Raw genomic sequence first — 57520 nt, 5'->3', positions numbered from 1 at the left:
GTCGAGGCGGTGACCGCGCGCGTGGCGTCACGGCTGCCCGCGGACTCGTACCGCGACCCCGCCGACGACGGCGGCGACGTGCCGACCCTGCGGGACGCCGAGGCCGTCGGTGACGCGCTCACCAGGGCGCTGGCCGCGGAGTGCAGGGCCGTCGGCATCGAGGTGTTCTCGGCCCGGCCCACCCGCGTGGAGTACGCCCCGGAAGTGGCCGCGGCCATGCAGCGCCGCCAGATCGCCGCGATCGACGCCAAGCACCGGGACAGCGTGCTCACGTCGGTCCTGGACGCCGTGGACGACACCGTCCGCAGACTCACCGACCGAGGACTCGTCACGCTCGACGACTACGAACGGAAGGCCCTGGTGAAGGACTTGACCGTGGCCTTCTACACGGCGCGGGGGAGCGCCGTCGACCCGCACTGACCGGAACGGAACGGAACGAGAGGGCTTTACGTGCAGACTCCCCGATTCATCGAAGCCGCGCCCGTCGACTGCACCTGCGGACACTGCTCGGCCGCGGCCGGACCGGACCGGGCCGGGCAGTCGCGCTGCGGCACCGTGCGCGGTGCCGTGGTCGCCGCCGTCGGCGCGGCCGTGCTGGTGGGCGCCGCCGCCGGGACGGCGTCGGCGGAGGCCGCCCCGAGCCACGCGGGCTGGGACGGCTCCAAGTACTGGTACAAGGACGCGACCGGCTGGTGGCGCTGGACGTCGCACTACGACAAGTACGTGGCGCGCGGTGGAAAGGGCGCCGCGGCCACCAAGGGGAAGAGCGCGCCCGCGGGTACCGGTAAGCGCAGGTCCGCGTCCGCTCCGGAGCCCGTCTTCCGCGGCCGACAGGGCTGGGACGCCATCGACCGCGTCTACTGGTACCGGAAGGGCGGGCACTGGTACTGGACCAGTCACCGGTACAAGTACGAGCGGTACACGGGACGTACGGGCACCACCGCCCCCACCACCCCGCACCGCCCCTCCACGGACCCCGGCCCCGGCACCCCCCGCCGCCACGGCACCGAGGCCGCCATCTCGTACGCCATGCGTCACCTCGGCGACCCCTACGTATGGGGCGGCAACGGTCCGCACGGGTGGGACTGCTCGGGCCTGGTGATGGCGGCGTACCGGCAGGCGGGCATCGCCCTGCCCCGCGTCGCCGACGCCCAGTACCGCGCCACGCAGCCCATCTCGCGGGGGCAGCTGCGCCGCGGTGACCTCGTGTTCTGGAGCAGTGACGGGAGCGCGTCCGGCGTCCACCACGTGGCGATCTATTTGGGCGGCGGCCAGTACCTGGAGGCGCCGCGGCCCGGCAAGAACGTGCGGGTCTCGTCGTTCAGCTGGTACGACCCGAACCTGTACGGGCGGGTCCGCTGAAGCCACGCCGACCGCGCGGGACACGGAGGGCGGCGGCGCGGGTGACGCCGCCCTCCTCCCACGCCGGGCCGGGCGCCGTGGCTTCGATATGTGGACGCGGGTTGCGTACAGGAGCGTAGGACCCCCACAATCCTGTCCTGGTGCACTGTTTTGGACGATCGAGTCCATCAAGCTAAACCGCGCCGCGCGCCGCCCCGCACGCGCCCCGTATCAGGAAAGGCTCGCCCGTGAACGTCTCCCGCAGCGACCAGGCACCATCCGCCGCGACCCCCGCGGGGACGGCGCGGACGGCGGGCCTCCGCGGCCGCATCGGCGCGCTCGGCCCCGTCGGGCTCGTCCTGGCGGGCGGGATCTCCGTGCAGTTCGGCGGCGCGATCGCCGTGAGCGTGATGCCGAGGGTCGGCGCGGTCGGCATCGTGGCGCTGCGGCTCCTCTTCGCCGCGCTCGTGCTCGTCGTGGTCTGCCGGCCGAAGGTACGGGGGTACGCACGGGCCGACTGGGGCACGGTCGTCGCGTTCGGCGTGGCCATGGCCGGCATGAACGGGCTCTTCTACCAGTCCGTCGCCCGTATCCCGATGGGCCCCGCGGTCACCCTCGAAGTCCTCGGCCCGCTCGCGCTCTCCGTCCTCGCCTCGCGTCGCGCGGTGAACCTGATCTGGGCCGGGCTCGCCCTGTGCGGTGTCTTCCTGCTCGGCGGCGGAGGCGGCTTCGACGGCCTCGACCCGGTCGGTGTGGCCTACGCGCTCGGCGCGGGTGCGATGTGGGCGGCGTACATCCTCTTCAGCGCGCGCACCGGACGGCGCTTCCCGCAGGCCGACGGCCTGGCCCTCGCGATGGTCGTCGCGGCGGTGCTCTTCCTGCCGCTCGGAATCGCGGTGTCCGGGCCGAAGCTGATCGAGCCGGGCACGCTGGCGCTCGGCGCGGCGGTCGCGGTGATGTCGTCCGTGCTGCCGTACACCCTCGAACTCCTCGCGCTGCGGCGGCTGCCCGCGCACACGTTCGCGATCCTGATGAGCCTGGAACCGGCCATCGCGTCGGTCGCCGGATTCCTGGTCCTGAGCCAGGCCTTGTCCCTCGCGGAGGCGCTGGCCATCGCGCTGGTCATCGCGGCGAGCATGGGCGCGGTGCGGACGCAGGTGGGGCGCCGGGGGGCGCGTGGGTCCCGTGGGCCGCGCAGTGCTTCTGGGTCTCGCGGTGCTCTGGGTGCTCGTGGGTCTCGTAGTGCTCGCGTTGCTCATGGGGGCGAGGATCCGGTGACGGAGATGGCGGCGGGCCCGGCCGCGGCGGTCGACGCGGAACGCGTCCTGGAGCCGTCGGAACGTGGCGCGGAGCCGTCCGGAAAGTAATGCAAGCACGCTTGCTTGTTTCTGTGACCGCTGCCATGCTCCCAGGCACACCGTGCCGCGAGGGGAGCGTTCCGTGTCCGATGCCCTGCCCGTGCTCGACGACCTGCGCAGCGAGAGCGATGAACTCGACGGTCTAGTGGCGGAGTTGAGCGACGAGGGATGGTCCCTCGCCACCCCCGCCCCCGGCTGGACCGTCGCCCACCAGATCGCGCACCTCACCTGGACGGACCGCGCGGCCCTGCTCGCCGCCACCGACCCGGACGCGTTCGCCGCCGAGGTCGAGAAGGCCGCCGCGGCGCCCGGCTCGTTCGTGGACGAGGGCGCGGCGGAGGGTGCGGTGCTGCCGCCCGCCGAACTCCTCGCCCGCTGGCGGGCGGGCCGCGACGACCTGTGGCGGACCCTGAGCGAGGCCCCGGCGGGCGCGCGTCTGCCCTGGTATGGGCCCCCGATGGCCGTCCCGTCCATGGCCTCGGCCCGGCTCATGGAGACGTGGGCGCACGGCCAGGACGTGGCGGACGCGCTCGGCGTGACGCGCGCGCCGACGGACCGGCTGCGGCACGTGGCGCGGATCGGGGTGCGGGCCCGTGACTTCGCCTTCGCCGTACGGGGACTGAGCGCCCCGGTCGAGGAGTTCCGGGTCGAGCTGACGTCGCCCATGACGGGGGAGCTCTGGACGTACGGCCCCGAGGACGCCGCCCAACGCGTGACGGGCCCCGCCCTCGACTTCTGCCTTCTGGTCACCCAACGGGCCCACCGCTCGGACCTGGCGGTACGGGCGGAGGGCCCCGACGCGGACCACTGGCTGGACATCGCCCAGGCGTTCGCGGGCCCACCGGGTGCGGGGCGGCGGGCGAAGTCGGACGGTGCGGGAGGCACCCGATGACCTGGAACTCCCCACCCGACGCAAGCCTGTCCGTCGGTCCCGGAGCCGACTTTCCCGGCCGTATCCGCGTCGGCTTCCCGGGTGGTGCCCGCGTGGGGCTCTCGGGTGGTGCCTGCGTGGGGCTTCCGGGTGGTGCCTGCGTGGGGCTTCCGGGCGGTGCCCGCGTCGGCTTCCCGGGCGGTACCCGCGTGGGGCTCTCGGGCGGTGCCCGCGTGGGGCTTCCGGGTGGTACGCGCGTCGGCTTCCCGGGCGGTGCCTGCGTGGGGCTTTCGGGCGGTGCCCGCGTCGGCTTTCCGGGCGGTGCCCGCGTGGGGCTTCCGGGTGGTACGCGCGTCGGCTTCCCGGGCGGTGCCCGCGTCGGGCTTCCGGGCGGTGCCCGCGTCGGGCTCTCGGGTGGTGCCTGCGTGGGGCTTCCGGGCGGTGCCCGCGTCGGGCCCCCGGGCCGTGCCCGAGTCGGGCTCCCGAGCCGTGTCCGAGTCGGACTTCCGGGCCGTGGCGAGCGGCACGGTCTCGGCCGGGAGGCCGTCGCCGTGCCGCATGCCGCCGCCGCACTCCCGTGGACGGGAGGTGACCGGTGACCCGGAACCCACGCCCACGCCCCCGCCCCCGCCCTCTCCGCGTCGGCAACGCCTCCGGTTTCTACGGAGACCGGTTCGACGCCATGCGGGAGATGCTGACCGGTGGGCAACTCGACGTGCTCACCGGGGACTATCTCGCCGAGCTCACCATGCTCATCCTCGGGCGTGATCGACTGAAGGACCCCGCGCGCGGGTACGCCAAGACCTTCCTGCGGCAGCTGGAGGAGTGCCTCGGGCTCGCCCGGGAGCGCGGTGTGCGGATCGTCGCCAACGCAGGCGGGCTGAATCCGGCGGGGCTCGCGGACGCCGTACGGGAGTTGGCCGGGCGGCTCGGGCTCGGCGAGACGCGGGTCGCGCACGTCGAGGGCGACGACCTCCGCGCCCGCTTCCCCCACGCCCTCACCGCCAACGCCTACCTCGGCGGCGCCGGCATCACCGCGTGCCTGAACGCGGGTGCCGACGTCGTCGTCACCGGGCGCGTCACCGACGCCGCCCTCGTCACCGGGCCCGCCGCCGCGCACTTCGGATGGGGGCCGACGGAGTACGACCGGCTCGCGGGAGCCGTCGTCGCCGGGCATGTCCTGGAGTGCGGAGCGCAGGCCACCGGCGGCAATTACGCCTTCTTCGCCGAACAGGGCGCCCAGCGCGGCGCGGACCTCCTGCGGCACCCCGGTCACCCCCTCGCCGAGATCCATGAAGACGGCTCCTGTGTCATCACCAAGCACGACCGCACCGGCGGCTTCGTCGACGTCGGCACGGTCACCGCGCAGCTCCTCTACGAGACGCAGGGCGCCCGGTACGCAGGCCCCGACGTCACCGCACGCCTCGACACGGTCGCCCTCACCCAGGAAGGTCCCGACCGCGTCCGCATCGACGGGGTACGCGGTGAGGCGCCGCCCCCGACCCTCAAGGCGGGCCTGAACCGGCTCGGCGGGTTCCGCAACGAAGTCGTCTTCGTGCTCACCGGACTCGACATCGAGGCCAAGGCCGCCGTCGTCCGCACCCAGGTCGAGGACGCCCTCGACCACGCCAAGTCCCGCCCCGCGCAGGTGCGGTGGGAGCTCGCCCGCACCGAGCGCGAGGACGCGCCCACCGAGGAGAGCGCCAGCGCCCTGCTCCGCCTCGTCGTGCGGGACGCCGACGCGGACATCGTCGGCCGCACCCTCAGCGGTGCCGCGATCGAACTCGCCCTGGCCAGTTACCCCGGCTTCCACGTGACGGCGCCGCCAGGCAAGGGCTCCCCGTACGGGGTCTTCGAGGCGGCGTACGTCGAGCGGGACACCGTCGAACACGTGGCGGTCCTGCCCGACGGGGAGCGGCGCCTGGTCCCGTCCGGCGCCGACACCCTCGTACTGGAAGAACTGCGGCCCGCGCCCCTGCCCCCGCCCCTGCCGCCCGGCCCCGCCCGCCGCGCCCCTCTCGGCCTCGTCGCCGGAGCCCGCAGCGGCGACAAGGGTGGTGACGCCAACGTCGGCGTGTGGGTGCGGTCCGACGACGCCTGGCGGTGGCTCGCCCACGAACTCACCGTCGACCGCCTGCGCGAACTCCTCCCGGAGACCGCGGAGCTGCGGGTCGTCCGGCACGACCTGCCCAACCTGCGCGCCCTGAACTTCGTCGTCGAGGGACTGCTCGGCGAGGGCGTGGCCGCGCAGGCCCGCTTCGACCCGCAGGCCAAGGGCCTCGGCGAGTGGCTGCGCGCCCGCCACCTCGACATACCGGAGGTACTGCTGTGACACCGGAGGCACTGCTGCCGACGCGGGAGGGATCACTGTGACCGTCCTCGCCTCCGCGCTCGACCCCGCGAGCGCCGAGTACGCCGAGCACCGCGAGGCCATGCTGGACCGGCTCGCCGAGCTCGGCGCCGAGCAGGACAAGGCGCTCGCGGGCGGCGGTGAGAAGTACGTCGCCCGGCACCGCGAGCGCGGCAAGCTGCTCGCCCGCGAGCGCATCGAACTGCTCCTCGACCCGGACACCCCGTTCCTGGAGCTGTCGCCGCTCGCCGCCTGGGGCAGCGACTATCCCGTCGGCGCCTCCATGGTCACCGGCATCGGCGTCGTCGAGGGCGTGGAGTGTCTGATCACCGCCAACGACCCGACGGTCCGGGGCGGCGCCTCCAACCCGTGGACGCTGAAGAAGGCGTTCCGGGCGCACGAGATCGGGCACGCCAACCGGCTGCCGTCCATCCACCTCGTGGAGTCGGGGGGCGCGGACCTCCCCTCCCAGAAGGAGATCTTCATCCCGGGCGGGGCCCTCTTCAAGCACCTCACGCAGTCCTCGGCGGCAGGCATCCCGACCATCGCCGTCGTCTTCGGCAACTCCACCGCGGGCGGCGCCTACGTCCCCGGCATGAGCGACCACGTGATCATGGTCAAGGAGCGCGCGAAGGTCTTCCTCGGCGGCCCGCCCCTGGTGAAGATGGCGACCGGCGAGGAGAGCGACGACGAGTCGCTCGGCGGCGCCGAGATGCACGCCCGCACCTCCGGCCTCGCCGACCACCTCGCGGAGGACGAGCGCGACGCGCTGCGCCGGGCCCGCCGGGTCGTGGCGCGCCTCAACTGGCGCAAGGCGTACGCGGACCCGGGACCCGCCGAGCCGCCCGAGTACGACGAGGAGGAGCTCCTCGGCATCGTCCCCGGCGACCTGAAGAAGCCCTTCGATCCGCGCGAGGTCATCGCCCGCATCGTCGACGGGTCCGACTTCGACGAGTTCAAGCCGCTGTACGGAAGCTCCCTCGTCACCGGGTGGGCCGCCCTGCACGGCTATCCCGTCGGCATCCTCGCCAATGCTCAGGGCGTCCTCTTCAGCGAGGAGTCGCAGAAGGCCGCCCAGTTCATCCAGCTGGCCAACCAGCGCGACATCCCGCTGCTCTTCCTGCACAACACCACCGGCTACATGGTCGGCAAGGAGTACGAGCAGGGCGGCATCATCAAACACGGCGCGATGATGATCAACGCGGTCAGCAACTCGCGGGTGCCGCACCTCTCCGTGCTCATGGGCGCCAGCTACGGCGCCGGGCACTACGGCATGTGCGGGCGCGCCTACGACCCCCGCTTCCTCTTCGCCTGGCCCAGCGCCAAGTCCGCCGTCATGGGCCCGCAGCAGCTCGCGGGCGTCCTGTCGATCGTCGCCCGCGCCTCCGCCGCCGCGAAGGGGCAGCCCTACGACGACGAGGCGGACGCCGGGCTCCGCGCCATGGTCGAGCAGCAGATCGAGGCCGAGTCGCTGCCCATGTTCCTGTCCGGACGGCTCTACGACGACGGGGTCATCGATCCGCGCGACACCCGCACCGTCCTCGGCCTCTGCCTCTCCGCGATCCACACCGCGCCCTACGAGGGCGCGCGCGGCGGCTTCGGCGTCTTCCGGATGTGAGGAGAGGGATGTGAGGAGAGGAATGAGAGGAGAGAACGCGCCATGATTTCCACCCTGCTGGTGGCCAACCGGGGCGAGATCGCCTGCCGTGTCTTCCGCACCTGCCGGGAGCTCGGCATCGCCACGGCCGCCGTGCACTCCGACGCCGACGCGGACGCCCTGCACGTACGGGAGGCGGACCACGCCGTACGGCTGCCGGGCGCGGCGCCAGCCGACACGTACCTGCGCGGCGACCTCGTCGTGAAAGCCGCGCAGGCCGCTGGTGCCGACGCGATCCACCCCGGCTACGGCTTCCTCTCCGAGAACGCGGGCTTCGCCCGCGCCGTCCTGGACGCCGGACTCGTCTGGATCGGGCCGCCGCCCGAGGCGATCGAGGCGATGGCGTCCAAGACGCGCGCCAAGGAACTGATGGGCGTCGCGCCGCTCGGCGACGTCACCGAGGCCGACCTGCCCGTCCTGGTGAAGGCGGCGGCCGGGGGCGGCGGGCGCGGCATGCGCGTCGTACGCGAACTGGACATGCTGGGCGCCGAGTTGGAGGCCGCGCGGGCGGAGGCCGCCAGTGCCTTCGGGGACGGTGAGGTGTTCGTCGAGCCGTACGTCGAGGGCGGGCGGCACGTCGAGGTGCAGATCATGGCCGACGCGCACGGCACCGTATGGCCGCTCGGTACCCGTGACTGCAGCCTCCAGCGCCGACACCAGAAGGTGATCGAGGAGTCGCCGGCCCCGGGCCTCGCCCCCTCGCTCGTCGACGAGCTGCACGCGCAGGCCGTGCGCGCCGCACGCGTCACCGACTACCGGGGCGCGGGCACCGTCGAGTTCCTGGTGGCGGGCGGACGCGCGCACTTCCTGGAGATGAACACCCGCCTCCAGGTCGAACACCCGGTGACGGAAGCCGTGTTCGGACTCGACCTCGTCGCGCTGCAGATCCGGATCGCCGAGGGCGGCGCCCTGGAGAAGGAGCCGCCGACCGCCCACGGCCACGCCGTCGAGGCCCGCCTCTACGCCGAGGACCCCGCCGCCGGCTGGGCCCCGCAGACCGGCACCCTGCACCGCATCGACGTCCCCGGCGCCGTCCGCCTCGACAGCGGATACGCGGCGGGCGACACCGTCGGCGTGCACTACGACGCGATGCTGGCCAAGGCCGTCGCGTACGCCCCGACCCGCGCCGAGGCCGTGCGCAGACTGGCGGGCGCCCTGGAACGCGCCGCGGTCCACGGCCTCGTCACCAACCGTGACCTGCTCGTACGCTCCCTGCGGCACCCCGAGTTCGCCGAGGCCCGCATGGACACCGGCTTCTACGACCGGCACGCCGACGCCCTCGCGTCCCCCGTTCCCGACCCGCACGCCCCGCTGGCCGCCGCGCTCGCCGACGCACACGGACGGTCCCGGTTCGGCGGCTGGCGCAACCTCACCTCACAGCTCCACCTCAAGCGGTACCGCACCGAGCCCGACGGCACGGAGCACGAGGTCCGTTACCACCACACCCGGCAGGGCCCGGCCGTCGACGGCGTCACCGTCGTCGAGGTGGCCCCGGGGCACGTCGTCCTCGAAGTCGACGGCGTACGACGGCGGTTCACCGTCAGCCGCTACGGCGACCGCGTGCACGTCGGCACACCCGCCGGAGACACCGCCCTCACCCCGCTGCCGCTGCTCCCCGAACCCACCGCCCACCGCGCACCCGGCTCCCTGCTCGCCCCCATGCCCGGCACCGTCGTCCGTGTCGCGGACGGCATCACCGAAGGGCAGCAGGTGACCGCAGGGCAGCCGCTCGTCTGGCTGGAGGCGATGAAGATGGAGCACCGCATCTGCGCCCCCGCCTCCGGAACGCTCACCGCCCTGCACGCCGTGCCCGGCCGCCAGGTCGAGGTCGGCGCGCTGCTCGCCGTAGTCCAAGAGGGAGAGTCGTCATGAGTGCCACCGCTCGCAGCACCGTCCTCGAAACCGAGGAGCACCAGGCCCTGCGCGCCGCCGTCGCCGCGCTCGGACGCCGGTACGGCCGCGACTACGTCGCCAAGGTCGCCGGCAGCGGCGGCCACCCGGACGAACTGTGGGCGGACGCCGCCAAACTCGGCTACCTGGGCGTGAACCTGCCCGAGGAGTACGGGGGAGGGGGCGGCGGCATCGCGGAACTGTCGATAGTCCTGGAGGAACTGGGCGCGGCCGGCTGCCCGCTCCTCATGATGGTCGTCTCGCCCGCGATCTGCGGCACGGTCATCGCCCGCTTCGGCACCGACGAGCAGAAGCGCACCTGGCTGCCGGGGCTCGCCGACGGCACCCGCACCATGGCGTTCGGGATCACCGAGCCCGACGCGGGCTCCAACTCGCACCGCATCACCACCACCGCACGCCGCGACCCGGACTCCGGCGACTGGCTGCTCACCGGCCGCAAGGTGTTCATCTCCGGAGTGGACATCGCCGACGCGACGCTCATCGTGGGCCGTACGTCGGACGCCCGCACCGGCAACCTCAAGCCGTGCCTGTTCATCGTGCCGCGCGACGCCCCCGGCTTCGAGCGGCGGCGGATCGACATGGAACTCCAGGCCGCGGAGAAGCAGTTCGAGCTGGTCCTCGACGATGTGCGGCTGCCCGCCGACGCGCTCGTGGGCGACGAGGACGCGGGCCTGCTCCAGCTCTTCGCGGGCCTCAACCCCGAGCGGATCATGACGGCCGCTTTCGCGCTCGGCATGGGCCGGTACGCGCTGTCCCGCGCCGTCGAGTACGCCAAGGAACGCAGCGTGTGGAAGTCCCCGATCGGTGCCCACCAGGCCATCGCGCACCCGCTCGCCCAGTCCCACGTCGAGATCGAACTGGCCCGTCTGATGATGCAGAAGGCCGCCAGGCTCTACGACGAGGGCGACGACGTCGGCGCGGGCGAGGCCGCCAACATGGCGAAGCTCGCCGCGGCCGACGCATGCGTGAAGGCCGTCGACCAGTCCGTGCACACGCTGGGCGGCAACGGCCTGACCAAGGAGTTCGGGCTCGCTTCGCTGATCGTCGCGTCCCGCGTGGCACGGATCGCCCCGGTGAGCCGGGAAATGATCCTCAACTACGTCTCGCACCAGACGCTGGGCCTGCCCAAGTCCTACTGAGGAGCCGTTTCCGTGAGTCTCACCGTCTCGTCCCCGGCCCGCGGCATCACCACCGTCACCCTTGACATGCCCGAGCGCCGCAACGCGCTGTCGGCGGAGCTGGTGGGCGCCCTGGCCGAGGCGCTCGGCGACCTGGGCGCGGACTCCGCCACCCGCGCGGTCCTGCTCACCCACACCGGCCCGGCGTTCTGCTCGGGCGCCGACCTGAAGGCGCCGCCGGACCCCGCCGCGTTCGTCGCGCTGCTCCGGCAGATCGTCGCGCTGCCCAAGCCGGTCGTCGCCCGGGTGGACGGCCACGTGCGGGCGGGCGGGCTCGGGCTGCTCGGCGCGTGCGACCTGGCAGCGGCAGGCCCCGCCTCGTCCTTCGCGTTCACGGAGGTGCACATAGGAGTGGCCCCTGCCGTCATCTCCCTCCCGCTCCTGCCCCGCCTCGACCCGGGCGCGGCCTCCCGCTACTACCTCACCGGTGAGCGCTTCGACGCGGCTGAGGCGGCCCGCATCGGCCTGGTCACGGTCGCGGGAGAGGACGCCGACGCCGCACTCGTCCCCCTCCTGGACGGGCTGCGCGCGGCGGCGCCGGGGGCCCTGGCCGAGACGAAGAAGCTGCTCACGGCTAGGGTGCTCGACGCATTCGACGACCAATCGGACGCCCTCACGGCCCTGTCCGCGCGGCTCTTCGGCTCCACCGAGGCGCGCGACGGGATGACGGCGTTCCTCGAACGACGGGAGCGCCCATGGGTGCTGTGACCGCCGCCGACCGGGCGCCCAAGCAGGACCGCAGCCGCGCGACCCGGCAGAAACTCCTGGAGGCCGCGGTGTCCTGCCTCGCCGAACACGGCTGGGCGGGCTCCACGGTCTCCGTGGTCGCCGAGCGGGCCGGGGTCTCGCGGGGCGCGGCGCAGCACCACTTCCCCACGCGGGAGGACCTGTTCACGGCGGCCGTGGAGTACGTCGCCGAACAGCGCTCCACCGCTCTGCGCGCCCTGCCCGCGCAGGACAGGGCCTCCGTGGTCGCCGCCCTCGTCGACCTCTACACCGGCCCGCTCTTCCGCGCGGCGCTCCACCTGTGGGTGGCCGCGTCGAACGAACCGGCGCTCGGGTCGCGGGTGACGGAACTGGAATCCCGCGTGGGCCGCGAGACGCACCGCATCGCGGTCTCCCTCCTCGGCGCGGACGAGTCGCGCCCCGGCGTCCGCGAGACGATCCAGGGCCTCCTGGACATGGCGCGGGGCCTGGGCCTGGCGAACCTGCTGACGGACGACGGGGCGCGGCGGGAGCGGGTGGTGGCGCAGTGGACGGTGCTGGTGGAGTCGGCGCTACAGGTGTGAGGGGCGGGGTCCGGGGCGCGCTCGACCGAGCCCCGGCCGGGTCTCAGCGAGCGATCTCGTCGTAGCCCTCGATCGCCTGCGGAGAGCGGCTGCCGGGCCCGACGTACCGGGCCGAGGGCCGGACGAGCCGCCCCGTCCGCTTCTGCTCGAGGATGTGCGCCGACCACCCCGCGGTCCGCGCGCACGTGAACATCGACGTGAACATGTGCGCAGGCACCTCGGCGAAGTCGAGGACGATCGCCGCCCAGAACTCCACGTTCGTGGCGAGGACACGGTCGGGCCGACGGGCGTGCAGCTCGTCGAGCGCCGCCTTCTCCAGCGCCTCCGCGACCTCGAAGCGGGGCGCGCCCAGCTCCCGCGCCGTGCGCCGCAGCACGCGCGCGCGGGGGTCCTCGGCGCGGTACACCCGGTGCCCGAAACCCATCAGCCGCTCGCCCTTGTCCAGCGCCTGCTTCACGTACGCCACCGCGTCACCCGTGCGCTCGATCTCCTCGATCATGCCGAGGACCCGGGAGGGCGCGCCGCCGTGCAGCGGCCCGGACATCGCGCCGACCGCACCGCTCAGCGCCGCCGCCACGTCCGCGCCGGTGGAGGCGATGACACGGGCGGTGAACGTGGACGCGTTCATGCCGTGCTCGGCGGCCGACGTCCAGTACGCGTCGACGGCCTGGACGTGTTTGGGGTCCGGCTCGCCGCGCCACCGCTTCATGAACCGCTCGACGACCGTCTCCGCCTTGTCGATCTCCCGCTGCGGGACCATCGGCAGGCCCTGCCCGCGCGCCGACTGGGCGACGTACGACAGCGCCATGACGGCGGCCCGCGCCAGGTCCTCGCGGGCGCGCTCCTCGCTGATGTCGAGCAGCGGACGCAGGCCCCACACGGGGGCGAGCATGGCGAGGGCGGACTGCACGTCGACGCGGATGTCGCCGGAGTGGACGGGGATCGGGAAGGGTTCGGCGGGCGGCAGGCCGGGGTTGAACGCGCCGTCGACGAGCAGGCCCCACACGTTCCCGAACGAGACGTGGCCGACCAGGTCCTCGATGTCGACGCCCCGGTAGCGGAGCGCGCCGCCCTCCTTGTCCGGTTCGGCGATCTCCGTCTCGAACGCGACGACTCCTTCAAGGCCAGGTACGAAGTCGGACATCAGGCGGCTCCTCGTGATGGGTTCGACATGATGGTTGCGAGAGATGGGTTGCGATCAGCTCATGACCATGTGTCAAAAGTGGGCGATTCCGGTCCGGTTCCACGGTCGTGTCCGTCGATGTGCGGCGGATCCGGCGACTCGCGGTCCGGAACGGTCTTCCCGGTATGCCCCGTGAGGCTGGTGGTCACCCAACCGATGCGGCAGCAGGACGATATCTGTTGGGCCCACCTTTGGCGATGGAATGCGGCACTCAGTGCCACACGTCACCTCTCCGTGGACCGGTGCGCCCCCTCGGGCGCCCCTGCGGCCGTGGCAAATACGGCAAGATGACCGCGTGACCGACTCCAGTGCCCCGCTCCCGGAACCGGCCGACATGCGGGAGCAGTACGCCACCGGCGGACTCTTCGAGACCGAGCTGCCCGCCGCGCCCATGGAACAGTTCGCGCTCTGGTTCAAGGAGGCGGCGCGTGACAGGGACGCCGTCCCCGAGCCGAACGCGATGGTCGTCTCCACGGCGGACCCGGCGGGCCGGCCGAGCTCGCGCACGGTGCTCCTGAAGGGCTTCGACGAGCGGGGCTTTGTCTTCTTCACGAACTACGGGTCCCGCAAGGCCCGCGAGCTCGACGCCAACCCGTACGTCTCGCTGCTCTTCCCCTGGCACGCGGTGGCCCGCCAGGTGATCGTCACGGGCACGGCGGAGCGCGTGGCCCGCGAGGAGACGGTCGCCTACTTCCGCACCCGCCCGCACGGCTCCCGGCTCGGCGCCTGGGCCAGCGCGCAGTCCTCGGTCCTCGCCTCACGCACCGAACTCGACCGCGCCTACGCCGACCTCGCCGCCCGCTACCCCGAGGGGGAACAGGTCCCGGTCCCCCCGCACTGGGGCGGCTACCGGATCCGCCCGGAGGCGGTCGAATTCTGGCAGGGCAGACCGGACCGCCTCCACGACCGCCTGCGGTACGTACGGACGGAGGACGGCAAGGCCTGGCGAGTGGAACGCCTGAGCCCTTAGGGGGAAGCCCGTCCGGAGATTGAGGACGAGTAGGCCGAAGGCCACGATCGAACGGCGCCCCACGCGCGGGGCGACGATTCACCGCGCAAGGACCCCGTCCAGAAACGGTTCGACGGCGGCCCGCCACGCCTCCGGCTGGTCGTAGTGCACGAGGTGCCCCGCGTCGGCCACCTCCGCGTACTCCCCGCGAGGCAGCACCCGCACCATCTCCTGGGACTCCGCCCGGCCGAGCTCGCCGTCCTGGCCGCGCACGACGAGTGCGGGGCAGCGGACCTGGATCAGCTCCTCCCAGTGCGCGTCGTGCACCCACGTCTCGCGGGAGCTGAGCATCTGGGCGCGGTCGAAGACGGGCCGCCAGCCGTCCGGGCCCTCGGCCATCACCTCGGCGAAGAACTCCCCGCGCGCGGGGTTGGGACGCTCCACCCAGGGGTCGTCCTCGCCGAACCACTTGCGTACGTCGGCGAGCGTCGCGAACGGCACCGGCCAGGACTTGAACCAGTCCTCCCACTCCCGCTGGGAGGCGGCTCCGAGGGCGGACGCCCGCATGTCGCAGATGATGAGGCCCCGGACGAGGTCGGGGCGGCGCGCGGCGAGCTGCCAGGCGGTGAGGGCGCCCATGGAGTGGCCGATGAGGACGGCGGGCGCGAGGTCGAGCTGGACGAGGGCGGCTTCGGCGTCGTCCACGTAGGCATCGCGGGTGTAGGGGCCGTCGGCGGGCTTCTCGCTCCTGCCGTGGCCGCGCTGGTCGAGGGCGACCGCGCGGTGCCGCTCGGCGAGCCAGCGGGCCGTGCCCGTCCAGTGGGAGGCGCGGCCCATCAGGCCGTGCAGTAACAGCACCCCTCCGGGTGCCGCGTCGGCCTCCCTGAGTTTGGGAGGGTCGGCGTACTCCCAGGCGGCGAGGCGTACGCCACCCGCGCCCGTCACGTCGATGCGCCGCACCATGATTCCTGGCACCCCCCTTGGTTCCGCCCGGGTTTCACGCCTGGTACTGCTCCACACCCCCGCACGCTATCGAACCTGTTTTCGAAAGCGGCCGGTTCGCCGATAACACCCCTCGTTCGGGTGACCACACTCAAGGATTGACCGTCGTGGCCGAGGGGAGATCTGAAACGGGAGGCGGGCCGCTCGGGGAAACCGGCCCGTGGGGAATGACCCTGAGAGCTCGGGGCTCCGGGTCAGCACAGGGGAGGACAGGCCCCGGCGCTCTTGAGCGCCGGGGCCCTCGCCTTGTTCGCGCTCACCAGACGGGCACATCCTCCAGCCCCTTCCGAGCCCTCAGGTCATATGCCTCTCGCGACAGCCTGGCACGCAAAACGCTCGGCCGCTGCGATTCCGCGCACTGAATCTTCGATTCCGCGCGATCCGGCGCAGTTCGCGGGGCCGTGTCAACTACCTCTACGACAACGGAAGTTGACTGATCCCTCAGCGCTTGGCGACGAAGACGTGCGACGCGGTCTCCGCGGTGAGCTCGGCGGCCTCGCCGCTGCTGCCCACCAGGACCCCGCCCGCGGACTCCGTCACGCTCACCACGGAACCCGGCTGCACACCGGCCCGCCGCAGCGTGTACATCAGCTGGGCGTCCGTCTGGATCGGCTCGCCGATGCGGCGCACCACGACCGTCTTGCCCTCGGAGCCCGGGTCGAGCTCCGACAGGGAGACCATGCCCTCGTCCAGGAACGGGTCCGCGCCGTCCTTCTCGCCCAGCTCCTCCAGGCCCGGGATCGGGTTGCCGTACGGAGACTCGGTGGGGTGGCGCAGGAGCTCCAGGACGCGACGCTCCACGGCCTCGCTCATCACGTGCTCCCAGCGGCAGGCCTCGGCGTGCACCTGCTCCCACTCGAGCCCGATCACGTCGACGAGCAGACACTCCGCCAGACGGTGCTTGCGCATCACGCGCGTGGCGAGCCTGCGGCCCTCCTCGGTGAGCTCCAGGTGACGGTCGCTCGCGACCGCGACCAGGCCGTCGCGCTCCATGCGCGCCACGGTCTGGCTCACCGTCGGTCCGCTCTGGTCCAGCCGCTCCGCGATCCGGGCGCGCATGGGGACCACACCTTCCTCCTCCAGCTCGAGGATGGTGCGCAAATACATCTCAGTGGTGTCAATCAGCCCCGACATGGGTGCCCCTCAGAATTCGCTCGTGCGCTGGCCCTGCCCTCAATTCTGACGCATACCACTGACAACCGTGCCGCGCCGGTGGAATTCCCGCCCCGTACCGGCCTGTGACGGTGTTGACAGGGCGCTGGTCCAGACCGCAACGTGATGCGAATGAGCTCGAAGAGCGGGAGCAGTGGGAGCAGCGGGAACGGCGAGAGCAAGACGGCGGGCCGGTATTTCGACGCCGCCATCGGACTGCTCCAGAAAGTGCGGGACGAGGAGTCCGGCAGCGTGGCCGACGCGGGCACGCTGCTCGCCGACGCCGTCGAATCCGGCGGACGCCTCTTCGCCTTCGGCGCCGGGCACTCCTCGCTGGCCGCCCAGGACGTCGTCTACCGCGCGGGCGGCCTCGCCCTCATCAACCTCCTCGCCGTCCCCGGAGTGGTCGGCGTGGACGTGATGCCCGCCACGCTGGGCTCCGCCCTGGAGCGCGTCGACGGCCTCGCGGGCGCCGTCCTCGACTCCTCGCCGGCCCGCCCCGGCGACGTTCTCGTGATCATCTCGCTCTCCGGGCGGAACTCGCTGCCGGTGGAGATGGCGATGAACGCCCGCGCGCTCGGCCTCAAGGTCATCGGCGTGACGTCGGTGGCGTACGCGACGGAGACCCGCTCCCGGCACGTCTCCGGCACCTTCCTGAAGGACCACTGCGACGTGGTCGTCGACTCCAAGGTCGGCGTCGGCGACGCGGAGCTCTCCCTCGACGGGGTCGACGCCCCGTTCGGGCCCGCGTCGAGCGTCGTCACCAACGCGCTGATGCAGGCCATGACGGCGGCGGCGATCGAGAAGCTCGCCGAGCGCGGCATCCAGCCGCCCGTGCTGCGGTCCGGGAACGTGGACGGCGGACACGACTGGAACGGGCGGGTCTTCCAGGAGTACGGGGACCGCATCTTCTACCGGCACTGAGTGCCGCCCCGGCCCGGCCGGGGACCGGGCACCTCACGCGGCCGGAGCGGGGGCGAAGACCACCCGCACCCTCAGGCCGCCGCCCTCGCCGTTCGCCTCAGCCATCACCTCCGCCTCGTGCGCCTGCGCGATCGCCGACACGATCGACAGACCGAGGCCCGCACCCTCACCCCGCGCGTGCGTCCGCTCGTGCAGGCGCCGGAAGGGTTCGAAGAGATGCGGGACGGTGTCCGGCGGGACCTCCGGGCCCGTGTTGGCGACCTCCAGCGTGCCGTCGGCGCCGACGGCGACGCTCACCCGACCCTCGGGGGCGTTGTAGCGCACCGCGTTCGCCACCAGGTTGTGGACCAGCCGGTCGAGGAGCACGCCGTCTCCCGTCACCGTCAGCGGCTCCGCCCGCACGGACACCGTGACGCCGCGCGCCGCCGCCTCATCGGCGAGACCGTCCGCGACCGCGTGCGCGAGGACGTCCACGGCGACGGGCTCCCGCCGCTCCAGACCCTGCTCCGAGTCGGCGAGCAGCAGCAGCCCCTCGACAAGGTGCTCGCTGTCGTCGGCGACGGAGATGAGTTTCGTACGGATCCTCGCCACGCGTTCCGGGTCCGGGTCACCGGCGAGACCGATCTCGGCGGCCGCCCGCTGCACGGCCAGCGGTGTGCGCAGCTCGTGCGCCGCGTCGGCCGCGAACCGCTGCTGCGCGCCGACCAGACGCTCTATGCGGTCCAGCATCTCGTCGAAGGTGTCCGCGAGGCGCTTCAGCTCGCCCGGCGGCGCGGCCAGCGCGATCCGCTCGTGCAGGTTCGCGCCGGAGAGCCGCCGCGCGAGGTCGGTGATCACCCCGACCGGGCGCAGGACCCGGCCCGCCATCCACCAGGCGAGGGCGATGGACAGGACGGCGTACACGGTGAAGACGATCACCGAGACCGTCAGGAGGCGGCTGAGCGCCGCCTCCCCCGCGAGGTCGCTGATCTTCGTCACGGCGAGACCGCTCCTGTCGGCGTCCGGCGTCGTGCCCCGGAGGCGCTGGGCGGGCACCGCGGACGCCACCGGGAACGGGGAGGCGTGCCGCCACGGCGGCGTCGGGTCGCGCGGCACGGCCGTGGTCACGGCTGAACTGATCGACGTGTACAGGCCTTGCTGCACGAGCAGGTACACGAGCCCGGTCAGCAGGGCGCCCGCCAGCACGAGCAGCCCTCCGTAGAGGGCGGTCAGCCGGGCGCGCTCGCTGCTCATCCGCGCCCCGAGGGGGCGCGGCGCGGACCCGCTCGTCCCGCTCGTCCGGCTCGTCCGGCTCACAGGGAAGGGCCCGCGATCCGGTATCCGGCCCCCGGCACGGTCTCCACCACCGGCGGCTCGCCGAGCTTCGCGCGGAGTTTGGAGAGGGTGACGCGGACCGCGTTGGTGCGGTAGCTGGTGTCCTCCTCCCAGACCTGCTCGATCAGGTCCTCGCCGCTGACCACCGCGCCGTCCGCCCGGAGCAGCGCCTCCAGGACCGCGAACTCCTTGCGGGACAGCGCCAGATGCCGCCCGTCCCTGGCGGCCTGGCGGCGCGCGGTGTCCAGGACCAGACCGGCCCGTTCGATCACCGGCGGCAGCGCGGGCCGGGCGCGGCGGCCGAGGGCGAGCACGCGGGCGAGCAGCTCGTCGTACGCGAATGGCTTGGTCAGGTAGTCGTCCGCGCCGAGCCCCAGACCCGCCACCCGGTCACGCACCGTGCCCGCCGCCGTCAGCATCAGGACCCGGGTCAGGAGCCGCTGCTCGACGACGCGGCGGCACACCTCGTCGCCGTGCACGCCCGGCAGGTCGCGGTCGAGGATGAGCACGTCGTACTCGCCGAGCTGCAGTTTCCGCAGCGCGGTGAGGCCGTCGGCGGCGACGTCGACGGCGAGTGCGTCGCGGCGCAGCCCGTCGGCGATCATCTCGGCCAGGAATTCCTCGTCCTCCACCAGCAGTACGCGCATGCCGCCCTGTGTACCTGAGAGTGACCTTTCGCCGGTGTAAGCGTCTCCGTGGAGAGAAACGAAACCCGCCTCCCCGCCAGCCTGTGCGCGTCAGTCCTGTCACATCAGTCACGCCACAGGTGAAGGGGAAGCCTCATGAGGACCGCCCGCACGACCCGCCCCGCTCTTTTGCCGCGTACCCGCTCGGTCGTCTTCGCGTCCGCGCTCGCCGCACTCGCGCTGTTCGCCGGGGCCTGTTCCGGTGACTCCGGCTCGGACTCCGCGTCCGGTTCGTCCTCGGACAGCGCCGACGGCGGGAAGGGCGCCGACGCCGACAAGGCGTTCAAGGAGCGCGAGTGCCTGCGCAAGCAGGGCCTCGAGGTGGCCGAGCCCAAGTCCGGCGAGGACGTCCGCGGCATCACCATCGGCGGCGACATGAGCAAGGAGAAGATGGAGGCCGCCCTGAAGAAGTGCGGCGCGGGCGGCGGCCGGTCGGGCAAGGGCCCCTCGCAGGCCGACAAGGACAAGATGCTCAAGTACGCCCAGTGCATGCGCAGGAACGGGTTCGACATGCCCGACCCGAAGTTCGACGGCGGCGCGATGCAGGCCCAGCCCATGCCCAAGGGCGCCGAGGCCAAGAAGATGGAGAAGGCCGCCGAGGCGTGCAAGGGCATCGTCAAGTGAGGCGCCGTACCGCCGTCTTCGCCACCGTGGTCGCGCTGCTCGCCGTCACCGGCGGCGGGATCGCCGTCAGCGCGCTCGCCGACGTGGGCGGCAAGGAGAACACCGCCCACCGTGCGGCGGGCCTGCCGCCGGCCACCGCGTCGGTAGCACGCGGCGACCTCAGCAGCGGCACTCAGGTCGACGGGACCCTCGGCTACGCCAAGGAGCGCAAGATCAACGCCGGTACGACGGGCACGCTCACGTGGGCCCCCGACACCGGCTCGAACATCGGCCGCGACGGACGGCTCTACGAGGTCGACGGCGCGCCCGTCCGCCTCATGTACGGCACCGAACCCATGTACCGCACGCTGAAGAGCGGCGACAAGGGCAACGACGTCCGCCAGCTGGAGGAGAACCTCGTCGCGCTCGGCTACGGCTCCGGGCTCGCCGTCGACGACACGTACACCGACGGCACCGCGGCCGCGGTCAAGCGGTGGCAGAAGGTCCACGACCGCAAGCAGACCGGCCGCGTGGGCCCCGACCAGATCTCGTTCCAGCCCTCCGCGGTCCGCGTGAAGTCCACGGGCTCGGCCGTCGGCGACCAGGTCGCGCCCGGCAGACCGGTCCTGTCGACGACCGGCTCCGAACGCGTCGTACGCGTCCAGCTGGACGTGGCGGAGGGCGACTCGGCGAAGAAGGGCACGAAGGTCACGGTGACGCTCCCGGACGGCACGACGGTCAAGGGCAAGGTCGCCGCCGTCGGCAGGACCGCGAAGCCGGGCGACGACCCCGGTGACAAGACCCCCAAGATCCCCGTCACCGTCACCTTCGACGATCCCGGCGAGGTCGACGGCTTCGACCAGTCGCCGGTCACCGTGAACCTCACCGGCGAGACCCGCGAGAACGTCCTCTCCGTCCCCGTCAACGCCCTCCTCGCACTGCCCGGTGGCGGCTTCGGCGTCCAGATCGTCGACGGCGCCCGCACGCGTGAGGTGAAGGTCGAGCTCGGCATGTTCGGGCAGGGCCGGGTCGAGGTGAGCGGCGGAGGCCTGCGGGAGGGCACGAAGGTAGGAGTACCAAAACCATGACCGACTCCTCTACGCCGATCAGCGCGGCCCCCACGGTCGTGGACCTGGCCGGGGTCACCAAGGAGTACCCGGGCGGGGTCGCCGCGCTCCGCGGAGTCGACCTGACCGTCGGTGCCGGTGAACTCCTCGCCATCGTCGGCCCGTCCGGCTCCGGCAAGTCGACGCTCCTGCACATCATCGGCACCCTGGACCGCCCCACGGCGGGCTCGGTGGCCATCGCGGGCCACGACATCGCGACCCTGACGGACCGCAGCCTGTCCGCCCTGCGCGCCCGGCACATCGGCTTCGTCTTCCAGGCGTTCCACCTGGTCCCGGGCATCAGCGCCCGCGACAACGTCGCCGAGGGCCTGCTCTACTCCGGTCTCCCGCGCGCGGAACGGCGCCGCAGGGCCGCGTACGCCCTGGAACGCGTCGGTCTCGCCGACCGCATGCGCCACCGTCCGCACGAACTGTCCGGCGGCCAGAAACAGCGCGTCGCCATCGCCCGCGCCGTGGTCGGCGAACCCGACCTGCTCCTGGCCGACGAGCCCACCGGCGCGCTCGACTCCGAATCCGGCGAGGCCGTCATGGCCCTGCTGCACGACCTGAACGCGGAGGGCGCGACCATCGCCGTCATCACCCACGACACGGAGATCGCCGAACGGCTGCCGCGGCAGGTGCGGATCAGGGACGGGCAGATCGTCGCGGACACGCGGGGCGCGGAGGCCGCGGCATGACGGCGCGCGGACGCCGCGCCCTGCGAGCGGCACGCCTCGGCCCCCGCGACGTCCTGCACGTGGGCTCGGCGGGGCTGCGCAGCCGCCCGCTGCGGGTGGTCCTGTCGGCGCTGGGCATCGCGATAGGCATAGCGACGATGGTGGCGGTGGTGGGCATCTCCTCCTCCAGCAAGGCCCAGCTCCTCCATGAGCTGGACGAGCTGGGCACGAACATGCTGGTGGCGTCGCCGGGGGAGGCGATGTTCTCCGGAGAGAAGGTGACGCTGCCGCGCGATGCGGCGGGGCGGACCGGACGCATCGACGGGGTCGAGTCCGTGGGCGCGACCGGCGACCTGGAACGCTCGGTGAGGCGCAGCGAGAAGATCCCGAAGGACGAGACGGGCGGCATCTCGGTCAAGGCGTCCACGGAAGGCCTGCTGAAGGTGTTGCGGGGCCGCATGGCACACGGCAGCTGGTTCAACGCGGCGAACAGCCGCTACCCGTCTGTGGTCCTCGGCCACGTCGCGGCGGAACGCCTGGGCATCGTCGCGCCCGGCCAACAGGTCTGGCTGGACGACCGCTACTTCACGGTGATCGGCATCCTCGACCCGCTGCCGCTCGCACCCGACATCGAACGGTCGGCGCTGACGGGCTGGGACGCGTCGAAGCAGTACCTCGGCTTCGACGGCCACCCCACTTCCGTCTACGAACGCTCCACCGACGCCACGGTCAACGGCGTCCGCAAGCTCCTCGCCGCGTCCATCGACCCGGAGAACCCCCGCAACGTCCAGGTCACGGACCCGTCGGCGGCACTGCAGGCGAAGGCGGCGACGGAGGGTGCGTTCTCGACGCTGCTCCTGGGCCTGGGCGGCATAGCGCTGCTGGTGGGCGGCGTGGGTGTGGCCAACACTATGATCATCTCAGTCCTGGAACGCCGCTACGAGATAGGCCTGCGCCGCTCGCTGGGCGCGACGCGCGGCCAGATCCGCGTCCAGTTCGTGACGGAGTCCCTGATGCTGTCGGGTCTGGGAGGCGCGGCGGGCGTGGCCCTGGGAGCCGCCGCCACGGCAGCGTACGCACTCTCGGGCAACCTCCCGTGGGTGGTCCCGCCCTGGGCCATGGCGGGCGGCTTCGCAGCGACCCTGGCGATCGGCACGGTGGCGGGCCTGTACCCGGCGGTACGGGCGGCCCGCTTGTCCCCGACCCTGGCGCTGCACGCGACGTGACGCGAACGCCTTTGTCCCGTCCCCGACCGCCTCCGTTGGCTCGGTGGGGCCCCTACTCCTGCTGGACGGTGCGGGGCAGACGGGCGGGTGGGTGTGATGCGCCGCGTAGCGGCGGGAGAGGTTCGTCGGAACCTAGGGCGAGAGGACCTGGGACAGGTCGAGGGAGACGGCGACGCGGGACGCGACGCTCTCCGCGTACGCCGCGTCCGACCGGTCGAACACCCCCCGCCCCGCCCCCCGGAGAAACGTCACGACGCCCAACGTCCGCCCCCTGCTCCGCAGGACGACACAGAGAGCGTGCACCGAGTCCTCGGGCCACTGCCGCGCCGCCGCCCACTCCCGCACCCGCTCCGCCGACGCCCCCACCCCCGCGCTGGCCCGCACGGACCCCACGCGCTCCACGCACTGCGGCGCGGGGTGCCCTTCGGGGTAGCGGACGGGGATGCCCGCCGTGGCGACGGGACGGCAGGGTCCCGGCGGCCCCGCGGGCGTCGCCGCCGTACGCACCAGGCGTACCGGATCCTCGCCCGCCAGCAGATCCACCAGCGCGTGGTCGGCGAACCCGGCGAGCGCGAAGTCCAGCTGGACCGTCGCCGCCTCCGTCGGGTCCTCGCACTCCGCGGTCGCCCGTGCCGCCCGGTGCAGCTGCTGGGAGCGGAACCGCAGCTGCGACGCGTCCTGTTCGGCCTGCTTGGCCTCCGTGACGTCGAGGAACAGCCAGCCGACGCCCAGCGGCACGGGCTCCTCGGCGAGCGGCGAGGCGAGCCGGAGGAAGCCGCTGCGCCAGCACCGGCGCGCCTCCCCGTCGTCCTCCCCGCCCGCGGCAGCCCGCACCGTCACCCACATCTCCGCGGGCGCGGGCGGCGTCCCCTCGGCGAGGACGTGCGTCAGGGCACTCTCCAGCTCCTCGACGCCCTGCCCGAGCAGATCGGCGAGCGGCCGCCCGAGGACGGCGCTGCGGCCCACCCCGAAGGCACGGGCCGCGTGTTCGTTGACGACGGCCGGCCGCAGATCCGCGTCGACGAGGACCACGCCCCACGACGCCGTCTCGAACAGCGCCTCGCTGAGCGCGATGGACCGCTCCAGGTCGATCTGCGCGTGGACCTCGCTGAAGGCGCAGTACACCCCCGAGGACTTGCCGTCCCCGCCCCGCACGGACGCCGACTGCATCCGCACGAGCACCCGCCCGCCGTCCTTGGTGACCAGCGCGAACTCGTGCACCTGCCGCCCCGGCGCGTCCATCGCGGACAGCAGCCGCTCCTCGACGTCCCCCGCGTCGGCGGGCCGCACGGCCCACCCGGTGAACCCGTGCCGCCCGACGGCCTCCGCCGCCGTCCACCCGAGGATCCGCTCGGCCTCGCGGTTCCAGTGCGTCACCACACCGTCGGCGTCGAAGGCGCAGAGCGCGGCGTCCATTCCGTCGAGGAGCGCCGCGAGGAGCTCGGCGCCCCCGGGCTCGGGTTCCTCAGGACCAAGTTCGTCAGTGGTTCCGCTCTGTCGCGAAGCACTCACGTGGCACCCCCTACAGGCCTGCGCGATCTGCCCGTACCGCATGTCAGATCATTCAACTGGAACGTGACGCAGCCCACAGGATGTTCCCGGAAGTTGGAGAGAAATCGTTGTGCGCCCGTCTACCCGAAAAATCGGTTGAGGCTCCCGACGCCCCTTCCTAAGGTGTGTATCACTCGAAGAAAGGAGGTGATCCTGCAGTGATTTCATTGCGGACGCGAGAGGTGGCTGCGGGCTAGCGGCCTGCCACCACACCCAGTGCGGTGCCCGGCCGGCACGAGTGACGAGCGTGCAGCCGGCCCAAACCCAAGCAGTCACCCGACCCGCGAGCCGCCGGTACGTCCGGCCGGCTCCCTCCGCCTCCGGGCGGCAGGGACCCAGGCTCGCGGGTCGCCTGCGTCGCGGGTCGAAGACGTCCCGCCGTACGTCAGCCCCTGCTGACCGCCGTGAGGATCTCCGGCAGCCGCCCCGCCACCCGCGGCGCCGCGAGCCGCAGCCCCAGCTCCGTGACCGTCGCGCCGTAGGCCGCGCCGAGCGGCAGCAGCAGCCACGTCCAGGATGTCGCACTCGACGCGTGCAGCCAGATCGTGAGGGCCAGGACGGGTGCGCACAGCAGCGCGCCCGCGACCATGCCGCCGAGAATGGAGATCCAGGCGAGACCGGCCTGGCCGGGGGCGACGTTCTTGTGGCCCTCCTGCGGGATGGAGTAGGGGAAGCGGGCCGAGGACCACGCGCCGGTGGCCAGCATCGCGCCGAGCAGCGCGAAGGACAGGCCGAGGACCTCCGGCAGGGCGGGCCAGTCGCCGAGCATCGCGGTCGTCAGGACGGTGACGAGTGCGGCGTACGGGAGGGTGATCAGGAGGAGCGCGAGGGCCCGGCCGCGCAGCTCCACGTACGCGTCACGGGGCGACGAGATCGTCATCGCGACCATCCAGAACGCCGACGTGTCCTGCCCGAACTGGTTGTACATGAGGACGCCGAGCATGCCCGCCGCGAAGCACGCGAAGTAGACGGAGCCGGTGCCCTGGAGGGCGTTGAAGAGCGGCACGATCAGGCCGATGGCGAGGGACGTGACCCAGGCGGCCTTGGTCTTCGGGTCGCGCCAGACGTAGCGGAGGCTGCGTTCCATGACCGTGCCGGTGCGGCCCGCGGGCAGCAGCCCGCCGAGGGCGCCCGACGTGCGGGACGTGCCCTTGTCCGGCTCGGCGGCGGCGAGCGTGGAGCCGTCCTGCGCCGTCATCAGGCGCGTCAGGCTGCGCTGCCAGAGGGTGAGGAGCGCGAGGAGGGCCGCCCCGGTCAGGGCCAGCTGGGCCGCCGCCGTCGCGTACGCGCCCTCGCTGACCGAGTGGACCGCGCCGAGCGCCGCGGACGGCGGGATCCAGCGCACGACGTCCGCGGCCGGGTCGAGCGTGGACAGGCCGGACGAACCGAGCTTCTGCGCGCCGAAGTTGACGACCTGCGCGCCGACCGCGATGACCAGACCGCTGAGGACGGCGAGGTCGCGTCCCTTGCGGCTGGTGAGGAGACGGATGTTGGCGGCGGCGACCGCGCGGGCCAGCGCCACGCAGACGAGGAGCGTGAGGACGACCGCGAGGACACCGGTCACCGCCGCCGCGACGCCGTGGGCCAGCGCCACCGCCGCGCCCGCCACGAGGCAGAGCGTGAACAGCGGGCCGATGCCCACGAGGGAGGCGACGAGCAGCGCCCGTACGAGCGGCCGAGGCCGCAGCGGCAGCATGACGAGGCGCGTCGCGTCGAGGGTCTCGTCGCCGCTCGGGAAGAACAGCGGCATGACCGCCCAGCCGAGGGCGAGCACCCCGACGAGCAGGACGCAGACCGTCGCGGCGTGCGTGTCGCCGCGCAGCGCGACGAGACCGAGGAGCTGGAGGGCGGCGAAGAGGAGCGCGACGGTGACGGACGCGATGTAGGCGGCGCGGCGCCCCGTCGACTGGCGCAGGCCGTTGCGCAGCAGGGACAGTTTCAGACGGACGAGGACGGGCGTGATCGCCGAGGGGGCGGTGGGTCGGGCCGTGGTCATCGGGGGCCGCCGCCCAGCCAGTCGAGGTCGGTGCCCGCGGTGCGGCCGTGCGCGCCGACGAGTTCGAGGAACGCCTGCTGCAGCGAGGGCGCCGCGCCCCGGACCTCGGCGAGGGTGCCGTGCGCGCGGATGCGTCCCGCGGCCATGACGGCGACCCAGTCGCAGAGGGACTCGACGAGCTCCATGACGTGCGAGGAGAAGACGACGGTGGCGCCGGAGCCGGTGTACCGCTCCAGGACCCCGCGGATCGTCTGCGCGGAGACGGGGTCGACACCCTCGAACGGCTCGTCGAGGAAGAGGACTTCGGGGTTGTGGAGCAGCGCGGCGGCCAGACCGATCTTCTTGCGCATGCCGGTCGAGTAGTCGATGACGAGTTTGTGCCGGGCGCCGGCGAGGTCGAGTACGTCGAGGAGCTGGGCGGCGCGTTTGTCGACCTCGGCGCCGGGCAGTCCGCGCAGTCTCCCGGTGTACGCGAGGAGTTCGCGCCCCGAGAGCCGCTCGAAGAGGCGGAGCCCCTCGGGGAGTACGCCGATGCGGGCCTTCACCTCGACGGGGTCGCGCCACACGTCGTGGCCGACGACCTCGACGGTGCCCTGGTCGGGCCGGAGGAGACCGGTGACCATGGAGAGGGTGGTGGTCTTGCCCGCGCCGTTCGGGCCGACCAGGCCGATGAACTTGCCCGCGGGCAGCGCCAGATCGATCCCGGCGACGGCGACCTGCTCGCCGAACCGCTTCCAGAGCCCCCGGATCCGTACCGCCGCCGCTCCGGGCCCCGCTGCCGTCTCCGCTGCCGTCACCGTGCCGCCCTCCGCTCCGCCCGCCGTCTCCGCACGATACGTCGGCGGCCTCCGGGTCGGTCAGCGGCGCGCTTCCCTGCCGCACGCGTAGGCCAGTGGCGAGATGATCTCCTCGGCGTCCGGCAGCCAGCGGTTGGCGGCGGTGGGGCGGCAGGCCCACTGGACGGCGCCGATGGCACCGAAGCGGGTGGGGGGCCCGGCGACGTACGTCCCCTCGCCGAGCGCGACCAGGTCGATGGCGGCCGGCGGCCAGCCCAGCTTGCGCACCAGGTCGGGGACCTTGGCCGTGGCGCCGGGCAGCACGAAGAACTGCATGCGGCGGTCGGGTGTGCAGGTCACGGGGCCGAGGGTGAGCTCCATCCGCTCCATGCGGGCGAGCGCGAGGAAACCGGCGGTCTCGGGCACGTCGATCGCGTCGAACGTGCGCCCGGTGGGGAGCAGGATCGACGCCTTGGGCTGCTTCTGCCAGAGCCGCCGCGCCCCGGTCGCGCTGCCGGTGGCGAGGGTCGCCCAGTCCTCGCGGGCGGGGTGTGCGCCGGGCGCGTCGCACGCGGCCTCGCCGCACGAGCACTGCTCGACGCCCTCGACGGACTCGAGCCAGGTCCCGGGGAACACGTCCCAGTGGCGCTCCTCCGCGTACCGCACGGCCGTGTCGAGCAAGGCTTCTCCGCGCTGCTTCGGGATCTGCGCGGCTGACGTGACTCCGATGGTCTCTTCCACGCAGTTCTCAACTCCCGGTGCCACCTCGGGTTACGGGCGCACGCGAGGGCGGGGGAGGAGCATCGATCCTGCGAGCGGGGCGCATGGGTGCATGGGCGGGGGCGCGCATGGGGATCGGCTGCCGGGGGCGGGTAGCCACGTCTCGGGCAGTCGGAGAACGCCTCGACCGAGGGGAGCGCGCCTCAAGACCGTACGGCCGTGAACGGCTGGGAACGACCAGCGAACAGCTGGGACCGTACAGTGTGGCGTTTGTAGTTCTTTATGCGTTCTTTTGCTTCTTTTGTGGCGCATCTTCGCCTGGCCCCACGGGCATTGATCACCCTGAGGCGGTCCACGGCGGCCGCCCGTTCCGATGGTCCACGGTGCACACAGGGGGTACGCCATGGCCGCCAGGCCACTCGTCGCGCGACAGCCCAATGAACGGCTGCAGGCGCTCATTCAGGAAGCCGGCTGTTCCAACGCCGGTCTGGCCCGCAGGGTCAACATGTGCGGCGCGGAGCACGGTCTCGACCTGCGCTACGACAAGACGTCCGTGGCCCGCTGGCTGCGCGGGCAGCAGCCGCGCGGGCGGGCGCCCGGCATCATCGCGGAGGCGCTCGGCCGCAAGCTGGGCCGTACCGTCACCATCGACGAGATCGGCATGGCGAACGGCAAGAACCTCGCCTCCGGCGTCGGACTGCAGTTCTCGCCGACCGTCCTCGGCGCCATCGAGCAGGTCTGCGAGCTGTGGCGCAGCGACGTCGGCCGCCGCGACTTCCTCTCCGGGTCGTCCGTGGCCGCGTCCGCGCTCGTCGAACCCAGCCGCGACTGGCTGATCTCCTCGCCGGACTCGCAGGTCGGCAGAACCGCGGGGCCACGCGTCGGGATGGCGGACGTGGCGGCGGTCAAGGCGATGACGGAGGCGCTGACGCAGCTGGACCACCAGTTCGGCAGCGGCCATGTGCGGCCGGTCGTCGTGCACTACCTCAACTCCGTGGTCTCCGGGCTGCTCGCGGGCTCCTACCGGGAGGCGGTCGGACGTGAACTCTTCGCCGCGGTGGCCCGGTTGACGGAGCTCGCCGGGTACATGGCGGTCGACACGGGGCAGCCGGGCCTCGCCCAGCGCTACTACATCCAGGCGCTCCGGCTGGCCCAGGCGGCGGGCGACCGGGGGTACGGAGGGTACGTACTGGCGGCGTCGATGAGTCACCTCGCCGCGCAGCTCGGGAACCCCCGCGAGATCGCGCAGCTGGCGCGGGCCGCGCAGGAGGGGACCCGTGGCAGGGTCACGCCCCGCGCGGAGGCGATGTTCTACGCGGCGGAGGCGCGCGGGCACGCGCTGCTCGGGGACGCGCGGGCCACGCAGGTCGTGGCGGGGCGGGCGGTCGAGGCGATGGACCGCGCATCCGGCAGCACGGCCGACTCCGGCGACGACCCGGTCTGGATCCGCCACTTCGACCACGCATATCTGGCCGATGAAATGGCGCATTGTCACCGGGACTTGGGCCAGGCGGACGCGGCGGCGCGCAGCGCCCAGGAGTCCCTGGACGGCCACCCCGAGACGCGGGCGCGGCGCAGGGCGATCGGCCTGGTCCTCCTGGCCACGGCACAGGTGCAGCGACGCGAGGTGGAACAGGCCTGCCACACGGGCCTGAAGGCGGTCGAACTCCTCGGCACGCTGCGGTCGAACCGCGGTGCGGAGTACCTGGAGGACTTCCAGGAGCGGCTCCACCCGTACCGGGAGGAGCCGGTGGTACGGGAGTTCGGGGCGCGTCTGGACGTCCAGGCGGCCTGAGAACAGCGTCGGACAGGGAGGTTTTGTTACTGCCGCCACTGTGCGGAGGGCGGCGTTCTGAGCTGCGTGGCAGAGGGATGTGGCGACCCGGTAGCGTGACCCGACGGTTCCGTAGGTCCCCCAGGTGTAGGAGTCCCGGTGACGCAGCAGAGCGGTCAGGGCGCTGCTTCTTCCGATCCGCAGCAGCGGCCCGCCCACGAAGGCGTGGTGCTGCCCGCGGACGGCAGTGAGCCGCTGTTCCCCGGCACCGCGGGCCGGCACACCGCCCCGCAGGGCGGCACGCCGTGGGGCGACCCGTGGGGCCCCGACTCGTCGGGCCCGCCCTCGCCCGCCCAGTCCCAGGACTGGTCCGCCCCCTCCGCCCAGCCCCTCCCTCCGGAGAACGCGTCGTACACCGACCCGCAACAGAGCTACGGCACGCGGCCCCCCGCCGACCAGGGCATACCCCAGCCCGGCCAGGGCACCCCGCACCAGAACTACGGCGCCCCGCAGCCGGGCGCGGGAGCGCAGCCTCTCGGCGCGGGCGCGCAGCAGTCGGGACCCGGTACGTCGCAGCCGGGTTACGGCTACCCGCAGGCGGGGCCCGGTGCCGGGCAGGCGCCGGGTTCCGGTGATCAGCAGTCCGGGTACGGCACTCCGCAGCCGGGCGCGGGAGCGCAGCGTTTCGGAGAGGGTGCGCAGCAGCCGGGTTACGGCTACCCGCAGGCGGGGCCTGGCGCCGGGCAGGCCGGGGGTTCCGGTGGTCAGTCGTCCGGGTATGGCGCCCCGCAGCCGGGCGCTGGAGCCCAGCCCCTCGGCGCGGGTGCCCCGCAGCCGGGTTACGGCTACCCGCAGGCGGGGCCTGGCGCCGGGCAGGCCGGGGGTTCCGGTGGTCAGTCGTCCGGGTATGGCGCCCCGCAGCCGGGCGCTGGAGCCCAGCCCCTCGGCGCGGGTGCCCCGCAGCCCGGTTACGGCTACCCGCAGGCGGGTCCCGGTGCCGGGCAGGCCGGGGGCCCCGCTGGTCAGTCGTCCGGGTACGGTGCCCCGCCCCCGGGGCACGGCGCCCAGGGCGGGTCCTCGCAGTCCGGGTACGGATCTCCGCAGTCGGGGCCCGGTGCTTCGCAGGCGGGTTATGGCTACCCGCAGGCGGGGCCTGGTGCCGGGCCGGCCGGTGGTCCCGGTGGCCGACAGACCGGATACGGCTTCCCTCAGCCGGGCGCTGATGCCCAGCGGCCTTCCGGGGCGCCGCAGGCCGCTCACGGCGCCCCGCAAGCCGGACAGGGCTACCCGCAGTCGGGGCGCGGCGTCCCGCAGTCCGCTCCCAACGCCCCCGGCTACGGCTACGGCTACCCCCAGGAGCCTCAGCGCGGACCCGCGCACGCCGCCCCGCAGGGGCAGGGCGCGCACGGGGCGCAGGCGGCGCACGGTGCTCATGCCGCCCCGCGTCCCGAGCAGCCGCAGCCGCCCTCCTCGCAGCCCAGACACGGCGCACACGCCGCGCCGCAGTCCGGGCGGGACGACCGGCAGGCGCACGGCTCCCACGCCGCGCAGCCGCTGCCGCCCGTTGCCGCGCCCGGCGCGGGGTCCGACAGTGATGCCACGCAGTACATACCGCCCGTCGCCGCCGACGAAGGGGTGACGCAGTACATACCCCCCGTGGGGCCCGGCGCTTTGCCGCCCGAGGCTCCCGCCGGGGATGCCACGCAGTTCCTGGGACGGGCCGACTCGGGGACGGGGGCCGGGACCGACAGTGATCCCACCCAGCTCATCGCGCCCATCCCCGCAGGCCCCGCAGGGTCCTCCACGCCTCCCGAGCCCGCCGGTGCCCCTTACGGCATCCGTCCCGGCGCCCCCGGCGACCGGCAGCCGCCCGCCGAGTTCGACAGTCTCTTCCGTACCGAGCCGGAGGCCGAGGGGCCTGCGTCCACGCAGCAGATGCCCCGCGTCCAGGCTCAGGGACCGGCCCCCGTACCCGCCCCCGACCCCGCGAGCGGCGGTCACGGCGGCGGCGGGCGCCGCAACCGCACCGGATCCAAGGTGCCGCTGATCGCCGCCGTCGGCGTCGGCATCGCCGTCCTCGGCATCGGCGCGGGCGCGCTCCTCAGCGCCGGCGGCGGTGAGGACGACAAGGGTGACGACGGGCAGCCCGTCTCCGCGTCCGGGGAGCCCGACGAGCGGCCCTCGCCGTCCGCCGACCCCGCCAAGGAGCAGGCCGTCGCCCTGGACAAGCTGCTCGCCGACAGCAACAACAGCCGCGACTCGGTCATCGCCGCCGTACGCAACGTGGGCAAGTGCCAGAATCTCGGCCAGTCGGCCAAGGACCTCCGCGCCGCGGCCAAGCAGCGCAACGGTCTCGTCACCCGGCTCGCGGGTCTGAAGGTCGACAAGCTGCCCGCCAACGACCAGCTGACGGCCTCCCTCAACAAGGCATGGAAGGCCTCCGCCGCCGCCGACAACCACTACGCCGCCTGGGCGGACCAGGTCGCGGGCAAGAAGGGCTGCCACAAGGGCCACGCCCGCAACACTCCGCAGACCGCGGCAGGCAACCGCGAGAGCGGCACCGCGACCACCGCCAAGGAGCAGGCCGCGAACCACTGGAACGCGATCGCCCGCAAGTACGGCCTCACCGAGCGCAACAAGACCCAGCTCTAGCTACGCGCTCTGCTCCAGCGTCTTCTCCACGTTCACGAAGCCCTCGCGCGCCGGGACGAGCCGCCCGTCGCGCACCGTCTGGAACGTGACGCCCGAGTTGATCAGGCGCGGGAACTCACTGGCGGCGAGGAGGTCCTCGAAACGCCAGCTCAGGGGCGGGGTGAGGCCGCCCGTCTCCACCCGCAGGCCGCCGTCGAGGGCACGGCGCAGCGTGCGGGCCGTCACCTCGCCGCCGTCGAGCGACTCGACGGCCTGCTTCAGGACGGTGTACGCGATCCACGTCGTCTGGACGCCCGCGTCCGAGGGGTCGACCCGGTTGTCGCCGAACGCCTGCTCACGGATGACGTCCCGCATCCGGTCCCACCGCGCGTCGCCCGCCGCCGGGTACCAGCCGGTGACGTACGCCCCTTCGTAGGGACCGCTCGCACCGCCGGTGCGGTCGATCAGGGACTGGTCGACGCTGCCGAGCACGGACGAGATGCGGACCGGCGGATAGTCGTCCTTGGTGCGCCGGAACGAGTCGTAGAACGTGTCCGTGCGCGCCCCGAGCGCCGCCGTCACACACCCGTTGTCCGCCCCCGCGTCCTTCAGCGCCCGCTCGGCCTGCGGCGTCAGGTCGGTGCCGTCCTCGGGGGCGCGGATGTCGGAGACGGGCTTGTGGTGGCCGTCGGCGAGGCCCTGGTTGAGCAGCTTGGGCAGCTCGTCCCCGGCGAGGGTGTCCGGCCGGACGAGGGAGACCCGGTCGCAGCGTGCGGCGAGCTGTCGGCCGTTGCCCGCGAGGAGCGCCGGTTCGCCGCCGTTGACGGGGTACGAGAGGGGGCTGCTGAACTCGTCGTCGGTGACGCCGTACCCGCCGATGTAGGGGATGCCCGCGACTTCGAGCGGGCCGAGGAAGGAGCGGCCGTGCTGGCTGTACGCGCCGACGACCGCCACCACGTCGTGGTCGACCGCCTGCCGCGCGCACTCGGCCGCCCCGACGGAATCGTTGTGGTCGTTGCAGGTCAGGACCTTGAGCTCGCGGCCGCCGAGGCCGCCGTGGGCGTTGACCCAGCGGGCGTAGGCCTGCGCCATGGCGGGGACGCCGGGCTTGTTGGTGGCCTTGGTCTTCTCCGGGGCCCAGGTCATCACGGTGATGGGGTCGTCCCCGGAACCCCCCGTGGTTCCGGGGATGACCCCGCAGCCGGATATCAGCGACGCACACGCCGCCACGGCGGCCGCCGAGAGCGCTGCGGATCGGGAGGGGCGGGGGAGGAAGGTGCGTCGCCAGCCGGTCATGTCCCTGCACGATTCCGTTGCGTGGCCAACCGTGGAGTGACTCGTCTTCAACGGACAGTGACATGAAAGTGAACGGGCGGGGTCCGGTTCGCGTGCGTGGAGTGGGAACGTACGATCCATGACCGTGCAAGATTCGGAGAAGTCTTCCCGTCGCGGCCGTCGCTCCAGCACCATGGGCGGCATGCCGACCAACGACATGCCGTGGTGGCGCTGGCGCAGCAACGTGCGCTCGGCGCTGCACATGCTCTCCGACCCCGACTTCCAGCGGGAGTGCTGGCTCGCCGGGCGCGAGGAGTACGGGGACGTGACCGACGCCGTGTACCGGCTGGTCGAGGACACGTGGCTGGACAACTGGTCCGCTGAGAAATACGTCGGGACGATCTTCCGTGACCCGCAGGAGGCGGCGCTCGTCGACACGGCCGTGCTGCGGGTGCTGCGGATCATGCACGAGGTGGGGCCCGACGCGCTGGTCTCCGTCTATCTGGAGCACCCGGGGTGGCCGGAGGCGGTCCGCGCGGCCCGCGACGCGCACGTGCGGCTCGCCGCCGGTGACGGTGACGACCCGGACGTGCCGCCGCAGACGCTCGAAGTGCTGCGGATCATGACACGGTCCGCCTGACGGCACGTCCGCCTGACGGGACGATTGCCGTCGGCGCTGTCCGCTGTGGGAACCTTGTCCGCATGAACGAGCAGTCCACCGCGCCCGCCGCCCCCGCTGAGCAGTACGTCCTCACCCTCTCGTGCCCCGACAAGCAGGGCATCGTGCACGCCGTGTCGAGCTACCTCTTCATGACCGGCTGCAACATCGAGGACAGCCAGCAGTTCGGCGACCACGACACCGGACTGTTCTTCATGCGCGTCCACTTCTCGGCCGAGGCGCCGGTGACCGTCGACAAGCTGCGGGCGAGCTTCGCCGCGGTCGGCGACTCCTTCCACATGGACTGGCAGATCAACCGCGCCGAGGACAAGATGCGCGTGGTCCTGCTGGTGTCGAAGTTCGGGCACTGCCTGAACGACCTGCTGTTCCGCTCGCGGATCGGCGCGCTGCCCGTGGAGATCGCCGCGGTCGTCTCCAACCACAAGGACTTCGCCGAGCTCGTCGCCTCGTACGACATCCCCTTCCATCACATCCCGGTGACGAAGGAGAACAAGCCCGAGGCGGAGGCGCAGCTGCTCGAACTCGTGCGTTCGCTGGACGTGGAGCTCGTCGTCCTCGCCCGCTACATGCAGGTCCTCTCGGACGACCTGTGCAAGGAGCTCAGCGGGCGGATCATCAACATCCACCACTCGTTCCTGCCGAGCTTCAAGGGCGCGAAGCCGTACCACCAGGCGCACGCCCGCGGCGTGAAGCTGATCGGCGCGACCGCGCACTACGTGACCGCCGACCTCGACGAGGGCCCGATCATCGAGCAGGAGGTCGAGCGGGTCGGCCACGGCGTCACCCCCGACCAGCTGGTCGCGATCGGCCGTGACGTGGAGTGCCAGGCGCTGGCGCGGGCCGTGAAGTGGCACGCGGAGCGCCGGATTCTCCTGAACGGCCGCCGCACGGTCGTCTTCGCCTGACGGACCCGGGGCGCGGACCCGCTCTACATCCGGCTCAGCGACGCCGCCGCGAACAGCACGTCGCGGATCGCCTCGCGGTCACCGTCCTGGCCCGCTGCCGCCTCCTCCGGCGACACGTGGCCCGCGGCGAGACGGCAGAACTCGACGCCGTCCAGCGCCACGTGCGCCACTTCGTGCTCGCGCGAGGCGGTGGCCGCGGGCGAGTCGAGCGGGATGAGCCACTCGCCGCCGCCGAGCCCCTCGATCTCCAGGCGCAGGCTGCGGCCCGGCGCGCCCGCCGCGACCAGGCGGCGCGGCGGGGTGGCGGGGTGGCGAGCCCGGAGCGGCGGCGCTCGGCGAGCGTGCCGGGGAGCAGCCGGGCGGCGAGGTCGATCATGCGGTGGAGGTGCCGGGGCGCGGGCGGCGCGTACGGGTAGTCGACGGCGTCGGCGATGTCGCCCGCGTGGATCCAGCACTCGAAGGCGCGGTCCACCATCGAGTCCCGCAGCGGCAGCTCGATGGCCTGCTGCTGTTCGGGTCCGGTGCCGCCGGGGACGGGCACCGTTCCGTACGGCACCGGGAGGCGGCCCGATCCGCCGCCCGCGAACGACACGGTGCGGATCAGTTCGTGCGTCTGGTCGCGCCACGGGGTGCGCACGGCGCGGGTGGGCGGGAAGTGCGATGCCCGCCAGTAGGCCTCCGTGCGGTGGGCGGGGTCCTGCGGGACCCTGACCTCCGGGCCGAGCGGGTCGTCGAGGCCGAGGGCGAGTCCGACCATGCCGTCGACCGCCAGGAGGTGGGAGATGACCCCGGCGACGGTGGTCTTCCTGCTGACCGGCCCTTCGTCGTCGAACCAGCGCAGCCGCACCGGCGCGTGCCACTCCGCGTCGCCGATGTCCTGGAGCAGCGCGTCGAGACGGGCGGTCTCCGCGTCGTACGGCACGGCCCACTCCGGCACGGGGATGCGGGGCGGGCGGCGGCCGAGGCAGCTCTCCAGGACGCGGGTGCGCAGCCCGGGGTCGAGGTCGAGGCTCTCCTCGGGGTGGAGCAGGCCGACGGCGTCGCGCAGCCGGAGCGCTTCCTCCGCGCACGGGCCGCAGTCGCCCAGGTGCTCCTCGACGGCGATGGCCTCCTCCGCGGAGCAGGCGGCGAGTGCCCAGGCGCCGAGCAGGGATTTCAGGACGCGGTGCTCCAGGACGAGCGGCTGGGGTGCCGGCGGCGGGTCGGGCAGGGCGTTTCCGGCGTCCTCGACGGAGGCGCGCGGCAGCGGTATGCGCGGCGCGGTGCCGTCCGTGTGGTCCGCGCGGTTCTGGCGGTCGGGCTGCTCTTCGTGCGGTTCGGGGCGTTCGGTGCCGGTCACAGCGTGGCTCCGGGGCCGGACGGCGTGTCGTGAGGGTGGGCGGCGGGCGGGGGGCCGGTGTCGTGGGCCGTGGAGAGGAGCTGCAGGCCGAGGCGGAGTCTGCGGCGGGCCTCGTCCTCGGTGACGCCGAGGTCGGCGGCCGTCTGGCGGTAGTCGCGGCGCTGGAAGTAGGCGAGCTCCAGGGCGGCGCGCAGCGGGGTGGGCATGGCCGTCACGATGTAGTCCGCGCGGGCGGCGGCGGAGGCGCGGCGGACCTTGCGCTCCAGGTCCTCCTCGGTGCCCGCGCCGCCGCGGGCGAGGGCGGCGGACTCGGTCTGGCGGAGCCGGTGGACGGCGCGCTGGTGGGCGAGCGTGGCGATCCAGGAGCGGAGTGGGCCCTGCCGCGGGTCGTACGCGTCGGGGTTCTCCCAGACGTGGCCGAAGACCTCGCGGGTGATGCGGTCGGCGGCGCTCGTGTCGCCGAGGACGCGGTGGGCGAGACCGTGCACGAGCGAGGCGAACCTGTCGTACAGCTCGCCGAGCGCGGCGGCCTCCCCGTGCGCGAGCCGCTGCTGCATGCGGCGGTCCCAGCGCCGCGGCGCGTCCTTCGGCATGCGGCCCCCTCGTGCGCTTGCCCGGTGCTGCTTCTGCTCTGTTTCTGCTGCCCACTCGAACGGTACTTCGGGTTTCTGCTCTCTCTCGAATGTAGTCGGCGCCGCTGACAACACACTCCTGTTTGCGGCAAAGCGCGCACTTCGCGGGAGGCCGGATGATATTGACGACGGCCTGCTGGTGTTTCATGGGAGGCAGGTGGGGCAGCTGAAGCAGAACGAAACGTAGGGACTGCTTCCGGATCACTCCGCGATCACTCCGCAGGCGCGGAGCAGGCAACGGCGAGCGAGAGGCGTGGCGCGTGACGCTCAAGGTGACCGTGGGCGAGCAGGAGGGCTGGGCCGTGCTGTGCGTCTCCGGCGAGATGGACCTGCTGACCTCGCCCGTCCTGCGTCAGCGCGTGCACGACGCTGTCGCCGACGGCCGCCGCCGCATCGTCCTCGACCTCTCCGAAGTGCTGTTCTGCGACTCCAGCGGCGTCGGCGTGCTGATCGCCACGCGCCGCCTCATCCGTTCCTTCCAGGGCAGGCTGCGGCTGATACTGCCCGCCAAGGGCGCCGAGGACGGCTCCCACGTGAACCGCGTCCTCGCGGCCCTCGGCGTCCGCCGCCTCTTCGAGGTCTTCCCCGACGTTCCCGCGGCCCTGGACGACGGCGCGACGCCGCTCTCCGCGTAGGACATGAGCCCTAGGCCACGTCCTGCTTGGCCGTCGCCACGAAGGAGTTGATGGCCTCGCGCGAGACGCGGCGCCGCTCGGCCAGCGCGTCCCGGTCGTCCGCCCGGTGCACGTCGGCCACGTGGTCGAGCGTCTCCCACGCCAGTCGCACCAGCTCCTCGTCATGGGTGAGCAACTGCACGCGGAACAGCGCCTCCTGCGCGTCGGACCTCATCTCGTACGAACGGAAGCGCAACTCCTCGGTCTCCTCCTGCCGGTTCTCCGCCCTGCTGAACCAGCGGTCGACCAGGATCCGCCGGTAGTTGACCAATGCCCCGGCATACGCGCAGTACGCATCTATGCGTTCCTGTCGCAGTTTCTCCCCGCGCGTGAACCGTTCCGTCCGCTCGATCGCCCTCCTCTGAAAGGAGTGGGTGAGCCCCGCGCCCAGGAGAGTTCCGAGCACCGCTATGACACTTGCCGCGACCGCTTCCACGCAGCACAGTGCAGCACATCACACCCATGGAACACCCCTGTCCCGGAATTCCCGCGGTCTTGACACAAGCTCCGTTTTCCCACCTCGCGGCGGCCGGCAGCACGTACGCTCGCAGCTGGGGAAACAGCCCCTGAACACGTACCCAACCGCGGAAGTGAGGCGGCCCGAAGATCATGGACAGTGCCGAGTACGAGCGTAGGATCGCGGCCCGGTTCGCCACCTTCGACCAGGACGGCAACGGCTACATCTCCCGTGAGGACTTCAGTACGGCGGCTGCCGCCCTGTGCGCGGAGTTCGGCGCCACGGCGCGGTCCGAGAAGGGACAGGCCCTCTACATCGGGGCCGAGGCGTTCTGGCAGGGCATGGCGGGGATCGCGGACCGTGACGGCGACCAGCGGATCACCCGCGACGAGTTCGTGGGCGGCGCGGTGAAGCGGCTGCGCGACAACCCCGAGCGGTTCGCGGAGATCGCGCGGCCGTTCCTGCACGCCGCGATCGACGTGGCCGGCGCGGACGCCACGGTGGCGCCGGTCGACGCCGGGCGCGCGCTGAAGGCGCTGGGCGTGCCCGAGGACGTCGCGTCCGCGGTGGCCGCCGCTCTGGACGCGGACGGCGACGGCCGTGTCTCGGAGCAGGAGGTCGTGACGGCCTTCGCGCAGTACTTCACGGTTCCCGAGTAGCGGCGCGGTACTTCACCGTTCCCGCGGAGCGGAAGGCGCGGAGAAGCGTTCGCGCAGCTTGTACTTGAGGACCTTGCGCAGGGTCTCGTTGCGGGGAAGCGCCTCGACCACCTCCAGCTGTTCCGGCAGCTTGTAGGGGGAGAGGCCTTCCCCGCGCAGGTACGAGGTGATGGCGTCCAGGGACAATCCGCCGGTGCCCGCGCGCTGTTCGACGACCGCGCAGACGCGTTCCCCCCGTTCGGCGTCGGGCAGGCCGATCACGGCCGCCTCGCCGACCGCCGGGTGCTGGTGGAGCAGGTCCTCGATCTCCTTGGCGGAGATGTTCTCCCCCTTGCGGATGATGATGTCCTTCGCCCGCCCGGTGAGGACCAGATGGCCGGTCCTTCTCAGGTGGCCGAGGTCCCCGGTGATCAGGAACCCGTCGGCGTCGAAGGCGTCCGCGCTCTGCGCCGGGTCCAGATAGCCCTGACACACGGCTTCCCCGCGCAGCCGCACCTCGCCGTCCGTGCCGGGCGGCAGCTCGTTGCCGTCCGCGTCCGTGATGCGGATCTCCATGCCATCGGGAGGCAGCCCCTCCGTCGTCGCGAGGTTCTCCGCCGTGTCGTCGGGGGCGCCCATGGTGATCATCGGCACCTCCGTCATGCCGTACCCGTGCGTGAGCCGGCAGCCCATCTCACGCACCACGGCGTGGTAGACCTCCGGCGGCTTCGGCGCACCGCCGCCCGCGAGGAGACGCAGCGTGGGGCTGACCTTCTGTCCCGCGGGAAGTCGGCGCTGCTCGGTGAGGAACATCGAGTAGAACGCCGTCGAGCCGCCCGCCACGGTCACGCCGTGCCGCCGGTAGCCGTCGAGCGACGCGGGCAGCGCGAAGTGCTCGAACATGACGGCCGGGAAGCCGTAGAGGAGCAGCATCACGGTGTAGTCGGGGCCCGCGATGTGGGCGAAGGGGAACGCCATCGAGCCGACGTCCGACTCCGTGAGGTGCAGGGCGTGGGCCAGGCACGAGCCGCCGGCGATCAGTGAACGGTCGGTGTGCAGGACGCCCTTGGGGTCGGACGTGGTGCCCGAGGTCCAGTAGATCCAGCGCACCGCCGTGCCGTCGGAGGGCGGCGGGGGCAGCACGGCGGGGTCGGCCTCGGGCAGCGACGCGTACGCCTCGAAGACGTTGATGCCGTTGTCGCCCTCCGCGCAGAGCCTGCGGGCCATCTCCGTGTGGTCGAAACCGCGCCAGAGGCCCGGCACGGCGAAGAACTCCGCTTTGGACTCCCGGAGCGCGTATCCGACTTCGCGGTCCCGCAGGAAGGGGATCAGGGGCGACTGGACGGCGCCCAGGCGCGCGAGCGCGAAGGAGAGCAGGGCGGTCTCGATGCGGGTGGGCAGCTGCCAGGCGACGACCGTGCCGGGCCGTACGCCCCTCTCGTACAGCCCGGCGGCGACCCGCTCGGCGCGGTCCCGCAGCTCGCCGAAGGTGAGCGTGCGGTCGCCGGAGGGCTCGGCGGCGGCCTGCACGAGGACGGGCCTGTCAGGGGTGAGGTCGGCGCGGCGGTCGATGAGTTCCCAGAGGGTGCGGGACTCGCCCAGCGCGTACGCGGTCTCGTTCACCGAGGTCCTCATGCGATCCCCTCCCGGGCCCACGTCACCGACCTGACGTACCGTCAGTTCGTGCCCGAGAGAGTAGGCCCCGGCGCCTTGTCGGTCCAGGGGTGCGCGGCTAGCCTGCGACCTGACGCGGCATCAGATATGCCGTCAGCCGCGGCACCCGAGGCCGGAGGGACGTACCGCGTGGACCTCACGTACACCGACGAGGAGGAAGCCTTCCGGGCCGGGCTGCGCGACTGGCTCTCGCTCGTGCTGCCCAAGCTCCCCGCCAGGCCCTCCCCCCAGGACTGGCCGGGACGGCGCGCCTACGACACCGCGTGGCAGCGCCTCCTGTACGACGCGGGCTACGGAGAGGTCCACTGGGACGCCTCCCCGACGCAGCGCCTCATCTTCCTGGAGGAGACGGAGAAGGCGGGCGCCCCCTACGTAGGGGCCAATTTCGTGGGCCTGCTCCACGCGGGCCCGACCATCGCCTCCGAGGGCACACCGGAACAGCGGGACCGCTGGCTGCCGCCCGTCCTGCGCGGCGACGAGGTGTGGTGCCAGGGCTTCAGCGAGCCCGACGCCGGGTCCGACCTCGCGTCACTGCGCACGCGCGCGTGGCGGGACGGCGACCACTACGTGGTGAACGGCTCCAAGATCTGGACCTCCCACGCGGAGGTCGCCGACTGGTGCGAGCTCCTGGTCCGTACGACACCGGTCAGCGAGGACGTGCCGAAGCACCGGGGCATCACCTGGCTCGCGATGCCGATGGACGCCCCCGGCGTCACCGTGCGTCCGCTGCGCACGCTCGCCGGGTCCACGGAGTTCGCCGAGGTGTTCCTCGACGACGTGCGCGTCCCCGTCGCGAACCGGGTCGGCGCGGAGAACGACGGGTGGCGCGTGACGATGGTGACCCTGTCGTACGAGCGGGGCACCGCGTTCGTGGGAGAGGTGGTGGCCTGCCGGCGCGTCCTCGGCGAGCTGGCCCGCGAGGCCCGCGCGAACGGCCGCTGGGGCGATCCGGCGCTGCGGCGCAGGCTCGGGCGGCTGCACGCCGAGTTCTCGGCGCTGTGGCGGCTCACGCAGTGGAACGTGAGCGAGGCGCAGCGCACCGGCGGCGTCCCCGGCGTGGGCGGCTCCGTCTTCAAGCTGCGCTACTCGCACGCGCGGCAGGAGCTGTACGACGCCGCCGCCGAGGTGCTCGGCGCGGGCGCCCTCGACCTCGCCCACGCGTGGACGCTCGAGCGCCTCTCCTCGCTCTCCTACACGATCGCCGCGGGCACCTCGCAGATCCAGCAGAACATCGTGGCCGAGCGCATCCTCGGCCTCCCGAAGGGCCGGTGAAGGTCCGTATGGATTTCCAACTCAACGACGACCAGCAGGCGTTGCGGGCCGGAATGCGGCAGCTCCTGGAGGGGCGGTTCTCGCTGCGGGACGCCACGGACCGGATCGACCGCGCTCTCTGGCGCGAGCTCGGGGGCGCGGGTCTCTTCGCCCTCGCCCTGCCGGAGGCGGAGGGCGGGGTCGGACTGGGGTTGCCGGAGGCCGTGTTGGTCTTCGAGGAGGCGGGGCGGGTCCTGTTGCCGGGGCCCGCCGTGGCGACGTTCCTGGCGGCGGGCGTCGTGCCGGGCGCCGCGACGGGGGAGACGGTGGTGACCGCCGTCGACGGCACGCTGGTGCCGTGGCTGGAGGAGGCGGACGTGGTCCAGGGCGACACCGCCGGAGCCGTCCCTCTCCGTTCCGTCGACCCGCTGACGCCGCTGCACCGCGTCCCCGACGCGGGCAGCCTCGACCGCGGCGCGCTCCTCTACGCCGCGGAACAGCTCGGCAGCGCCGCGCGCACCTGCGAGACGGCCGTCCAATACGCACGGCGACGCGAACAGTTCGGGCGGCCGATCGGTGCCTTCCAGGCGGTGCAGCACCTCTGCGCACAGATGCTCGTACGCGCCGAGCTCGCCCGCAGCGCCGTGTACGCGGCGGCCGTCACCGGGGACCGCCTTGACGCGTCCGCCGCCAAGCTGCTGGCCGACGACGCGGCCGTCCGCAACGCGCGGGACTGCCTCCAGGTGCACGGCGGCATGGGATTCACCTGGGAGTCGGACGTCCACCTGCACCTCAAGCGGGCCTGGGTGCGGGCCGAGCTCGGCCGGTCGGCGCGGGCCGCGGAGGAGGAGCTCGCCGAGGCGCTCTGAGAAATTGGTCTGTCCGATATCTGGCGATTTGCCCGCTGTTCCGTCTCCCTGACGCCACGCGCACGGGGACTACTCAGCGTCGATATCGGGTTGTGTCCTACGCGTGACTCGTCACGGCGCGGAGTCGGTGTCCGGCTCGGGTACCTTGTGTGAGATGCGAGTGGTCCTGAGGCCGAACCATGCCGGTGTTGCCCATGTGGTGGCGCCGGATCCGGCGATGCGCACCGCTCGCAGCGCAGGGCGGGGCTCCGCCGCCGCCTGTTCGACCCCCCGCGGTGCGCGTCGCACAGTATGCAGTACGCGTACTCCTTCGCGCTGGAATATGCCCGAAGCGCTTGTTGGGGTGACTGAACGTCAATCATGCTGTCTCCCAAGGGGATCACGTTCGGTGACCCTGTGGAGTCGCGAGGCGATGTGTCCGCCGGTTCGGATGGTGTGAGCGGTGCAGGTGCTTCAAGTTCAGCTGGAGGTCGGGGCCGACCCCGCGGAGGTGGGGCGGGCCAGACGATGGGCGCGGTCCCGGCTCGCCGGCTCCGGGATAGAGGCCGATGAACCGGTCGCCGAGACGCTGATCCTGCTGATCTCGGAACTCGTCACCAATGCCGTTGTGCACACCGGCTGTCCGGCCGTGCTGCGCATGCTGCTCCCGCGCGTCCTCGCCGACGCCCCCGGGACGGTCAGGGTCGAGGTGGCCGACCGGAGCTCCCGTCCGCCCGCCCAGCGGCACGCGGACGGCGACGACACCAACGGCCGCGGCCTGGAGCTGGTCGACGGCCTCGCCGACCGCTGGGGCTGGCAGCCCGAAGGTGCGGGCAAGAGCATCTGGTGCGAGGTCGACCGGTGCGAGCCCGGCGTCGCGGCGGCGGAGTTCGAGGGCACGACCCACGACGGCCGGTCGTGCGACGCGCACTCCTACGACGTGCAGCCTTACGACGTGCGGCCCCACGACGCGGCCTGCACTCCGTCGGTGCACGGACGTCTGGCACACGGGCCGATGGCCTGCGACGTGACGACACCCCTCGGGGTGACCGCGTGCGACGGCGCCGCGTACGAGAGGGCGGTCCGCAGCCGGGTGGCCTTCGGTGACCTGGACATCGCCTACGAAGCGGTGTGACAACGGCGGTGATCCCGGCGCGGGCCCCTGAGAGCCCGCGTGCGCCGTCCCGTGCTGCTGTGCGCGCTCCCGTGCGCTGGTGGGGCAAAAGGGACGTAGTTCATTAATCCCCGACACGGTGTTGACGTGCCGTGTCCGATTGATCACGCTTGTGTGCAGCGATTCGCCGTGAGGGGACGTCGAGGGCCGGCAGCCGCAGTGCCGCGGGTCCTTGGCGCAATGTGAGTCGTCTTCAAAGCCGGTCGGCGGCGTGCGCGGTGGCGTACCGGGGGCGACATCCGACGCGCCGCCTTCCGCGGTCCCGTGGTTCCGCGGGGGAACATCAGAGGATCGCGACCGGCGCCACCGGAGTGCCCGTTCCGCCGGTGAACGGCTCCGGCATCGCGCACAGCAGGAACGCGTGCCGGGAAACTTCTGCACAGGCTGTGGACAAGTTTTCCAGATCCCAGTTCTGGCCCTGGATCATCCCCATCTCGACGAGGTGGAGCGCGTGCACGGGCAGCCACAGGTTCTCGATCTCCGGGGGGAAGATCTCGAAGGTCAGGGTGTCGTTCGCGACCGCTGCGACGTCCCGCGCGTGGAACCACTCGGGCGTACGGACCGAGAGGCCGGGGGACGGGTACCCGTACGCGTGTTTGTCGCCCGCGAGATAGACCTGCATCTGTCCCGTGCGGACGAGCACGATGTCGCCCGTGCGGACCTCGACACGCCCGAACTCCGCCGCCTCGTCCAGGTCTTCGGGCGTGACGGCGTGATCGCCCGGCAGCCGGTCGACCCCTTTGGCGCGTGCCACGTCCAGCAGGACGCCCCGTGAGACGACGTGCCGGGCCTTGTCGATGCCGCTGAAGCGTGCGCCCGCGTGGGCGGTGATGCTGTCCGCGGGCCGGCCGTTGTAGATCTTTCCCGAGTGCGACGCGTGCGTGAGGGCGTCCCAGTGGGTCGCTGTCTGCAGCCCCATCGTCACCGCGTCGTCGCTGGTGGCGACCGTGCCGGGCCCGAACAGCTCCTGGTTGATCTGCACCATGGTGTGCAGGGGGTTCACGCGCCCGGGGATCAGGCCGGTCTGCACGCCGTCCTCCTTGAGCGGCAGCGCGAGCGGGACACGGCGGCCGGTGCGGACCTCGGCGGACGCGGCGCGCGCGACGTCGTCGGTGATGAGGTTGAGGGTCCCGATCTCGTCGTCGGCACCCCAACGCCCCCAGTTGTTCACGCGCTTGGCGATGTCGTGGAACTCGGGAGGGAGGGCCGGGGGCGAGGCGTCGGCGTCTGGAGGGACTGGCATGGTCTGGGTCCTCCGCGGGGGTTGTCTTCCGGTGTCTGACGGGTCATAAAATCTAACGGTCCGTCAGAAACCTCGGGAAGGGGCCGGACGTGGGGAACTTCTTGGCAGGCAAGGTGGTCGCCGTGACCGGCGCCGGACGCGGCATCGGCAGGGCCGTCGCCCTCGCCGCGGCGGCCGAGGGGGCGAAGGTCGTCGTCAACGACTACGGCGTCTCCATGGAGGGCGCCGAGCCGGCCAGCGAGATAGCGGACGCCGTCGTCAAGGAGATCCAGGCCGCGGGCGGCGAGGCCGTCGCCGTCGCGGACGACATCTCGACCATGGCGGGCGGACAGCGCGTCGTCGACGTCGCGCTCGCCGAGTACGGACGGGTGGACGGAGTGGTGTGCGTCGCCGGGATCCTGCGCGAGCGGATGCTGTTCAACATGTCCGAGGAGGAGTGGGACCCGGTGGTCGCCACGCACCTCAAGGGCACGTTCACGGTGTTCCGCGCGGCGTCCGCGGTGATGCGCAAGCAGGGCTCCGGCACGTTGATCGGCTTCACCAGCGGCAACCACCAGGGCTCGGTCGCGCAGGCCAACTACAGCGCGGCGAAGGGCGGGATCATCTCGCTGGTGCGGAGCGCGGCGCTGGGGCTGCACAAGTACGGGGTGACCGCGAACGCGGTGGCGCCCGTCGCCCGTACGCGCATGTCGGCGAACGTCCCGATGGAGCTCAAGGAGATCGGCGAGCCCGAGGACGTCGCCGCGCTCGTCACGTACCTGCTGAGCGACCGCGCGCGCGACGAGAAGATCACCGGCCAGGTCTACACGATCGCGGGCCCCAAGATCGCGGTCTGGGCGCAGCCGCGCGAGCTGCGTGCGGGGTACGCGGAGGGGGCCTGGACCCCCGAGAAGATCGCGGACTTCCTGCCCGGGACGGTCGGCACCGACCCGATGCCGCTCCTCGCGCAGCTGGAGGCGATGGCGAAGGCGGCGGCGGGGAAGGAGCGGCCGAACGCGTAGGGAGGGTGGACTGGTCCGGGGCGGCGGGAGGGTGGTGGGGGCTGATGGAGTTCGGGTTCGGGGACGAGGACGAGGCGTTCCGTGCGGAGGCGCGGGCGTGGCTCGCGGAGCACCTCACCGGGGAGTTCACCGCGGCGGTGGGGCGGGGCGGGCCGGGGAGCGAGCACGAGGGGGGTGCGCTGCGGCGGGCGTGGGAACGGGAGTTGGGGCGCGGGGGGTGGATCGGGCTCGGCTGGGACACGGGGACGGACTCGGGTGCGGGCGCCGGTGAGGGTGCGGGCACGGGGCCGGGCGTGTACGGGAACCGGCGGGCCACGCTGACCCAGCAGGTGGTCTGGGCCGAGGAGTACGCGCGCGTGCGGGCACCCGGGCGGTACGGGCACATCGGCGAGAACCTGCTCGCGCCGACGCTCCTCGCGTACGGGAGCCGGGAACAGCGGGACGAGTTCCTGCCGCCGATCGCGCGGGGCGAGACGCTGTGGTGCCAGGGATACAGCGAGCCCGGTGCCGGGTCCGACCTGGCGGGCGTGCGGACGCGGGCGGAGCGGGACGGGGCGGGCGACTTCCGGGTGACGGGGCAGAAGATCTGGACGTCGCTGGCGCAGGAGGCGGACTGGTGCTTCGTGCTGGCGCGGACGGGCGGTGACGGGAGTGGGCGGGGCAGCGAAAGCGGAAACGGGGCGCGGCCTCACGAAGGGCTGTCGTTCCTGCTCGTGCCCATGGACCAGCCGGGGCGGATCGACGTCCGGCCCATCCGGCAGCTGACCGGGACGAGTGAGTTCAACGAGGTCTTCTTCGACGGCGCACGCGCGCGTGCGGCCCATGTGGTGGGCGGCGTCGGCAACGGGTGGCGGGTCGCCATGGGGCTCCTCGGCTTCGAGCGGGGCGTGTCCACGCTGGTGCAGCAGATCGGCTTCGCGGAGGAGCTGGCGGCGGTCGTACGGGAGGCCGTGGCCGGCGGGGCGGTCGACGATCCGGTGGTGCGGGACCGGCTGGTGCGGCAGTGGGCGGAGCTGCGGGTGATGCGGTGGAACGCGTTGCGGACGCTGGGGAGTGCGGGTTCGGGGGCGGACGGGGGCGGGGCCGCCGGTTCCGGGACCGGGGTCGGCTCGCCCAGTGTGGCCAAGTTGCTGTGGGGGCGGTGGCACCAGCGGCTCGGTGAGCTGGGGATGGCGGTGCGGGGGCCGTCGGCGGCGGTGGGCCCGCAGGACTGGTGCGCGGACGCGCCCTACGAACTCGACCCTCTGCAGCGGCTGTTCCTGTTCAGCCGCGCCGACACCGTCTACGGCGGCTCGGACGAGGTGCAGCGGAACATCATCGCCGAGCGGGTGCTCGGTCTGCCGAGAGAGGCCAGGGGGCCTCGGTGAGGGGTGCGGGATGAGGGGCGTTGTCTTCGACGGGGCGCGGGCCGAGGTCGTCGACGACCTGGAGATACGGGCTCCGGGGCCGGGCGAGGTGCTGGTCGCGGTGGCGGCGGCGGGGCTGTGCCACAGCGACCTGTCGGTGATCGACGGGACCATTCCGTTTCCGCCGCCGGTGGTGCTCGGACACGAGGGCGCGGGGGTCGTCGAGGCGGTGGGGGCGGGGGTGGTGCACGTGGCCCCCGGGGACCACGTGGCGCTGTCCACGATCGCGAACTGTGGCGCGTGCGGCGAGTGCCATCGAGGGCGGCCGACCATGTGCCGGAAGGCCATCGGGGCGCCTGATCAGCCGTTCGCGCGGGGCGGCAAGCCGGTGTACCAGTTCGCGGCGAACTCCTCCTTCGCGGAACGCACGATCGTGAAGGGCGTGCAGGCGGTGAAGATCGCCGACGACATTCCGCTGACGTCCGCGGCACTGATCGGGTGCGCCGTGGTGACGGGGGTGGGCGCCGCACTGAACCGCGCGAAGGTCGACCGGGGCGACTCGGTGGTGGTGATCGGTACGGGTGGGATCGGGCTCAACGTGCTGCAAGGGGCGCGGATCGCGGGGGCAGGAGTGATCGTCGCGGTCGACGCGAACCCGGAGAAGGAGGCGGTGGCGCGGCGCTTCGGTGCGACACACTTCTTCGGGTCGACGGAGGGGGCGCGGGAGGTGCTGCCCCACGGAGCGGACCACGCCTTCGAGTGCGTGGGGCGGGTCGAGCTCGTGCGGGAGGCGGTGGACCTCCTGGACCGGCACGGTCAGGCCGTGCTGCTGGGGATGCCGGGGGCGAAGGACGAGGCGTCGTTCGTGGTCGCGTCGATGTTCCTGGACAAGTCGATCCTGGGCTGCCGGTACGGGAGTTCGCGCCCGCAGCGGGACTTTGCGCTGTACGCGGACCTGTACCGGGCGGGTCACCTGCTCCTGGACGAGCTGGTGACGGCGACGTATCCGGTGGAGGACTTCGCGGCGGCGGTTGCGGACGCGGAGGCGGGGAGGGTGGCGCGGGGGGTTCTGACGTTCTGACGCCCCGACGTCCCGACGCTCTGGCGTCCTGGCGTTCGGTGAGGCCAGTTCCCCGCGGATAAATCGGAGGCCCCCCGGCGAGGGGGCCGGTAGGTTCGGGGCGTGGGGTATTCGGCGGTCAGGTCGTGGGGCGTGGTGCGGTGGGGGTTCGTCGCCGTGGGGGCGCGGATGCCCGTCGCGGCTGCGCCGCTCGCGCTCGTGTTCCTCGTACGGGAGCGGCCCGGTGGGTATGTGCTCGGTGCCGCACTCGCCGCCGCGTACGTCGTGGGGGAGATCGTCGGCGCGCCGGTCCTCGGCATGCGGATCCGCGCGGAGCGGGCGCGCGGCGCGATGGCTGTCGGGCTGGGGGTCGGTGGGCTCGCCTTCGCGGGGCTCGGGGTCCTGCACGGCGCCCACCCCCTCGCCCTGGGAGCCTGCGCCTTCGTCGCCGGTGCCGCCCCCGCCGCCGCTCCGGGCGCTCTCCGCGCCCTGCTGACGAGCATCGTGCCGGAGGCGGCCGTCGCCCAGGCGCTGGCTGTCGAGTCGATGCTGACCTTCGCCGTCTGGGCGGTCGCGCCCGCCGCCGTCACGGGGCTCGCCCTCGGGGTCTCCCCGGTGCTCCCCCTGCTCCTGGGCGGCCTGCTGATGACCGCCTCCGTCGCGGGGCTCTGGATGCTGCCCGCGGGCTGGCGCGCGGACGCCGACGACCGGGGCGGCGAGTCCATGGTGCGGATTCTCGCGCGTGCCTGGCCGCTGTTCGTGACGGGCGCGGCGAGCCTGTCGATGCTGGCGCTCGCCGAACTGGTGCTGCCCGCCCTGCTGGAGCAGCGCGGCATCGACGTCGGCTGGGCGGGCCCGCTGCTCGTGGCGCTCGCGGTCGGCTCGGCCGTCGGATCGTTCGTGTACGGGCTGCGGCGCTGGCCGGGACGGCTGCGTACCCAGAGCATGGTGCTGATGTTCGGCGTCTCGGGGTGTCTCGCCCTCGTCGCCCTGCTGCCGGGGGTGGCCTGGCTGTTCGTCGCGCTCGCCGTCGCCGGTGTGTTGCAGGCGGGTGTGATGCTGACCCGGAACCTGTCGCTGCGCGAGGCGCTGCCGCCGAGCGCGCTCGCCGCGGGCTACTCGGTGATGTACGCGGCCGTCGGTGCGGGTTACGCGGCCAGCGGGTCCCTCGCCGGCGGCCTGCTCAGCGTCGTGTCGCCGTCCACGGCGATCCTGTCGGGTGTGGGACTGGGGCTCGTCCTCACGCTGGTGGGGGTGGCGGGGGAAGTGAAGCCCGCCGCGGCGGAGGACGGGGCGGCCGGGTCAGGGGGCCGAGACGTCGCGGAACGTCCGCCGGTAGGCCGTCGGCGTGACTCCTAGCGCGGCCTGAAGGTGCTGCCGCATCGACTGCGCCGTCCCGAACCCGGCGTCCGCCGCGACCTGGTCGACGGAGAGGTCCGTCGATTCGAGCAGGTGCCGTGCCCGCTCCACGCGCTGCTGCGTCAGCCACTGACCGGGACTTACGCCGACCTCCTCACGGAACCGACGCGTGAACGTGCGGACCGACATCGACTCCTGCGCGGCCATGTCGCGCAGCTGAAGCGGCTGGTCGAGCCGCCCGAGCGCCCAGGCGCGTGCCGTGCGCGTGGTCGCCAGCTGCGGCTCGGGCACCGGACGGTGGATGTACTGCGCTTGGCCGCCGTCCCGGTGCGGCGGTACGACGGTACGGCGGGCCACCTCGTTGGCGACGGCGCTGCCGTGGTCGCGGCGTACGACATGGAGGCACAGGTCGATGCCCGCGGCCACGCCCGCCGACGTGAGGATGTCGCCGTCGTCGATGAACAGCACGTCCGCGTCGACCTCGACCCGCGGGAAGAGCCGCTGGAAGTGGTCGGCGGACGACCAGTGCGTGGTGGCGGGGCGGCCGTCCAGGAGCCCGGCGGCGGCCAGGATGTACCCACCCGTGCAGATGGCCATCAGTCGTGTGCCCGGCCTGACGTGGGCGAGGGCGGCCGTCAGTTCGTCCGTGAGGCGGCCCTCCTCGTGCACGGGTCCCAGCTCGTACGACGCCGGGATCACGACCGTGTCCGCCGTGGCCAGCGCCTCGGGCCCGTGCTCGACGACGATCGCGAAGTCGGCGTCCGTGCGGACGGGGCCCGGCGGACGGACCGAGCAGGTCACCACCTCGTACAACCGTCGACCCTCCGGGGTGCGAGCCCCCTTGAAGATCCGTTGCGGGATGCCCAGTTCGAAGGGGATCACGCCGTCCAGGGCGAGGACGACGACGCGGTGGGCGGCTGTCTTGGGCATGGCCCGATCCTAGCGAATGCTGTCTCTCGGGCCACTCGTTCGTACGCGGCCGACTTTCGATCCTTGTGACGTGACCCATGACGTGACCCAGACAACCGAGACGTCCGCGCGGGCTGCCGGGGACGACGGCTCCCACGACGGCTCCCACGGCGGCTCCACTCCGCCGAAGACCCCCGGGCGCCGTGCTCCCCGTATCCACCGCGCCTGGTTCGTCGCCGCCGTCACGTTCGTGACGATCATCGGGGCGGCCGCGTTCCGTTCGCTGCCCGGTCTGCTCTTCGATCCGCTGAAGGAGGACTTCGGCTGGTCGCGCGGCACCGTGGGCCTCGCGGTCTCCGTGAACCTCGCGCTGTACGGCCTGACCGCGCCGTTCGCCGCCGCGCTCATGGACCGCTTCGGCATCCGCAAGGTCGTCGCGGTCGCGCTCGTCGTGATCGCCTGCGGCTCGGGGCTCACCGTGTGGATGAACTCCGCGTGGCAGCTGCTGCTGTGCTGGGGGCTGCTCGTCGGGCTCGGGTCGGGCTCGATGGCGCTCGCCTTCGCCGCCACCGTCACCAACCGGTGGTTCACCGAACGGCGCGGCTTCGTCAGCGGCATCCTCACCGCGGCGTCCGCGTCCGGCCAGTTGGTCTTCCTGCCGCTGCTCTCCTGGATCGTGGAGACGTACGAGTGGCGGCCCGCCGCCGTGACGGTCGCGCTCGCGGCCCTCGCGGTCGTCCCCTTCGTTTGGCTGCTGCTGCGGGACCACCCGGCGGACGTCGGCCTGAAGCCGTACGGGTCGCAGGAGTTCGTACCGAAGCCGCCGCCCGTCCCCGGTGCGGCACGGCGCGCGGTCACCGTGCTCCTCAAGGCCGCCCGAACCGGTCCCTTCTGGCTGCTCGCCGGGTCGTTCGCGATCTGCGGTGCCTCGACGAACGGACTCATCCAGACCCACTTCGTGCCCGCCGCGCACGACCACGGCATGGGCGTGCGGGCCGCCGCCTCCCTGCTCGCCGTCATCGGGATCTTCGACATCGTCGGGACCATCGCGTCGGGCTGGTTCACGGACCGCTTCGACTCGCGGCGCCTGCTCGCCGTCTACTACGCGCTGCGCGGCGTCTCGTTGCTCTTCCTGCCGATGCTGCTCGCGCCGGACGTACGGCCGCCGATGATCTTCTTCATCGTCTTCTACGGCCTGGACTGGGTGGCCACCGTCCCGCCCACCCTGGCGCTCTGCCGCGAGCAGTACGGCGACGACAGTGCGATCGTCTTCGGCTGGGTGCTCGCCTCGCACCAGGTGGGCGCGGGTCTCGTCGCGTTCCTCGGCGGTGTGGCACGGGACGTCTTCGGCTCGTACGACGTGATCTGGTACGCCTCCGGGGCGCTGTGCGCGGCGGCGGCGCTGATGGTGCTGGTGATCCGGCGGGTCCGTGCGGAACCGGTGGCGGTCGCCGTCAGCGGGTGAGGCGTGCTCTCAGCGGGTGAAGCGGCCGAACGTGCCCCGGTGGAAGAGGAGCGGGTCGGCGTCGTCCTGGGTCGCGCCGAGGGCGTCCACGCGGCCGACGACGATGAGGTGGTCGCCGCCGGGGTGCACCGCCTGGATGGTGCAGTCGACCCACGCGGGCGCTCCTGCGAGGCGCGGCGATCCGGAGACGGGCGCCGCGTCGTACACCACATCGGCGAACTTGTCGGCGCCGCTCACCGCGAAGCCGCGGCACAGGTCGCCCTGGTCGGCGCCCAGGATGTTGACGCAGAAGACGCCCGCGCGCGCGATGCGCGGCCACGTCGTCGACGTACGCGCCACCATGAAGGAGACCAGGGGCGGGTCGAGGGAGAGCGAGGCGAAGGACTGGCAGGCGAAGCCCGCGGGTCCGCCGCGCTCGTCGGGACCGCCGTTCTCGCCGGGCCCGCAGTCCTCGTGGGGCGGGGCCGTGATCACGGTGACGCCCGTCGCGAAGTTGCCGAGCACGCGCCGGAACTCGTTCCTGTCGAGCGGTGCCCGCTCGTCGTCGCCGACCGCCCGCAGCTGCGGGCGCGGCAGTGGTTCGACGGGCGCCGTGGTGGTGCGGGCCCCGACCGACCTGAGGTAGCGAACAGCGGTGGCCGCCATCCCTGCGTGTCCCATCACACCGTCCATTGAAGCTGACGGGTCGTCAGATGGGAAGGGTCCGGCCGGAACGCCGTGGTGCGTGCCGTGCGGCGTCAGCGGCCCCGGTACGTGGGTGTGCGGCGGTCCACGAAGCTCGCCACGCCCTCCCGCGCGTCCGCCGTCGTCATGTTGATCTCCTGTGCGGCGGCCTCGGCGGCGAAGGCCGTCGCGCGGTCCGTCTCCAGGGAAGCGTTGACCAGCTGCTTCGTCAGGGCGAGTGCTCGGGTCGGGCCGGCCGCGAGGCGTTCCGCCCACTCCCGCGCCGTCTTCTCCAGCTCCTCGGCCGGTACGACGCGGTTGACGAGGCCCAGCCTCTCGGCCTCGCCGGCCGGCACCGCGTCGCCGAAGAACATCAGCTCCTTGGCCCGCTGCGGCCCGACCAGCCGCGGCAGCAGATACGCGCCGCCGCCGTCCGGCACGAGGCCGCGCCGCACGAACACCTCGATGAACCGGGCCTGTTCGGCGGCGATGACCAGGTCGCAGGCGAACGCGAGATGGGCACCGATGCCCGCCGCGGTGCCGTTCACCGCGGCGATCACCGGCTTCTCGCAGTCGAGGACCGCCGAGATGAGCCGTTGGGCGCCCTGCTTGATGGTGCGGGCGACGTCACCCGGTACGCGTTCCTGCCCGGCCGGGGCGGCGGGCGCGCCGCGCAGGTCCGCGCCCGCGCAGAAACCCTTGCCGGTCGCGGTGAGCACGACGGCCCGTATGCCGGGGTCGGCGGAGGTGTCGCCGAGCAGGTTGATCACGCGTTCGCGCTGGTCCCAGGTGAGGGCGTTCATGGCCTCGGGCCGGTTGAGCGTGATCCACGAGACGGCGTTGTCAGTGGTGTGCCGTATCAATGTGGTGAGGGGGTCGGGTGCGTGTTCGGCGGCCGGTGGGTTTTCGGGGGTGGGGGTGGCGGTCATGGGGGAGTGGCTCCGTTTCGGGTGGGCTGCGGTGAGGGAGCGCGTACGGCAGCGTGTGCGTGCGCACAGGGCGCGGCGGCGTGCGGGGTCCCCGCCCGGGGCGTCGTGTGCCTGGTCGTCCCGGGTCCGGACCTGGCTCACCGGTGGAGCGCCACCGGGACTACCGGCAGACGGCGAGCGCGTCGAGCGCCACGGCTCCCTGCCCCCGCGGCAGCACCATCAGCGGATTGATGTCCAACTCGGCGATGTCGTCCCCGAGTTCCAGCGCCATGCGCTGCACCCGCAGCACGACCTCGACGAGCGCGTCGATGTCGGCGGGCGCCGCGCCCCTGACCCCGTCGAGCAGCGCCCGCCCGCGCAGCTCCGACAGCATCGCCTTCGCCTGGTCCTCGCCGAAGGGCGGCACCCGCACGGCGGCGTCCCGCAGCACCTCGACGAGTACGCCGCCGAGCCCCACCGTCACCGTCGGCCCGAACAGCGGGTCGTGCGTGACGCCGACGACCATCTCGACGCCCCGCTCGACCATCTGGCAGACGAGGATGCCGTCGAGGTCGACGCCTTCGTAGCGGGCGATGTCCGTGAGCTCCCGGTAGGCGTCCCGCACCTGGCTCGCCGAGGTCAGGCCGATCTTCACCAGACCCAGCTCGGTCTTGTGCGCGAGCTGCGCCCCCGAGGCCTTCATGACGACCGGGTAGCCGACGAGCCCGGCCGCCCTGACGGCCGCCGCCGCACTGGTCACCAGCTGTTCGCGCGGCACCCTGATGCCGTACGCGCGCAGCAGCTGCTTCGCCGCGTGCTCGCTGAGCTGCTGGCCCGGCCGCATCAGCGCCTGGGCCTTGCGGAAGGACGGGGAGGGCGTGCGTGGCGCCTCGTCGAAGGGGGAGCGGTAGTGGGCCGTGAAGCGGTGGTGGTCCAGATGGGCGCGCACCGCCGTGATGCAGTTGGCGAAGGTGCGGAAGGTCGCGACGCGCGAGGAGCCGAGGAGCGTCGTGCGGTAGGCGTCCTCGGTGCCGAGCGGCGAGCCCCACACCACGCACACCAGTTTGTCCGTCTGCTCCGCCGCGTCCACCAGGTCCTGCGCGAGCTTGTCGCTCAACGGCGGGAAGGGCCCGGTGATCGGGCAGATCAGCACGCCCACCTCCGGGTCGTCCAGGATCGCGTCGATGATCTTCCGGCCGCGCCGGTCGCCGACGGGGTGCCCGCCGTTGTCGACGGGGTTGGAGACGTTCAGGTGCTCGGGTATCCACTGGTGCAGCTCCGCCTGCTTGGCGGCGGAGAGCGTGGGCAGGGTGAGACCCGCCTCGGTCGCCAGGTCCGAGAAGTGCGCGCCCGTGCCGCCCGAGATCGAATACACGACGACGCCGTCCGCCTTGGGCTCGCGGGCCCGCGCAAGGCAGGCGGCGGTGTCCTGCAGCTCGTCGAGTCCGTCGACGCGGATCACGCCGAACTGGCGCATCGCCGCGTCCACGACCGCGTCGGCGCCGGTCAGCTTGCCGGTGTGTGAGGCGGCCATGCGGGCGCCGGTCTCGGTGCGGCCGACCTTCACGGCGACGACGGGCACCCCGCGGCGGGCCGCGCGGTCGGCGGCGAGGAGGAAGGCGCGGCCGTCCTTGAGGCCCTCGACGTAGCAGGCGATGGCCCCGACCTCGGGGCGCTCGGCGAAGTAGGAGATGAAGTCGGCGGTCTCCAGGTCGGCTTCGTTGCCGGTGGGCGCCCAGTGCGAGAGGCGGACGCCGAGCTCCTGCATCGTGAAGACGGGGCGTCCCTGGTGGCCGGACTGGGTGATGAGCGCGATGGCGGGTCCTTCGAGGTCCTCGCGGAACTCCTCGAAGGCGTTGAGGTTGGTGTTGGGTCCGAGGAGCCTGAGGCCGGAGCCCTGGACGGCGGCCGCGAGCCGTTCCTGGGCGGCGGCGCCCTCCTCGCCGGTCTCGGCGAACCCGGAGGCGAAGGCGACGGCGAACCGCACCTTCTCCTCGGCGAGCTGCTCGATGACGGGGAGCGGATCGCCGACAAGGAGGACGGCGAGGTCGACCTGTTCGGGCAGGTCGGCGACGGAGGGGAAGCAGGTGATGCCGTAGACGGACCGGCGGGTGGGGTGCACGGGGTGCAGGCGCGCGCCGACCCGTTCCGCCCAGGCGATGAGCTGCCGTGTGATGCCGGTGTTGGGGCGCCCCTCGGCGTCCGACGCGCCGACGACGGCGACGGAGGCGGGCCGGAAGAAGCGGTCGAGGTCGGGCACGCCCGCGTACAGCGGCCGACCGCTGACGTCCAGGTCGTCGGCCGTGACGGCTCTGCCGTGGACGGTGTGGGGAGGGAGTTCGCCGCAGGCCACGACATGGGCGCGGCGGGGGTCGGTGGTGAAGGTGCCGTGAGTCGATCCAAGCATCGGTCCGCCCGCTCCTGTGTGACAGCACTTACCTGACGCCTTGCTCGGGGCTCTAGCTGACGCTTAGTCAGGTTACTGAACTGACGGGGCGTCAGGAATGGTGCTGCGCGTAAAAGGCTTCGTGGGCTCGGGGTCGTAGCTCCGGGTCCGGGCCGGGTCGGGCTGGGCGCGCGGTTCCCCGCGCCCCTGAACGGCGCCCTGTGGGCGGCCGTTCCCGGGTCGTACGGTTGTCGGGCTGGCGGGCTAGCGGGCTAGCGGGCTATCGCCCTCGCTATCTTCTCGGCGTCTCGGGACAGTTCGCGGAGCATGCCGCTGATGGGGTTGGTGAAGCCGGTGAAGTACAGGCCGGGGGAGTGCTTCGGGGTGCGGCGGCCGTGGCAGGTCGGGCGGCCCCGGGTGTCGAGGACGCCGAGGTCGCCGACGAGGCCTTCGAGGGCGCGCCGGTAGCCGGTCGCCGCGATGACGACGTCCGGGGCGATCCTCGTGCCGTCGGCGAGGGCGACCTTGCCGTCCTCGAACGACTCGACGGCCGCGACCGGCTCGACCCGCCCCTCGCGCACGGCGTCGATCAGGCCGACGTCCTGCACCGGGATCGAGCCCTGCCTGGCGCGTGAGTACAGACCGGTGTCGGGGCGGGGCAGTCCCTGGGCCGAGAGGTCGGGTACGCCGATCCGCGCGAGGGGACGCGCGAGGCGGTCCACGAGGGCGACCGGGAGTCTGCGGCACAGGATGCCGGTGCGCTGGGCGGGCCAGCCCAGCGTGGAGCGGCGCACGATGTGCGGGGCGGTGCGCACCGCGAGACGGACCCGCGCGGCACCGCCCTCGGCGAGGTCGACGGCGATCTCGGCGCCGGTGTTGCCGACGCCGACGACGAGGACGTCCTTGCCGGTGAAGGGGTGGGGGTTGCGGTAGTCGGCGGCGTGCAGGAGTTCGCCGGTGTAGGTGTCGCGGCCGGGCCAGTCCGGGAGGTGGGGGGTGTGGTTGTAGCCGGTGGCGATGACCACCGCGCTGCCCAGGAGTTCGCGGCCGCCGGTGGCGCGCAGCAGCCATCCGGTGCCGTCGTCGGTGCGTTCCAGGCCGGTCACCTCGACGCCGGTGACGACGTCGAGCTGGTGGTGCTCGGCGTACTTCTCCAGGTAGCGGACCACGTTGTCGCGCGACACCCAGCGGCCGGACGAGCGCGGGATGGGCAGCCCCGGCAGGGCGGAGAGGCGGCGGGTCGTGTGGAGGTGGAGGCGGTCGTAGTGGCCGCGCCAGGAGGCGCCGACGTGGTCGGCCTTCTCCAGGACGACCGTGCGGACACCGCGTGCGCGCAGCGCCGCCGCGGCGGCGAGGCCGCCGGGTCCGCCGCCGATGACGTACACGGGGCGGTCCTGCGCGAGCGTAAG

At 72.8% G+C, this 57520-nt stretch carries 47 protein-coding genes and 3 pseudogenes (2 of these 50 cut by a window edge); 30 read left to right on the top strand and 20 right to left on the bottom strand.

What is annotated here, in order from left to right; all coding sequences use genetic code 11:
* The 10 genes and pseudogenes from DEJ47_RS16765 to DEJ47_RS16720 all read left to right on the top strand — a co-directional run.
* Positions 1-420: the end of an SPFH domain-containing protein gene (locus tag DEJ47_RS16765; RefSeq protein WP_317850812.1), read on the top strand. The gene continues 726 nt to the left of window position 1, outside the view; 420 of the gene's 1146 nt are visible here — the last part of the coding sequence; its start codon lies beyond the left edge, outside the window; its stop codon occupies positions 418-420.
* Positions 421-450: 30 nt separating this feature from the next.
* Positions 451-1362, top strand: coding sequence for a C40 family peptidase (locus DEJ47_RS16760; protein ID WP_150169208.1), 912 nt, complete (start codon positions 451-453; stop codon positions 1360-1362).
* A gap of 227 nt (positions 1363-1589) precedes the next feature.
* Positions 1590-2522: pseudogene (locus DEJ47_RS16755) on the top strand (EamA family transporter); the annotation flags it as partial.
* Positions 2523-2781: 259 nt separating this feature from the next.
* Positions 2782-3591, top strand: a complete 810-nt coding sequence (locus DEJ47_RS16750; RefSeq protein WP_150169205.1) for a TIGR03084 family metal-binding protein — start codon at positions 2782-2784, stop codon at positions 3589-3591.
* Between the two features lie 574 nt (positions 3592-4165).
* Positions 4166-5902, top strand: a complete 1737-nt coding sequence (locus DEJ47_RS16745; protein ID WP_223828387.1) for an acyclic terpene utilization AtuA family protein — start codon at positions 4166-4168, stop codon at positions 5900-5902.
* Positions 5903-5939: 37 nt separating this feature from the next.
* Entirely contained in the window at positions 5940-7538 is a 1599-nt protein-coding gene (locus DEJ47_RS16740) for an acyl-CoA carboxylase subunit beta (RefSeq protein WP_150169203.1), read from the top strand.
* 42 nt (positions 7539-7580) lie between these two features.
* Complete coding sequence (locus DEJ47_RS16735) at positions 7581-9449, top strand: acetyl/propionyl/methylcrotonyl-CoA carboxylase subunit alpha (protein WP_150169201.1); 1869 nt, start codon at positions 7581-7583, stop codon at positions 9447-9449.
* Positions 9446-10627 (top strand): acyl-CoA dehydrogenase family protein, encoded by a 1182-nt coding sequence (locus DEJ47_RS16730; RefSeq protein WP_150169199.1) that lies wholly within the window; start codon positions 9446-9448, stop codon positions 10625-10627. Before DEJ47_RS16735 ends, DEJ47_RS16730 begins: the two co-directional genes overlap by 4 nt.
* Positions 10628-10639: 12 nt before the next feature.
* Complete coding sequence (locus DEJ47_RS16725; protein ID WP_150169197.1) at positions 10640-11374, top strand: enoyl-CoA hydratase family protein; 735 nt, start codon at positions 10640-10642, stop codon at positions 11372-11374.
* Entirely contained in the window at positions 11362-11955 is a 594-nt protein-coding gene (locus DEJ47_RS16720) for a TetR/AcrR family transcriptional regulator (RefSeq protein WP_150169195.1), read from the top strand. The genes DEJ47_RS16725 and DEJ47_RS16720 overlap by 13 nt, the downstream gene beginning before the upstream one ends.
* A 43-nt stretch (positions 11956-11998) precedes the next feature.
* Here DEJ47_RS16720 and DEJ47_RS16715 read toward each other — a convergent pair whose 3' ends face one another.
* A complete protein-coding gene (locus tag DEJ47_RS16715) occupies positions 11999-13099 on the bottom strand; it encodes a citrate synthase 2 (protein ID WP_150169193.1) in 1101 nt (366 codons plus the stop codon).
* 373 nt (positions 13100-13472) lie between these two features.
* On the opposite strand from DEJ47_RS16715, the gene pdxH reads away from it, so the two are divergent.
* The gene (gene pdxH / locus DEJ47_RS16710; RefSeq protein WP_223828707.1) at positions 13473-14108 is read left to right on the top strand and encodes a pyridoxamine 5'-phosphate oxidase; all 636 of its coding nucleotides are present in this window, start codon (positions 13473-13475) and stop codon (positions 14106-14108) included.
* 78 nt (positions 14109-14186) lie between these two features.
* On the opposite strand, the gene DEJ47_RS16705 is transcribed toward pdxH, so the two are convergent.
* Together DEJ47_RS16705 and DEJ47_RS16700 are read right to left on the bottom strand one after the other, a co-directional pair.
* Entirely contained in the window at positions 14187-15050 is an 864-nt protein-coding gene (locus tag DEJ47_RS16705; protein ID WP_150169189.1) for an alpha/beta fold hydrolase, read from the bottom strand.
* Positions 15051-15530: 480 nt separating this feature from the next.
* The gene (locus tag DEJ47_RS16700) at positions 15531-16223 is read right to left on the bottom strand and encodes a metal-dependent transcriptional regulator (RefSeq protein WP_150169187.1); all 693 of its coding nucleotides are present in this window, start codon (positions 16221-16223) and stop codon (positions 15531-15533) included.
* Positions 16224-16373: 150 nt separating this feature from the next.
* Between DEJ47_RS16700 and DEJ47_RS16695 the strand changes: the two genes are divergently transcribed.
* Entirely contained in the window at positions 16374-17165 is a 792-nt protein-coding gene (locus DEJ47_RS16695; protein ID WP_150169186.1) for an SIS domain-containing protein, read from the top strand.
* Between the two features lie 33 nt (positions 17166-17198).
* On the opposite strand, the gene DEJ47_RS16690 is transcribed toward DEJ47_RS16695, so the two are convergent.
* Positions 17199-18398, bottom strand: a complete 1200-nt coding sequence (locus DEJ47_RS16690; RefSeq protein ID WP_150169184.1) for a sensor histidine kinase — start codon at positions 18396-18398, stop codon at positions 17199-17201.
* A 59-nt stretch (positions 18399-18457) separates the two neighbouring features.
* Entirely contained in the window at positions 18458-19126 is a 669-nt protein-coding gene (locus tag DEJ47_RS16685) for a response regulator transcription factor (protein ID WP_150169182.1), read from the bottom strand.
* 135 nt (positions 19127-19261) lie between these two features.
* On the opposite strand from DEJ47_RS16685, the gene DEJ47_RS16680 reads away from it, so the two are divergent.
* From DEJ47_RS16680 to DEJ47_RS16665, 4 genes are read left to right on the top strand one after another with little or no spacing between them, the layout of a single operon-like run.
* A complete protein-coding gene (locus DEJ47_RS16680) occupies positions 19262-19789 on the top strand; it encodes a hypothetical protein (protein ID WP_150169180.1) in 528 nt (175 codons plus the stop codon).
* Positions 19786-20856 carry a peptidoglycan-binding protein gene (locus DEJ47_RS16675; protein ID WP_223828386.1) on the top strand — a complete coding sequence of 357 codons (1071 nt, stop codon included), beginning with the start codon at positions 19786-19788 and terminating at the stop codon, positions 20854-20856. Before DEJ47_RS16680 ends, DEJ47_RS16675 begins: the two co-directional genes overlap by 4 nt.
* Complete coding sequence (locus DEJ47_RS16670) at positions 20853-21572, top strand: ABC transporter ATP-binding protein (protein ID WP_150169176.1); 720 nt, start codon at positions 20853-20855, stop codon at positions 21570-21572. Before DEJ47_RS16675 ends, DEJ47_RS16670 begins: the two co-directional genes overlap by 4 nt.
* Positions 21569-22777, top strand: coding sequence for an ABC transporter permease (locus DEJ47_RS16665; protein ID WP_150169174.1), 1209 nt, complete (start codon positions 21569-21571; stop codon positions 22775-22777). The genes DEJ47_RS16670 and DEJ47_RS16665 overlap by 4 nt, the downstream gene beginning before the upstream one ends.
* A 132-nt stretch (positions 22778-22909) precedes the next feature.
* Here DEJ47_RS16665 and DEJ47_RS16660 read toward each other — a convergent pair whose 3' ends face one another.
* The 4 genes from DEJ47_RS16660 to DEJ47_RS16645 all read right to left on the bottom strand — a co-directional run bounded on the left by DEJ47_RS16660 (position 22910) and on the right by DEJ47_RS16645 (position 27841).
* The gene (locus DEJ47_RS16660; protein WP_150169172.1) at positions 22910-24289 is read right to left on the bottom strand and encodes a PAS domain-containing protein; all 1380 of its coding nucleotides are present in this window, start codon (positions 24287-24289) and stop codon (positions 22910-22912) included.
* 424 nt (positions 24290-24713) lie between these two features.
* The gene (locus DEJ47_RS16655; protein ID WP_150169170.1) at positions 24714-26324 is read right to left on the bottom strand and encodes a transporter; all 1611 of its coding nucleotides are present in this window, start codon (positions 26322-26324) and stop codon (positions 24714-24716) included.
* A complete protein-coding gene (locus tag DEJ47_RS16650; RefSeq protein WP_150169168.1) occupies positions 26321-27121 on the bottom strand; it encodes an ABC transporter ATP-binding protein in 801 nt (266 codons plus the stop codon). The genes DEJ47_RS16655 and DEJ47_RS16650 overlap by 4 nt, the downstream gene beginning before the upstream one ends.
* A 60-nt stretch (positions 27122-27181) precedes the next feature.
* Positions 27182-27841, bottom strand: a complete 660-nt coding sequence (locus DEJ47_RS16645) for a bifunctional DNA primase/polymerase (RefSeq protein ID WP_150169167.1) — start codon at positions 27839-27841, stop codon at positions 27182-27184.
* A 382-nt stretch (positions 27842-28223) separates the two neighbouring features.
* On the opposite strand from DEJ47_RS16645, the gene DEJ47_RS16640 reads away from it, so the two are divergent.
* Positions 28224-29615, top strand: a complete 1392-nt coding sequence (locus DEJ47_RS16640; RefSeq protein ID WP_150169164.1) for a transcriptional regulator — start codon at positions 28224-28226, stop codon at positions 29613-29615.
* A gap of 138 nt (positions 29616-29753) precedes the next feature.
* Complete coding sequence (locus DEJ47_RS37515) at positions 29754-32246, top strand: hypothetical protein (protein WP_150169162.1); 2493 nt, start codon at positions 29754-29756, stop codon at positions 32244-32246.
* On the opposite strand, the gene DEJ47_RS16630 is transcribed toward DEJ47_RS37515, so the two are convergent.
* Positions 32247-33521, bottom strand: coding sequence for an ABC transporter substrate-binding protein (locus tag DEJ47_RS16630; RefSeq protein WP_150169160.1), 1275 nt, complete (start codon positions 33519-33521; stop codon positions 32247-32249).
* A gap of 118 nt (positions 33522-33639) precedes the next feature.
* On the opposite strand from DEJ47_RS16630, the gene DEJ47_RS16625 reads away from it, so the two are divergent.
* Both DEJ47_RS16625 and purU read left to right on the top strand, forming a co-directional pair.
* Positions 33640-34140: an SCO4402 family protein gene (locus tag DEJ47_RS16625; RefSeq protein ID WP_150169158.1), complete on the top strand. Its 501-nt coding sequence runs from the start codon at positions 33640-33642 to the stop codon at positions 34138-34140.
* A gap of 62 nt (positions 34141-34202) precedes the next feature.
* Positions 34203-35084, top strand: a complete 882-nt coding sequence (gene purU / locus DEJ47_RS16620) for a formyltetrahydrofolate deformylase (RefSeq protein ID WP_150169156.1) — start codon at positions 34203-34205, stop codon at positions 35082-35084.
* A 23-nt stretch (positions 35085-35107) separates the two neighbouring features.
* Here purU and DEJ47_RS16615 read toward each other — a convergent pair.
* Positions 35108-36336 (bottom strand): annotated as a pseudogene (locus DEJ47_RS16615) (zf-HC2 domain-containing protein).
* 83 nt (positions 36337-36419) lie between these two features.
* A complete protein-coding gene (locus DEJ47_RS16610) occupies positions 36420-37016 on the bottom strand; it encodes a sigma-70 family RNA polymerase sigma factor (RefSeq protein ID WP_150169154.1) in 597 nt (198 codons plus the stop codon).
* 299 nt (positions 37017-37315) lie between these two features.
* Here DEJ47_RS16610 and DEJ47_RS16605 point away from each other — a divergent pair, with 299 nt between their 5' ends.
* On the top strand, positions 37316-37690 hold the full coding sequence (locus DEJ47_RS16605; protein WP_150169152.1) for an STAS domain-containing protein: 375 nt from the start codon (positions 37316-37318) through the stop codon (positions 37688-37690).
* A 10-nt stretch (positions 37691-37700) separates the two neighbouring features.
* On the opposite strand, the gene DEJ47_RS16600 is transcribed toward DEJ47_RS16605, so the two are convergent.
* Entirely contained in the window at positions 37701-38135 is a 435-nt protein-coding gene (locus DEJ47_RS16600; RefSeq protein ID WP_223828385.1) for a hypothetical protein, read from the bottom strand.
* A 203-nt stretch (positions 38136-38338) separates the two neighbouring features.
* Here DEJ47_RS16600 and DEJ47_RS16595 point away from each other — a divergent pair, with 203 nt between their 5' ends.
* Positions 38339-38845, top strand: coding sequence for an EF-hand domain-containing protein (locus DEJ47_RS16595; RefSeq protein ID WP_150169149.1), 507 nt, complete (start codon positions 38339-38341; stop codon positions 38843-38845).
* Between the two features lie 12 nt (positions 38846-38857).
* On the opposite strand, the gene DEJ47_RS16590 is transcribed toward DEJ47_RS16595, so the two are convergent.
* The gene (locus DEJ47_RS16590; protein ID WP_150175685.1) at positions 38858-40447 is read right to left on the bottom strand and encodes a class I adenylate-forming enzyme family protein; all 1590 of its coding nucleotides are present in this window, start codon (positions 40445-40447) and stop codon (positions 38858-38860) included.
* Positions 40448-40627: 180 nt separating this feature from the next.
* On the opposite strand from DEJ47_RS16590, the gene DEJ47_RS16585 reads away from it, so the two are divergent.
* From DEJ47_RS16585 to DEJ47_RS16570, 3 genes and pseudogenes are all read left to right on the top strand, one after another.
* The gene (locus DEJ47_RS16585) at positions 40628-41770 is read left to right on the top strand and encodes an acyl-CoA dehydrogenase family protein (RefSeq protein ID WP_150169147.1); all 1143 of its coding nucleotides are present in this window, start codon (positions 40628-40630) and stop codon (positions 41768-41770) included.
* A gap of 8 nt (positions 41771-41778) precedes the next feature.
* Entirely contained in the window at positions 41779-42618 is an 840-nt protein-coding gene (locus DEJ47_RS16580; RefSeq protein ID WP_150169145.1) for an acyl-CoA dehydrogenase family protein, read from the top strand.
* Between the two features lie 442 nt (positions 42619-43060).
* Positions 43061-43486 (top strand): annotated as a pseudogene (locus DEJ47_RS16570) (ATP-binding protein); the annotation flags it as partial.
* Positions 43487-44054: 568 nt separating this feature from the next.
* Here the strand turns inward: DEJ47_RS16570 and DEJ47_RS16565 are convergent.
* Positions 44055-45014 (bottom strand): cyclase family protein, encoded by a 960-nt coding sequence (locus DEJ47_RS16565; RefSeq protein WP_150169143.1) that lies wholly within the window; start codon positions 45012-45014, stop codon positions 44055-44057.
* Between the two features lie 89 nt (positions 45015-45103).
* Here DEJ47_RS16565 and DEJ47_RS16560 point away from each other — a divergent pair, with 89 nt between their 5' ends.
* From DEJ47_RS16560 to DEJ47_RS16545, 4 genes are all read left to right on the top strand, one after another.
* Positions 45104-46015 carry an SDR family NAD(P)-dependent oxidoreductase gene (locus tag DEJ47_RS16560; protein WP_150169141.1) on the top strand — a complete coding sequence of 304 codons (912 nt, stop codon included), beginning with the start codon at positions 45104-45106 and terminating at the stop codon, positions 46013-46015.
* 44 nt (positions 46016-46059) lie between these two features.
* Entirely contained in the window at positions 46060-47382 is a 1323-nt protein-coding gene (locus tag DEJ47_RS16555; protein WP_150169139.1) for an acyl-CoA dehydrogenase family protein, read from the top strand.
* Positions 47383-47392: 10 nt separating this feature from the next.
* Complete coding sequence (locus tag DEJ47_RS16550; RefSeq protein WP_150169137.1) at positions 47393-48442, top strand: alcohol dehydrogenase catalytic domain-containing protein; 1050 nt, start codon at positions 47393-47395, stop codon at positions 48440-48442.
* A gap of 102 nt (positions 48443-48544) precedes the next feature.
* On the top strand, positions 48545-49780 hold the full coding sequence (locus DEJ47_RS16545) for an MFS transporter (protein WP_150169136.1): 1236 nt from the start codon (positions 48545-48547) through the stop codon (positions 49778-49780).
* Here the strand turns inward: DEJ47_RS16545 and DEJ47_RS16540 are convergent.
* On the bottom strand, positions 49724-50710 hold the full coding sequence (locus DEJ47_RS16540) for a GlxA family transcriptional regulator (protein WP_150169134.1): 987 nt from the start codon (positions 50708-50710) through the stop codon (positions 49724-49726). The genes DEJ47_RS16545 and DEJ47_RS16540 overlap by 57 nt on opposite strands.
* Before the next feature lie 82 nt (positions 50711-50792).
* Between DEJ47_RS16540 and DEJ47_RS16535 the strand changes: the two genes are divergently transcribed.
* The gene (locus DEJ47_RS16535) at positions 50793-52154 is read left to right on the top strand and encodes an MFS transporter (RefSeq protein WP_398337661.1); all 1362 of its coding nucleotides are present in this window, start codon (positions 50793-50795) and stop codon (positions 52152-52154) included.
* A gap of 9 nt (positions 52155-52163) precedes the next feature.
* On the opposite strand, the gene DEJ47_RS16530 is transcribed toward DEJ47_RS16535, so the two are convergent.
* The 4 genes from DEJ47_RS16530 to DEJ47_RS16510 form a co-directional block, all read right to left on the bottom strand.
* A complete protein-coding gene (locus DEJ47_RS16530; protein ID WP_223828383.1) occupies positions 52164-52814 on the bottom strand; it encodes a flavin reductase family protein in 651 nt (216 codons plus the stop codon).
* 77 nt (positions 52815-52891) lie between these two features.
* Positions 52892-53746, bottom strand: a complete 855-nt coding sequence (locus DEJ47_RS16525; protein ID WP_150169128.1) for an enoyl-CoA hydratase/isomerase family protein — start codon at positions 53744-53746, stop codon at positions 52892-52894.
* A gap of 160 nt (positions 53747-53906) precedes the next feature.
* Positions 53907-56132, bottom strand: a complete 2226-nt coding sequence (locus DEJ47_RS16515; protein WP_150169126.1) for an acetate--CoA ligase family protein — start codon at positions 56130-56132, stop codon at positions 53907-53909.
* Between the two features lie 251 nt (positions 56133-56383).
* Positions 56384-57520: the 3' portion of a flavin-containing monooxygenase gene (locus DEJ47_RS16510; RefSeq protein ID WP_150169124.1), read on the bottom strand. Its footprint extends 21 nt past the window's final position; the window shows 1137 of its 1158 coding nt (coding positions 22-1158); its start codon lies off the right edge, out of view; its stop codon occupies positions 56384-56386.

It is taken from the genome of Streptomyces venezuelae, from assembly GCF_008642355.1.
In the GTDB taxonomy this organism is placed as follows: domain Bacteria; phylum Actinomycetota; class Actinomycetes; order Streptomycetales; family Streptomycetaceae; genus Streptomyces; species Streptomyces venezuelae_B.
This window is presented reverse-complemented; position numbering and strand designations above follow the sequence as displayed.

Coding starts and splice junctions, on each gene's coding strand:
- pdxH (WP_223828707.1), top strand. CDS start 13,473: ATGCGGGAGCAGTACGCCACCGGCGGACTCTTCGAGACCGAGCTGCCC.
- DEJ47_RS16630 (WP_150169160.1), bottom strand. CDS start 33,521: ATGACCGGCTGGCGACGCACCTTCCTCCCCCGCCCCTCCCGATCCGCA.
- DEJ47_RS16610 (WP_150169154.1), bottom strand. CDS start 37,016: ATGCCGAAGGACGCGCCGCGGCGCTGGGACCGCCGCATGCAGCAGCGG.
- DEJ47_RS16565 (WP_150169143.1), bottom strand. CDS start 45,014: ATGCCAGTCCCTCCAGACGCCGACGCCTCGCCCCCGGCCCTCCCTCCC.
- DEJ47_RS16705 (WP_150169189.1), bottom strand. CDS start 15,050: ATGGTGCGGCGCATCGACGTGACGGGCGCGGGTGGCGTACGCCTCGCC.
- DEJ47_RS16655 (WP_150169170.1), bottom strand. CDS start 26,324: ATGACCACGGCCCGACCCACCGCCCCCTCGGCGATCACGCCCGTCCTC.
- DEJ47_RS16580 (WP_150169145.1), top strand. CDS start 41,779: ATGGATTTCCAACTCAACGACGACCAGCAGGCGTTGCGGGCCGGAATG.
- DEJ47_RS16680 (WP_150169180.1), top strand. CDS start 19,262: ATGAGGACCGCCCGCACGACCCGCCCCGCTCTTTTGCCGCGTACCCGC.
- DEJ47_RS16670 (WP_150169176.1), top strand. CDS start 20,853: ATGACCGACTCCTCTACGCCGATCAGCGCGGCCCCCACGGTCGTGGAC.
- DEJ47_RS16555 (WP_150169139.1), top strand. CDS start 46,060: ATGGAGTTCGGGTTCGGGGACGAGGACGAGGCGTTCCGTGCGGAGGCG.
- DEJ47_RS16690 (WP_150169184.1), bottom strand. CDS start 18,398: ATGAGCAGCGAGCGCGCCCGGCTGACCGCCCTCTACGGAGGGCTGCTC.
- DEJ47_RS16665 (WP_150169174.1), top strand. CDS start 21,569: ATGACGGCGCGCGGACGCCGCGCCCTGCGAGCGGCACGCCTCGGCCCC.
- DEJ47_RS16595 (WP_150169149.1), top strand. CDS start 38,339: ATGGACAGTGCCGAGTACGAGCGTAGGATCGCGGCCCGGTTCGCCACC.
- DEJ47_RS16735 (WP_150169201.1), top strand. CDS start 7,581: ATGATTTCCACCCTGCTGGTGGCCAACCGGGGCGAGATCGCCTGCCGT.
- DEJ47_RS16625 (WP_150169158.1), top strand. CDS start 33,640: ATGACCGTGCAAGATTCGGAGAAGTCTTCCCGTCGCGGCCGTCGCTCC.
- DEJ47_RS16695 (WP_150169186.1), top strand. CDS start 16,374: ATGAGCTCGAAGAGCGGGAGCAGTGGGAGCAGCGGGAACGGCGAGAGC.
- DEJ47_RS16640 (WP_150169164.1), top strand. CDS start 28,224: ATGGCCGCCAGGCCACTCGTCGCGCGACAGCCCAATGAACGGCTGCAG.
- DEJ47_RS16530 (WP_223828383.1), bottom strand. CDS start 52,814: ATGGGACACGCAGGGATGGCGGCCACCGCTGTTCGCTACCTCAGGTCG.
- DEJ47_RS16515 (WP_150169126.1), bottom strand. CDS start 56,132: ATGCTTGGATCGACTCACGGCACCTTCACCACCGACCCCCGCCGCGCC.
- DEJ47_RS16720 (WP_150169195.1), top strand. CDS start 11,362: ATGGGTGCTGTGACCGCCGCCGACCGGGCGCCCAAGCAGGACCGCAGC.
- DEJ47_RS16540 (WP_150169134.1), bottom strand. CDS start 50,710: ATGCCCAAGACAGCCGCCCACCGCGTCGTCGTCCTCGCCCTGGACGGC.
- DEJ47_RS16685 (WP_150169182.1), bottom strand. CDS start 19,126: ATGCGCGTACTGCTGGTGGAGGACGAGGAATTCCTGGCCGAGATGATC.
- purU (WP_150169156.1), top strand. CDS start 34,203: ATGAACGAGCAGTCCACCGCGCCCGCCGCCCCCGCTGAGCAGTACGTC.
- DEJ47_RS16550 (WP_150169137.1), top strand. CDS start 47,393: ATGAGGGGCGTTGTCTTCGACGGGGCGCGGGCCGAGGTCGTCGACGAC.
- DEJ47_RS16525 (WP_150169128.1), bottom strand. CDS start 53,746: ATGACCGCCACCCCCACCCCCGAAAACCCACCGGCCGCCGAACACGCA.
- DEJ47_RS16700 (WP_150169187.1), bottom strand. CDS start 16,223: ATGTCGGGGCTGATTGACACCACTGAGATGTATTTGCGCACCATCCTC.
- DEJ47_RS16730 (WP_150169199.1), top strand. CDS start 9,446: ATGAGTGCCACCGCTCGCAGCACCGTCCTCGAAACCGAGGAGCACCAG.
- DEJ47_RS16715 (WP_150169193.1), bottom strand. CDS start 13,099: ATGTCCGACTTCGTACCTGGCCTTGAAGGAGTCGTCGCGTTCGAGACG.